This window comes from Ilumatobacter sp., assembly GCF_965215205.1.
In the GTDB taxonomy this organism is placed as follows: domain Bacteria; phylum Actinomycetota; class Acidimicrobiia; order Acidimicrobiales; family Ilumatobacteraceae; genus Ilumatobacter_A.
Genome location: NZ_OZ244049.1, coordinates 3,496,389 through 3,554,059, shown reverse-complemented (window position 1 = coordinate 3,554,059; position 57,671 = coordinate 3,496,389). Strand labels below are relative to the sequence as shown.

General features: G+C 71.5%; 50 protein-coding genes, 2 tRNA genes and 1 pseudogene (2 of these 53 cut by a window edge). 30 read left to right on the top strand and 23 right to left on the bottom strand.

What is annotated here, in order from left to right; translation table 11 throughout:
• Positions 1-670 carry the 5' portion of a thioesterase family protein gene (locus ACOOHC_RS16585; protein WP_420451503.1) on the bottom strand. The gene continues 212 nt to the left of window position 1, outside the view, so the window shows 670 of its 882 coding nt (coding positions 1-670); its start codon is at positions 668-670; its stop codon lies off the left edge, out of view.
• A gap of 105 nt (positions 671-775) precedes the next feature.
• Between ACOOHC_RS16585 and ACOOHC_RS16580 the strand changes: the two genes are divergently transcribed.
• Positions 776-1,513, top strand: a complete 738-nt coding sequence (locus ACOOHC_RS16580) for an EcsC family protein (RefSeq protein WP_420451502.1) — start codon at positions 776-778, stop codon at positions 1,511-1,513.
• A gap of 73 nt (positions 1,514-1,586) precedes the next feature.
• On the opposite strand, the gene ACOOHC_RS16575 is transcribed toward ACOOHC_RS16580, so the two are convergent.
• A complete protein-coding gene (locus tag ACOOHC_RS16575) occupies positions 1,587-2,009 on the bottom strand; it encodes an STAS domain-containing protein (RefSeq protein WP_420451501.1) in 423 nt (140 codons plus the stop codon).
• A 255-nt stretch (positions 2,010-2,264) separates the two neighbouring features.
• On the opposite strand from ACOOHC_RS16575, the gene ACOOHC_RS16570 reads away from it, so the two are divergent.
• Positions 2,265-4,172 carry an ANTAR domain-containing protein gene (locus ACOOHC_RS16570; protein WP_420451500.1) on the top strand — a complete coding sequence of 636 codons (1,908 nt, stop codon included), beginning with the start codon at positions 2,265-2,267 and terminating at the stop codon, positions 4,170-4,172.
• A gap of 130 nt (positions 4,173-4,302) precedes the next feature.
• On the opposite strand, the gene ACOOHC_RS16565 is transcribed toward ACOOHC_RS16570, so the two are convergent.
• From ACOOHC_RS16565 to ACOOHC_RS16550, 4 genes are all read right to left on the bottom strand, one after another.
• On the bottom strand, positions 4,303-5,250 hold the full coding sequence (locus tag ACOOHC_RS16565) for a DMT family transporter (protein ID WP_420451499.1): 948 nt from the start codon (positions 5,248-5,250) through the stop codon (positions 4,303-4,305).
• A 163-nt stretch (positions 5,251-5,413) separates the two neighbouring features.
• A complete protein-coding gene (locus ACOOHC_RS16560) occupies positions 5,414-7,837 on the bottom strand; it encodes a xanthine dehydrogenase family protein molybdopterin-binding subunit (protein ID WP_420451498.1) in 2,424 nt (807 codons plus the stop codon).
• A 297-nt stretch (positions 7,838-8,134) separates the two neighbouring features.
• Positions 8,135-10,393 carry a hypothetical protein gene (locus ACOOHC_RS16555; RefSeq protein ID WP_420451497.1) on the bottom strand — a complete coding sequence of 753 codons (2,259 nt, stop codon included), beginning with the start codon at positions 10,391-10,393 and terminating at the stop codon, positions 8,135-8,137.
• Positions 10,394-10,475: 82 nt separating this feature from the next.
• Positions 10,476-10,547: transfer RNA gene (locus ACOOHC_RS16550), tRNA-Lys, on the bottom strand.
• 203 nt (positions 10,548-10,750) lie between these two features.
• On the opposite strand from ACOOHC_RS16550, the gene ACOOHC_RS16545 reads away from it, so the two are divergent.
• Positions 10,751-11,614, top strand: coding sequence for a response regulator (locus tag ACOOHC_RS16545; protein WP_420451496.1), 864 nt, complete (start codon positions 10,751-10,753; stop codon positions 11,612-11,614).
• 182 nt (positions 11,615-11,796) lie between these two features.
• On the opposite strand, the gene ACOOHC_RS16540 is transcribed toward ACOOHC_RS16545, so the two are convergent.
• Positions 11,797-12,354 carry a prepilin peptidase gene (locus tag ACOOHC_RS16540; RefSeq protein ID WP_420451495.1) on the bottom strand — a complete coding sequence of 186 codons (558 nt, stop codon included), beginning with the start codon at positions 12,352-12,354 and terminating at the stop codon, positions 11,797-11,799.
• 134 nt (positions 12,355-12,488) lie between these two features.
• Between ACOOHC_RS16540 and ACOOHC_RS16535 the strand changes: the two genes are divergently transcribed.
• The 8 genes from ACOOHC_RS16535 (at position 12,489) to ACOOHC_RS16500 (ending at position 19,794) form a co-directional block, all read left to right on the top strand.
• Positions 12,489-12,665, top strand: a complete 177-nt coding sequence (locus tag ACOOHC_RS16535) for a Flp family type IVb pilin (RefSeq protein ID WP_420451494.1) — start codon at positions 12,489-12,491, stop codon at positions 12,663-12,665.
• Positions 12,666-12,726: 61 nt separating this feature from the next.
• Positions 12,727-13,086, top strand: a complete 360-nt coding sequence (locus ACOOHC_RS16530) for a TadE/TadG family type IV pilus assembly protein (RefSeq protein WP_420451493.1) — start codon at positions 12,727-12,729, stop codon at positions 13,084-13,086.
• Between the two features lie 14 nt (positions 13,087-13,100).
• Positions 13,101-14,000, top strand: coding sequence for a Tad domain-containing protein (locus tag ACOOHC_RS16525; RefSeq protein WP_420451492.1), 900 nt, complete (start codon positions 13,101-13,103; stop codon positions 13,998-14,000).
• A gap of 105 nt (positions 14,001-14,105) precedes the next feature.
• Positions 14,106-15,017: a hypothetical protein gene (locus ACOOHC_RS16520; RefSeq protein WP_420451491.1), complete on the top strand. Its 912-nt coding sequence runs from the start codon at positions 14,106-14,108 to the stop codon at positions 15,015-15,017.
• Positions 15,014-15,898: an AAA family ATPase gene (locus ACOOHC_RS16515; protein WP_420451490.1), complete on the top strand. Its 885-nt coding sequence runs from the start codon at positions 15,014-15,016 to the stop codon at positions 15,896-15,898. The genes ACOOHC_RS16520 and ACOOHC_RS16515 overlap by 4 nt, the downstream gene beginning before the upstream one ends.
• Positions 15,895-17,241 carry a CpaF family protein gene (locus ACOOHC_RS16510; protein WP_420451489.1) on the top strand — a complete coding sequence of 449 codons (1,347 nt, stop codon included), beginning with the start codon at positions 15,895-15,897 and terminating at the stop codon, positions 17,239-17,241. The genes ACOOHC_RS16515 and ACOOHC_RS16510 overlap by 4 nt, the downstream gene beginning before the upstream one ends.
• Positions 17,238-18,920, top strand: coding sequence for a type II secretion system F family protein (locus ACOOHC_RS16505; protein WP_420451488.1), 1,683 nt, complete (start codon positions 17,238-17,240; stop codon positions 18,918-18,920). The genes ACOOHC_RS16510 and ACOOHC_RS16505 overlap by 4 nt, the downstream gene beginning before the upstream one ends.
• Before the next feature lie 22 nt (positions 18,921-18,942).
• Positions 18,943-19,794 (top strand): type II secretion system F family protein, encoded by an 852-nt coding sequence (locus tag ACOOHC_RS16500; protein WP_420451487.1) that lies wholly within the window; start codon positions 18,943-18,945, stop codon positions 19,792-19,794.
• Between the two features lie 166 nt (positions 19,795-19,960).
• Here ACOOHC_RS16500 and ACOOHC_RS16495 read toward each other — a convergent pair whose 3' ends face one another.
• The 3 genes from ACOOHC_RS16495 to soxR all read right to left on the bottom strand — a co-directional run bounded on the left by ACOOHC_RS16495 (position 19,961) and on the right by soxR (position 22,569).
• Entirely contained in the window at positions 19,961-20,650 is a 690-nt protein-coding gene (locus ACOOHC_RS16495) for an SDR family NAD(P)-dependent oxidoreductase (protein ID WP_420451486.1), read from the bottom strand.
• Positions 20,651-20,700: 50 nt separating this feature from the next.
• Entirely contained in the window at positions 20,701-21,816 is a 1,116-nt protein-coding gene (locus ACOOHC_RS16490) for a peptidoglycan-binding protein (protein WP_420451485.1), read from the bottom strand.
• Positions 21,817-22,044: 228 nt separating this feature from the next.
• The gene (gene soxR, locus ACOOHC_RS16485) at positions 22,045-22,569 is read right to left on the bottom strand and encodes a redox-sensitive transcriptional activator SoxR (RefSeq protein WP_420451484.1); all 525 of its coding nucleotides are present in this window, start codon (positions 22,567-22,569) and stop codon (positions 22,045-22,047) included.
• A 25-nt stretch (positions 22,570-22,594) separates the two neighbouring features.
• Here soxR and ACOOHC_RS16480 point away from each other — a divergent pair, with 25 nt between their 5' ends.
• Complete coding sequence (locus tag ACOOHC_RS16480) at positions 22,595-24,235, top strand: Rieske (2Fe-2S) protein (RefSeq protein ID WP_420451483.1); 1,641 nt, start codon at positions 22,595-22,597, stop codon at positions 24,233-24,235.
• A 21-nt stretch (positions 24,236-24,256) separates the two neighbouring features.
• On the opposite strand, the gene ACOOHC_RS16475 is transcribed toward ACOOHC_RS16480, so the two are convergent.
• Entirely contained in the window at positions 24,257-25,186 is a 930-nt protein-coding gene (locus ACOOHC_RS16475; protein ID WP_420451482.1) for a hypothetical protein, read from the bottom strand.
• A gap of 215 nt (positions 25,187-25,401) precedes the next feature.
• On the opposite strand from ACOOHC_RS16475, the gene ACOOHC_RS16470 reads away from it, so the two are divergent.
• Positions 25,402-29,730 (top strand): FtsK/SpoIIIE domain-containing protein, encoded by a 4,329-nt coding sequence (locus ACOOHC_RS16470; RefSeq protein WP_420451481.1) that lies wholly within the window; start codon positions 25,402-25,404, stop codon positions 29,728-29,730.
• 55 nt (positions 29,731-29,785) lie between these two features.
• Here the strand turns inward: ACOOHC_RS16470 and ACOOHC_RS16465 are convergent, their stop codons facing one another.
• Genes ACOOHC_RS16465 through ACOOHC_RS16450 form a run of 4 tightly spaced genes read right to left on the bottom strand, consistent with a single transcriptional unit; the run spans position 29,786 to position 32,809 of the window.
• Entirely contained in the window at positions 29,786-30,616 is an 831-nt protein-coding gene (locus ACOOHC_RS16465) for an ABC transporter permease (RefSeq protein ID WP_420451480.1), read from the bottom strand.
• On the bottom strand, positions 30,613-31,581 hold the full coding sequence (locus tag ACOOHC_RS16460; RefSeq protein WP_420451479.1) for an ATP-binding cassette domain-containing protein: 969 nt from the start codon (positions 31,579-31,581) through the stop codon (positions 30,613-30,615). Before ACOOHC_RS16460 ends, ACOOHC_RS16465 begins: the two co-directional genes overlap by 4 nt.
• Before the next feature lie 6 nt (positions 31,582-31,587).
• On the bottom strand, positions 31,588-32,106 hold the full coding sequence (locus tag ACOOHC_RS16455) for an ArsI/CadI family heavy metal resistance metalloenzyme (RefSeq protein WP_420451478.1): 519 nt from the start codon (positions 32,104-32,106) through the stop codon (positions 31,588-31,590).
• Between the two features lie 40 nt (positions 32,107-32,146).
• Positions 32,147-32,809 (bottom strand): Crp/Fnr family transcriptional regulator, encoded by a 663-nt coding sequence (locus ACOOHC_RS16450; protein ID WP_420451477.1) that lies wholly within the window; start codon positions 32,807-32,809, stop codon positions 32,147-32,149.
• Here ACOOHC_RS16450 and ACOOHC_RS16445 point away from each other — a divergent pair.
• The 8 genes and pseudogenes from ACOOHC_RS16445 to ACOOHC_RS16410 all read left to right on the top strand — a co-directional run.
• On the top strand, positions 32,808-33,596 hold the full coding sequence (locus ACOOHC_RS16445; protein ID WP_420451476.1) for an IspD/TarI family cytidylyltransferase: 789 nt from the start codon (positions 32,808-32,810) through the stop codon (positions 33,594-33,596). The two genes, ACOOHC_RS16450 and ACOOHC_RS16445, sit on opposite strands and share 2 nt — an antisense overlap.
• Positions 33,593-34,090 (top strand): 2-C-methyl-D-erythritol 2,4-cyclodiphosphate synthase, encoded by a 498-nt coding sequence (ispF, locus tag ACOOHC_RS16440; protein ID WP_420451475.1) that lies wholly within the window; start codon positions 33,593-33,595, stop codon positions 34,088-34,090. The genes ACOOHC_RS16445 and ispF overlap by 4 nt, the downstream gene beginning before the upstream one ends.
• Before the next feature lie 42 nt (positions 34,091-34,132).
• The gene (gene rlmB, locus ACOOHC_RS16435; protein WP_420451474.1) at positions 34,133-35,089 is read left to right on the top strand and encodes a 23S rRNA (guanosine(2251)-2'-O)-methyltransferase RlmB; all 957 of its coding nucleotides are present in this window, start codon (positions 34,133-34,135) and stop codon (positions 35,087-35,089) included.
• 21 nt (positions 35,090-35,110) lie between these two features.
• Complete coding sequence (locus tag ACOOHC_RS16430) at positions 35,111-36,478, top strand: hypothetical protein (RefSeq protein WP_420451473.1); 1,368 nt, start codon at positions 35,111-35,113, stop codon at positions 36,476-36,478.
• Between the two features lie 44 nt (positions 36,479-36,522).
• Positions 36,523-36,598: transfer RNA gene (locus ACOOHC_RS16425), tRNA-Thr, on the top strand.
• A 508-nt stretch (positions 36,599-37,106) separates the two neighbouring features.
• Entirely contained in the window at positions 37,107-37,358 is a 252-nt protein-coding gene (locus ACOOHC_RS16420; protein WP_420451472.1) for a type II toxin-antitoxin system ParD family antitoxin, read from the top strand.
• A complete protein-coding gene (locus tag ACOOHC_RS16415; RefSeq protein ID WP_420451471.1) occupies positions 37,355-37,678 on the top strand; it encodes a type II toxin-antitoxin system RelE/ParE family toxin in 324 nt (107 codons plus the stop codon). Before ACOOHC_RS16420 ends, ACOOHC_RS16415 begins: the two co-directional genes overlap by 4 nt.
• A gap of 214 nt (positions 37,679-37,892) precedes the next feature.
• Positions 37,893-38,207: pseudogene (locus ACOOHC_RS16410) on the top strand (transposase); the annotation flags it as partial.
• Between the two features lie 91 nt (positions 38,208-38,298).
• Here ACOOHC_RS16410 and ACOOHC_RS16405 read toward each other — a convergent pair.
• Positions 38,299-38,796: a MarR family winged helix-turn-helix transcriptional regulator gene (locus tag ACOOHC_RS16405; RefSeq protein WP_420451470.1), complete on the bottom strand. Its 498-nt coding sequence runs from the start codon at positions 38,794-38,796 to the stop codon at positions 38,299-38,301.
• 1,366 nt (positions 38,797-40,162) lie between these two features.
• Here ACOOHC_RS16405 and ACOOHC_RS16400 point away from each other — a divergent pair.
• From ACOOHC_RS16400 to ACOOHC_RS16370, 7 genes are all read left to right on the top strand, one after another.
• A complete protein-coding gene (locus tag ACOOHC_RS16400; protein ID WP_420451469.1) occupies positions 40,163-40,393 on the top strand; it encodes a hypothetical protein in 231 nt (76 codons plus the stop codon).
• A gap of 345 nt (positions 40,394-40,738) precedes the next feature.
• Positions 40,739-41,035, top strand: a complete 297-nt coding sequence (locus ACOOHC_RS16395) for a transposase (RefSeq protein WP_420451468.1) — start codon at positions 40,739-40,741, stop codon at positions 41,033-41,035.
• Positions 41,011-41,904 carry an IS3 family transposase gene (locus tag ACOOHC_RS16390; RefSeq protein ID WP_420451467.1) on the top strand — a complete coding sequence of 298 codons (894 nt, stop codon included), beginning with the start codon at positions 41,011-41,013 and terminating at the stop codon, positions 41,902-41,904. Before ACOOHC_RS16395 ends, ACOOHC_RS16390 begins: the two co-directional genes overlap by 25 nt.
• A 257-nt stretch (positions 41,905-42,161) precedes the next feature.
• A protein-coding gene (locus ACOOHC_RS16385; protein ID WP_420451466.1) for an IS3 family transposase occupies positions 42,162-43,609 on the top strand; the annotation gives its coding sequence in 2 pieces (ribosomal slippage) (positions 42,162-42,531 and positions 42,531-43,609; 1,449 coding nt in all).
• A gap of 495 nt (positions 43,610-44,104) precedes the next feature.
• Positions 44,105-44,683, top strand: coding sequence for a hypothetical protein (locus ACOOHC_RS16380; protein ID WP_420451465.1), 579 nt, complete (start codon positions 44,105-44,107; stop codon positions 44,681-44,683).
• A gap of 135 nt (positions 44,684-44,818) precedes the next feature.
• Entirely contained in the window at positions 44,819-45,292 is a 474-nt protein-coding gene (locus tag ACOOHC_RS16375; RefSeq protein ID WP_420451464.1) for an RNA polymerase sigma factor, read from the top strand.
• Complete coding sequence (locus ACOOHC_RS16370; protein WP_420451463.1) at positions 45,289-47,130, top strand: hypothetical protein; 1,842 nt, start codon at positions 45,289-45,291, stop codon at positions 47,128-47,130. The genes ACOOHC_RS16375 and ACOOHC_RS16370 overlap by 4 nt, the downstream gene beginning before the upstream one ends.
• Before the next feature lie 682 nt (positions 47,131-47,812).
• On the opposite strand, the gene ACOOHC_RS16365 is transcribed toward ACOOHC_RS16370, so the two are convergent.
• A complete protein-coding gene (locus ACOOHC_RS16365) occupies positions 47,813-49,330 on the bottom strand; it encodes a diguanylate cyclase domain-containing protein (protein WP_420451462.1) in 1,518 nt (505 codons plus the stop codon).
• On the opposite strand from ACOOHC_RS16365, the gene ACOOHC_RS16360 reads away from it, so the two are divergent.
• Entirely contained in the window at positions 49,317-49,616 is a 300-nt protein-coding gene (locus tag ACOOHC_RS16360; RefSeq protein ID WP_420451461.1) for a hypothetical protein, read from the top strand. The genes ACOOHC_RS16365 and ACOOHC_RS16360 overlap by 14 nt on opposite strands.
• 39 nt (positions 49,617-49,655) lie before the next feature.
• On the opposite strand, the gene ACOOHC_RS16355 is transcribed toward ACOOHC_RS16360, so the two are convergent.
• From ACOOHC_RS16355 to ACOOHC_RS16330, 6 genes are all read right to left on the bottom strand, one after another.
• Complete coding sequence (locus ACOOHC_RS16355; protein ID WP_420451460.1) at positions 49,656-50,330, bottom strand: hypothetical protein; 675 nt, start codon at positions 50,328-50,330, stop codon at positions 49,656-49,658.
• Between the two features lie 93 nt (positions 50,331-50,423).
• Positions 50,424-52,043 (bottom strand): copper resistance CopC/CopD family protein, encoded by a 1,620-nt coding sequence (locus ACOOHC_RS16350; protein WP_420451459.1) that lies wholly within the window; start codon positions 52,041-52,043, stop codon positions 50,424-50,426.
• Between the two features lie 194 nt (positions 52,044-52,237).
• A complete protein-coding gene (locus tag ACOOHC_RS16345; protein ID WP_420451458.1) occupies positions 52,238-53,128 on the bottom strand; it encodes a hypothetical protein in 891 nt (296 codons plus the stop codon).
• Entirely contained in the window at positions 53,125-54,792 is a 1,668-nt protein-coding gene (locus ACOOHC_RS16340) for an ABC transporter permease (protein WP_420451457.1), read from the bottom strand. The genes ACOOHC_RS16345 and ACOOHC_RS16340 overlap by 4 nt, the downstream gene beginning before the upstream one ends.
• Positions 54,789-55,766: an ABC transporter ATP-binding protein gene (locus ACOOHC_RS16335; protein ID WP_420451456.1), complete on the bottom strand. Its 978-nt coding sequence runs from the start codon at positions 55,764-55,766 to the stop codon at positions 54,789-54,791. The genes ACOOHC_RS16340 and ACOOHC_RS16335 overlap by 4 nt, the downstream gene beginning before the upstream one ends.
• Entirely contained in the window at positions 55,763-56,323 is a 561-nt protein-coding gene (locus tag ACOOHC_RS16330) for a fasciclin domain-containing protein (RefSeq protein WP_420451455.1), read from the bottom strand. Before ACOOHC_RS16330 ends, ACOOHC_RS16335 begins: the two co-directional genes overlap by 4 nt.
• 138 nt (positions 56,324-56,461) lie before the next feature.
• On the opposite strand from ACOOHC_RS16330, the gene ACOOHC_RS16325 reads away from it, so the two are divergent.
• Positions 56,462-57,671: the 5' portion of an AMP-binding protein gene (locus ACOOHC_RS16325; RefSeq protein WP_420451454.1), read on the top strand. Its footprint extends 299 nt past the window's final position; the window shows 1,210 of its 1,509 coding nt (coding positions 1-1,210); its start codon is at positions 56,462-56,464; its stop codon lies beyond the right edge, outside the window.

The following is a 57,671-nucleotide window of genomic DNA, read 5'->3' as shown; positions in this document are numbered from 1 at the left end:
GGATGGGGGTGCCGAGGGGCGGGAGCCGCACGACACCGACCCGTGTCTCCATCGTCGCGTACCCGACGTTCCGGCCGTCGGCGCCGAGGTGGACGAGCTGCTGCTCGGACCCGTCGGGCGGGGTGCCGCCCCAGATCAGGTTCGGGACGAGGTGGGCACGCACGGTCTCGCCGCCCCCGGTGTCGTCGCGGTCGACGACGCGTGCGCCGCGCTGCTCGAGGCCGAGCTCGCGCACCGTGTCGAGCGGGGGAGCGGTGACCTGCGCCTCGAGGTCGATGCTGCGCGGCGCGCCGTGCTCGGGGATCGCGACGGTGTCGCCCACGTCGAAGGGGGTCGAGGACCGGACGCGGTGGACGAACGTGGCGGCGAGCTCACCGGTCGAGCTCGCCACCAGCTCGTGGTACAGGCGGATCGAGGTCTGGTCGACGCCGAGCACCCCGCTGCGCACCTCGAGCTCGGCCCCGAGCAGCTGCTCGCGGTGGTGGCGGGTGTACATGTCGAACAGGTCGCCCTCGTCGACGGCGACGCGCCCGAGGCGCTCGAGCACGGACAGCGTGGCGGCGTGCGCGTTCGAGGCGTAGTGCCGCACGTTCATGTGGCCGAGGTGGTCGATCTGGTCCTCGGTGACCGTGCTGGTGTGGGTGACCGTCAGGTCGTGCGCGCTCGCCATCGCCCGCACGATAGGAGCCGCGGGGCCCGACGCCGTCCCGGCGGGCGGCCGTCACGTCGCCGGGTACCGCTCCGTCGGCGCGGGCGTCGCCGGTACCGTGGCGCGATGGTCGTCCGCCGCCTCGGGTCCACGCTGCTCCGCCACGTCCCGAAGCTGCTGCCCGACCGCGCGACCGACGCCGTCGAGGAGCGGGTCGACGCGGCGTTGGACTGGGCGGTCGAGCACGCGTGGGACGACGCCGTCGAGCGGGCTGCGGCCGTCGAGGGTCGCACGGTCGACGCCAAGATCAAGCGCCTGACCAAGGACGTCGCGAAGGAGCTGGGTCGTGTCGGTGCGGCCACCGGGGGGATCGCGGCCGTCCCCACGGTCGGGACCGGCGCCAGCCTCGCCACCTCGGTCGCCGAGTTCGGCTGGTTCACGAAGCGGGCGGCCGAGCTGATCCTCGCGATCGCCGTCCTGCGCGGCCACACGCACTCCGAGGTCGAGGAGCGACGGGCGTGGGTCCTGGCGGTCCTCGTGTTCGGCGACGGAGCGGCTGCCGGCTTCACCCGCCTCGCCGGCGAGGCCGGCTCGGGCCTCGGTCTCGTCGGGGCCCGCTCGCTGCCCGCCTCGGTGCTCCGTCGGGCGAACTCGGCGATGGCCCGCTCGATCGCCACCCGCTACGGGACGCGGCGCGGCGCGATCGCTCTCGGATCGGCGATCCCGTTCGGGTTCGGGGCGCTGATCGGTGGCACGGCCAACTGGTGGACGACGCGACGGCTGGCGAAGCACGCCGACGCCTTCTTCCGCCGGTTGCCCCAGGACGCGGCCCGACCCGAACCGGCCGACCCCGCTGCCGGCTGACCCCGCTGCCGGCCGACCCCGCGACCGAGGGGGAGGGCCGTGAGCGCACCTCGGCGTCGCCGCGTCGGCGTCGTCACCCCGCGTGGGGTGGGGGCTCCGGCCCCGGTCCCGGCACGACGACGCCGTTCACGGGGCCGACGTCGGGCGGTGACCCCGGGGCGAGGCCGTCGGGTGGGCGCACGTCGACCAGGCGGGTGAGGTCGGTGATCTCGAGGACTCGACGCACCGTGTCGCTCGGCCCGCTCACGATCAACCGTCCGCGCCCGACCATCGACCGGGCGGTGTCGGCGAGCACGGACACCCCCGCGGCCGCCAGGACGTCCAGGTGGGTCACGTCGACCACGACGTCACCGACCCCCGCGCTCGCGACCGCGAGCGCGTCCTCGACGTCGGGAGCGGTGATCGTGTCCAGATCACCGGACACCTCGAGGCGCCGTCCGTGCGCGCGCAGGACGAAGCGGAGCTGGCCGCTCTCGTACGCTGGGGACCGGGACACGCGCTGCTCCTCGCTGCGGATGACCGTCACCGGGGGCTGGAGCAACGACCGTTCTTCTGTCGGTGTCGAACGTAGCACCTGCTCGGAGTCGTCCATCCCGGCCGGTCCGGCGGCACGGTGGCGACGGACGGTGGTGACGGTCGGTGGGACAGCCGGTCGCCGGGTGGCGGACGTCGGCCGCGAGGCGTATGGTACGTGTCGCGTACGTCACCGGACATCCGGTGAACGGCGCCCGACAGAACGGCGATCCCACCGATGACTCGTGAAGCGGAGCTCGTCGGGACGATGGTCGACCTCGGTGACACCCTGTGCGACGACTTCGACATCGTCGATCTCCTCACCCGGTTGAGCGACGGGCTCGTCGCGGTCCTCAGCGTCGACGCGGCCGGGATCATCCTCGTCGACGACGCCGGCGAGCTGCGGGTCGTCGCGTCGTCGAGCGGCGAGATGCGCGGCCTCGAGGTGCTCGAGCTGCAGTCCGACGAAGGTCCGTGCCTGGATTGCATCCGACTCGGCGCCGCCGTCTCCGTCGACGACCTGACGTCGGAGACCGTCCGCTGGCGCGAGTTCGCGCCGCGCGCCGTCGACGCGGGGTTCCGCTCCGCCGATGCCGTCCCCATGCGCCTCCGCGACGAGCTGATCGGTGCCGTCAACCTGTTCCGCCACGGGGCGGGCGGGCTCGACGCGACGGAGGTGAGGATCGCGCAGGCGTTCGCGGACATCGCGACCATCGCGATCCTCCAGCACCGGGCGCTCGACGAGTCCCGCTCGATGTCGGGCCAGCTCCAATCCGCCCTCAGCAGCCGGGTCGTGATCGAGCAGGCGAAGGGGATCGTCGCCGAGCGCGCCGGGATCGGGCTCGAGGAGGCGTTCGTCCGGCTCCGGCGCACCGCGCGCGACGGGAACCGCCGACTCGACGACGTGGCCGCCGAGGTGGTCGGGGGGCGCGGCGGCGCCGTGGCCCGGACGGGAGCGCCCGTTCACACCACCGAAACGAGGCGTTCGCGCGCCACCGCTACCGTCGACGTCGACGACGGGGAGAAGCGGTCAGCCCCGGCCGGGGAAGGTCATCGCCCCTCGAGCCACGAGGAGACCTCCATGTCCACGCCGCCACCGTCCCCCGCACCGTCGGCGCCTCCGTCGACGGGACCGTCACCGGGATCGGCCGACGTCGAGCTCGACCGCGAGCGCACGTTCGGCGGCGACGGCGTCGACGTCGAGCGCGAGATCCGGGTCATCGACCTGTCCGCATCGTCGTCGCAGGGCGCGATCGACGATGCGATCTGGTCGGCGGCGTCCGAGATCGGCTTCTTCCAGGTGGTCGGCCACGGGATCGACGTCGACGAGGTCGAGCGGGCGTTCGCGCTCGCCGAGGCGTTCTTCGCGCTCCCCGAGGACACCAAGGCTCGGCGTTCGATGCCCTCGGGAACCAACAGCGGCTGGGAGTTCCGATCGCAGAAGCGCCCCTCGACGGGGACCCTCGACCACAAGGAGACGTTCCAGGTCACCATCTCCCGGATGGACACCCACGACCTGTGGCCGACCGAGGACGAGCTCGCCGGGTTCCGGTCGACGATGGAGGCCTTCGAGGCCGCGAACCACGCGATCGCGATGCGCGTCCTGTCGACGTTCGCCCGGCGGCTCGGGTTCGACGACGACTTCTTCGCCGAGCGCCACGACCGCTCGTCGTCGCGGTACCAGTCGACCCTGCGGCTCCTGCACCACCTGCCGATGGCGACCGCCGACCTGCGCCCGGGGGAGTGGCGAGCGGGGGCGCACACCGACTTCGACTGCCTCACCCTGCTCCACCAGCGCGAGGGGCAGAGCGGGCTCCAGGTCTGCCCCGGAGCGGCGGCCGCGGCGCGGAGCTCCGACGCTCCCCTGGGCTGGACCGACGTCGAGCCGAGCGCCGGGACGATCACCTGCAACATCGGCGACATGTTGATGCGCTGGAGCGACGGCGCGCTCCCCTCGACGCTCCACCGGGTCCGGATGCCGCGGCCCGACGAGGTCGACGGCGACGAGCTCGGTCCGCGCTACTCGATGGCGTACTTCGCCCAGGCCGACTGCGACGCCGTCATCGAGAGCCCGTCGGGATCCTTCGAGCCGATCACCGCCGCCGACTACCTCCAGCAGCGCATCGCCGCCAACTTCTCCCGCTGACCCGCGCCGATCACCCCCTCGGCGACACCTCCGACCAGATCCCGCCCGGCGCCCGTGTCGGTCCGGTCGCGTTCGGCGGCGGTTCCCGCATGGATCCGTGACCGGACCGGGTGCGCGACCGGACGAGGCGTCAGGCGTCGTCGGGGACGAGGGGGACCGGGCTGCTCGGCGCGGCGACCGGGGCGTCGGGGTGCGAGCCGAGCATCAGCCAGACCACGGCCCCGAGGATCACCGCACCTCCGACCAGGGTCGCCGGGCTCGGCACCTCGCCGGGCCAGATCCACACCCACAGCGGGGCCAGCACGACCTCGGTCATCAGCAGCAGCGGCACCCGGGCCGCGGCGACGGAACGGTGCCCGAGGTTGAACATCGGCAACCCGAACCCGAGAGCGACGCCACCCGAGGTGCACGCGAGCGCGGCGTCCCGCAGGCTCACCACGATCCCCCCCTGTCCGAGCGCGACGATCGTCGCTCCGACGCCGAGGACCGAACCGGCGATCAGGGTCGGCACCACGGGATCGACCTGCGAGGCGGAGCGCATCAGCACGCTGTAGGTCCCGACGGTCACCGGGATCAGGCCGGCCAGCGCCAGCCCGACGGCCGACCCGACCTCGAGGCCGGCACCGACGGTGATCCCCACGCCGACGGCCGTGACCGCGATCGCCGTGAGCGTGGAGCGCACGACCCGCTCGCCGAGCCACACCCACCCGAGCAGCGCGGCGACGATCGGGGCGGCGGCGAGGAGGAACAGCGTCGTCGCCGCCGAGGTGCGCGACAGCGCCAGGATGTACAGCATCGAGGTGCCGGCCAGCAGGCAGCTCGCCACCCACGTCACGGCGGTCACGCCGGTGAGCACGACCGGGCGGTGCCGGCGCCGCAGCGCCACGAGAGCGAGCATCGCGGCCGTCGTCGACAACCCGCGGTAGGTGAGGAACTGGAAGTCGGAGGCGTCCTCGACGGCGGCGTGGGCGATCGCGGTCAGGCTGAACATCACCCCCGAGCCGGCGACGAGCACGGCCCCCTGGCGCTCGGTCAGCGAGCCGTCACCGACGAACGCATCGCGGGTCGCTCGCAGCACCCGGGAACCCTACGTCGCCCGCCGCGTCCGCCGAGCGTCCGTTCGGTGCCGCGACACCCGGCGCCGACGACCCTCGCCCACGCCGGGCGCACCGGTGCTCCCCACCTGCGTCGCGATGGCCCCGGTGTCGTCCCACCCGCTGGCAGGCGGCTCCGGCCCCCGGTCAGATGCCGTCGGCCGCCGCCGCTCCGGCTTCGTCCTCGGTCAGGTCGGCGCCGGCGTCCCTCTCGTCGCGCAGCGTCGCGAAGATCGGCGGAGGATCACGCCACGGATCGGCGAGGCGACCCTCCTGCGCGTCGCGGATGGCCTGCCACACGCGCTGCGACGTGCACGGCAGGTCGATGTGGCGGACCCCGAGGTGCGACACGGCGTCGATCACGGCGTTCTGCACCGCCGGCGTCGACCCGATCGTCGCCGCCTCCCCGATCCCCTTCGCCCCGAGGGGGTTCAGCGGGGTCGGGGTCTCGGTCGAGACCACCTCGAACATCGGGAGCTCGACCGCGGTCGGGATCGCGTAGTCGGCCAGGTTCGACGTGATCGGGTTGCCGTCCGGGTCGTAGCCGACCTCCTCCCACAGCGCCTGGCCGATGCCGGCCGCGACCCCTCCGTGCTGCTGGCCCTCGACGAGCAGCGGGTTCAGCACCGTCCCGCAGTCGTCGACCGCGACGTGGCGCAGGACCGACACCCACCCGGTGTCGCGATCGACCTCGACCACCGAGATGTGGCACCCGAACGGGAAGGTCGCGCCGTCCTGCTCGAAGTCGAACTCGCCGTCGAGCGCGTCGCCGTCGGACTCGGCTCGCTCGGCGACCTGCGACCACGACAGCGCCTGCGCGGGGACGCCGGCGACGCCGATCGTGCCGGCGGACACGTCGACGACGATGTCGGCCTCGTCGGCCTCGAGCATCGTCGCGGCGATCGAGCGCGCCTTGTCGACCATCGCCTCGGTCGCGCCTCGCACGGCGGAGCCGCCGAGCTGGAGCGAGCGCGATCCGCCGGTCCCGCCACCGGTGCGCACCGCGTCGGTGTCGCCGTCGACGAGGTGGATCCGCGCGACGTCGATGCCGGTCTGGTCGGCGACGAGCATCGCGTAGGCGGTCTGGTGGCCCTGGCCGTGGGACTGGGTGCCGGCGTGGACGGTGACCGTGCCGTCGGCGTGGACCGAGACCGCGCCGAACTCGGTCGGGCCCCCGCCCGCGGTGATCTCGACGTAGGAGGCGACGCCGATGCCGAGCAGCGTCCGATCGTCGGCGTCGCGACGGCGCCGCTGCTCGGCGCGCAGCTCGTCGTAGCCGACGACCTCGGCGGCGCGGTCGAGGGGGAGCGCGTAGCGGCCGGAGTCGTAGACGTTGCCGCTGAAGGTGGTGAACGGGAACACGTCGTCGCCGAGCAGGTTGGTCCGACGGATCTCGATCGGGTCGATCCCGAGCTCGAGCGCGGCCTGGTCGACGGCACGCTCGAGCATCGCCGTCGCCTCGGGCCGACCGGCGCCGCGGTAGGCGCCCATCGGCGTGGTGTTGGTGACCGCCACGGCGACGTCGACCTGGACCCCGTCGAAGCCGTAGGTGCCCTGCGCCATGCGGCGGGTCCCGCCCGGCAGGTACGCACCCACCGTCGGGTAGGCGCCCGCGTCGCCGAGCAGGCGGACGCGCAGCTTGGTGAAGGTGCCGTCGTCACGGCAACCGAGCTCGACGTGCTGCACCTGGCCGCGGCTGTGCGGCAGGCCCTGCATGTCGTCGCTGCGCGTCGGCACCCAGACGACCGGACGTCCGGTGCGGATCGCGCACGCCCCGACCACGGTGTGCTCGTGGTGCAGCCCGGCCTTGCCTCCGAAGCCGCCGCCGACCTGGGGGGTGACCACGCGGACGTCGGCGGGCTCGAGCCCGAGGGCCGCGCAGAACTGGCCGTGGACGAGGTGGGGCATCTGGTTCGACACCCACAACGTCACCCGACCGGTGTCGGCGTCGACCTCGGCGGCCGCGCAGTCGGTCTCCATCGGGACCACCGCCATGCGCTGGTTGACGTAGGTGCCCCGCACGACGTGCTCGTCGCCGAAGTCGACCGCCTCGTCGTCGACGAACACCTGGGCGCGGTTCGAGCCGTGGTCGTCGAAGATCGCGATCGCCTCGGCGTCGAAGGCGTCGGCGGCGCGGACGTGGGTGGGGAGCGGTTCGATGTCGGCCCACACCGACTCGGCCGCGTCGACGCCCTGGCGGAAGGTCTCGGCGAGCACCACGGCGATCGGCTCGCCGACGAAGCGGACCCGACCCCTGGCGAGGGGCGACCGCTTGAACGCGCGATCGACGGGGGCGAAGCCGTGGTGGGGTGCGACGCCGAGGTCGTCGGCGGTGAGCACCTCGACCACGCCGGGCATGGTGCGCGCCTCGTCGAGGTGGATCTCGCCCAGGGTGCCGTGGGCGACGTCGGAGCGGACCAGCACGGCGTGCAGCGCGCCCTCGAGGGGGAGGTCGGCGAGGTAGCGCTGCGCACCGACGAGCAGGCCGGGATCCTCGGTCCGGGTGACGCGGGTCCCGAGGATCGAACCGGGTCGCGGGGAGTCGGGTGCGGTTCGTTCGTCGATCGTCATCGTCCCGACGCTAGGCCCCACCACCCCGGACGTTCGCCCCGGGCGCCGGCGTCACGGCACCCCGTGGCGGCGACCGAGGATCGGCGACTCCCACGCGCCGCCGCCGACCCGCTCCCGGTGGCCGAGCTCGCCGGTCGAACGGCGGTCGCACCCCCGCCTCTCGCGAGCTGATCACGTGACCAGCGGATCCCGCGATGCGTCCGGCGAGGACGCTCGTGGCCCCGCCGTCGGACCGGACGAGGAGACGACTCGAGCGACGAGGGCGCGCGGATCCTCGTCGGACCCGAACGTGGCGGTTCAGCCCGCCTCGTCGGCCACCAGGACGATCTCGCCGTCGCGCAGGTCGGGTTCGCCCCCCGCCGCCGAGCCGTCCACCGATGCGGAGCGATCGGTGAGGAAGTCCATCGCCGGTGGGCAGTAGCCGGTCCGGTAGAGCTCGTGGAGCCCGCGCCGGTCGCCGTCGTCGAGGTCGACGCCGGCCGAGATGTTCAGGAACGGGAACATCAGCTGGTCGCGCACGACGGCGTCGGAGAAGCCGCCCGCCAGCCCGGGTGCGTCGACGCTGATGTGCGCGAGGCCCATCATGTGGCCGATCTCGTGGGTCGTGGTCGCCGCGAGGTTCGCGAGGGTGCGCGCCCCGTTCGGTCCGTCGTCCTCGAGCTCGTCGAGATCGATCACGGCGAACCCGCGCACGGCCTGCGAGCGCCCGTTCGCGTCCGTGGCGGTCGACAGCGACCCACCGGTCCCGATCACGCCACGTGGGCTGAGCTGGGTCGTGTCGTCGTTGCGCGAGTAGCCGATCACCCCGTCGACGACACCGCCGGCCGGGTCCGGCGGGAGGTACCGGAAGGGGAGGTCCCGATCGAACGACTCCGGCCAGACGAGCGGGGTGTCGAGGTTCATCCCCGCCGACGTCACCCCGGCGAACTGGAAGTCGATCCCGGTGGCTTCCTCGACCTCCTCGATCGCTTCGACCAGGACCGCGATCTGCGCGTCCGATCGGGCGAGGTCGATGTTGAGCGCGTAGCGGAACGGGCGGCACGCCGCCCAGGACAGCTTGAGGGTGGGGTTCGGACGGAGCCCGATGTCGAGGAACGCCGCCCGGTCCTTGAGCAGGTCGTACGGTCCCGCGGACGCCGGCGTCGCCGGGAGCGGAGCGGGGACGATCGACGCGATCTCGACGCCGGCACCGCTCGTCGGCGGCCTCGGCGGGAGCCCCGCGCCGTCGGCGACGAAGTAGCCGGTGGCGTCGACGGCGAGGTGGGTGTCGCTCGAGGAGACCAGGCTGACGTCGCCGGATCGCTGATCGATGGAGGTGATCGCGTGGTTCGGGACGGTCTGGCCGCCGGTGGTGAAGTTCAGCGACGAGGTGCCGGGCTGCGCCGTGGAGGTGGCGAAGGCGGTGACGAACCCGCGATCCGCGGCGCGGATCGCCGTCAGGTTGAGCGCGACCGCCGAGGCACCCGCCGCCGGCACGGCGAGGCGGCCGGCGACGTCGAGGGCGAAGGTCCGCCCGGCGGCGAGGCGCTCGCCGCCGGTGAGCCCGGTCGTCCCTCCGCGACGACGGGTGTCGAGCAGGCGGCCGGGCGTGAACGGGACGAACAGCCCGTCGGTGGAGACCGCGTCGCCCGACCCGGTGAAGTACCCGGTGACGTCGATCGTGAGGCCCCCGCCCACGTCGGTCTGCACGTCGACGCGCCCGTCGGTGACCTTCGAGATCACCTGGTTGCCGGCCTGGTAGCCGGCGTCGAGGACGTTGACGTTCGAGTGCCCGGGGCGAGGGTCCCCGCTCGACCACACGCGGTAGAAGCCACGGCCGCGCGACCGGATCGCGGTCACGTTCATCACGACGGCGGACGCCGACGAGGGCACGCCGACGGCGGTCAGGTCGACGGTCCGGGTCTCGCCGGGAGCGAAGTCGGTGGTCCCGCTGCGTCGGGTGTCGAGGGCGCGACGCGGGGGGAGCGGCTCGAAGCGGCCCGCCGCGGTCGCGTCGCTCGCGACGAACACGCCGAGCACGTCGAGGGCGACGTCGGCGTCGGTCGACGCGAAGACGGAGATCTTGCGCTCGGTGCCGAGCGGGGCGATCACCAGGTTCGGGATGGTGTGGCCCTCGAACTCGGTGTTGTTGGTCGACGTCACCGGGCGGCGCGCTCCGGTGGGCCACACGGTGCCGAAGCCGTTCGGGCGGTCGCTGATCGCGCCGCTGTCGATCATCGTGACGTTCACCACGACAGCGGTGATCCGGTCGGGGTCGACCCCGGCCGCTGCGGCGACCCCGGTCCCGGTGACCGGGTCGATCGTCAGCGCCGACTCGACCCACAGCCGGGCGATGCGTCGGTCGAGGCGCGTGTCCAGCACCCGGACCGGGTTGATCGGACGGAACGCCGATGCCGTGAGGACCGGGTCGGCAGCGGAGATCACCGTGGAGCCGGGCGCCTGGGCGCGGGCGGGGCCGGTCGTGATCGGCCCGAGGAGGGCGGCGACGACGGCGACCGCCACGGTGAGGAACCCGGCGGCCCGACGGCGCCTCGGTGTGGGGTCGATCCGCTGCATCGACGCGATGCTACGACTCGCCGAGCACGACCGATCGGCAGCCGCCACGTCCTTGAGGATTCGCAGAACCGTCGCCGGATCGTGCCTCCCCTGGGGCTCGAACCCAGAACCAATGGATTAAAAGTCCACTGCTCTCCCATTGAGCTAGAGAGGCCTGCCGCCGGCGTCGACCGATCCCCCGGTCGTGACCGACGACCGCCCAGCGTAGAGGGCGAACCCGCGACGGTCGTCGAACGAGCTGCGGCCCGCCCGCCGCCGGGGCAAGACTTCCTCAAGATCGGTCCCGGCCCCTTCCCACGGCCACGGCCGCGTCCCTACTGTCATCGGTCCCGACACGGGCATCGAGAGGCGGACGAGATGGAACCTGGAGCGCACACCCCGACGGTCACCCCGACGGTCACCCCGACGGACGTGGCGCCCGTCGCTGCGTCGATGCACCACGACACGTCGCCCCCGGCGGATCGTGACGCGACCGGACGACGCCTCGAGCACGTGGTGGTCGTCGACGAGCACTCGCTCATCGCGCGCGGCCTCGGCGCGGCGCTCGCCGAGCGCGGGTGGCGGACGTCGACCACGACGGGGCCGTCCGCCGACGACGTGATCGCGCTCGTGCGGCGGGCCCGTCCGCAGTGCGTCCTGATGGACGTGCGTCTCGGCGACGACATCGGCCGGGGGATCGACCTGATCGGCCCGCTGTCGGCTACCGGCGCCCACGTCGTGGTGTTCACCGCCGAACGACGCAGCCTGGTCCTCGCCGAGTGCCTCGAGGCAGGTGCGGCCGGCTGGCTCCCGAGATCGTCCGACCTCGACGAGGTCGACGCCGCGCTGCGCGACGTCATCGGTGGGGGCACGATCGTCGGCACGACCGAGCGGACGGCGCTGCTCGCGTCGCTGAGCCGTGAGCGCCACCGCGCACGCAGCGCGCAGGTGATGTTCGACGAGCTCACCGGGCGTGAGGCGCTCGTGCTCGCGGCGCTCGTCGACGGCCTGAGCGCCGAGGAGATCGCGCGCGAGCGCTACGTGGCGCTCACGACGGTCCGCTCGCAGATCCGCGCGGTCCTGCGCAAGCTCGAGGTCCGCTCCCAGCTCGCCGCCGTGGCCGTCGCCTCGGCGCATCGCCACCTGCTGCCGGAGCGCTGCGCCGATCGCGACCGCCGGCGGCTCCACGCTCCTCCCGAGCGGGCGCCGTCGAGCGTCGTCGCCGACGCAGCGATCGCCTGATCGCTCGGCTCCTCGCGCCCCACGTCGCCGCGCCCGGAGGGGCGCCACCGCAGGCGGGGACGAGCCGGTGGCCACCCCACCGCGCCGCCACGCCCGCGCCGTGCGCATCGCCATCGAGGTCCGGTCGCGGATCGGTGCGGGATCCGCGGGCCGTCGCGACCGGACCGAGATGGGGCGTGGGGTCAGGCGCCGATGAGCACGACGAGCAGGGCGCCGGCCAGCAACGGGGGGCCGAACGCCTGGCTGAGCTGCACCTCGCGGCGGCGGACGTAGACGACCGCGACGACGGCGAGCGCCAGCACGTGGCCGGCGGCCGCCCCGTAGAGCACGAACGGCAACCCGTACCATCCGAGGAGCATCCCGAGCAGGGCGGCGAGACGCACGTCGCCGAGCCCGAGGACCACCATCCCCGCGTACTTCGTGGCGAACAGCCACACGAGGAAGAAGGCGTTGGAGAACACGATCGCGCCGGCGACGGCGGTCGCGAGCGGGACCCACCGCTGCTCGACGATCGAGGCGAAGACCAGCCCGACCGTGACGGCGGCGAGCGTCGTGTAGACGATCCGCGTCGGCAACCGCCGCACCTTCAGGTCGATCGCGGAGAGGAGCATCCCGCCGACGATGAAGGCGAGGACCGCCGGCAGCTCGGCGGTGGCCCCGAGGCGCCAGACGGCGATCCCGACCAGCGCGGCGGTGGCGATCTCGAGTGGATGGCGGGTGAGCAGTTCTCGCGATGGCATGTGACGAACCTAAGGAGATCGAGCACCGGGCGATTCATCAACTTTGAGGATTCCCGACGATCGACGGATTCGTACGTTGTCTCCACCGGCCTCGAACGGCGAGGTACCCGGACTCACACAAGGAGAGAACCAGCATGAAGAACATCGTCGATCAGTACACGTCCGAGATCGAGGTCGCCGACGACGAGGGCGTCGTCGCCATGGAGTACGTCATCGTGGCGGCGGCGATCGTCGCCGCCCTCGCCGGCCTCTGGACCGCCTTCGGCACGACCCTGTCGACGCGTCTGCAGAGCATCGTCAGCGGCATCTGATCATCTTCGTCGGGGGGAGGAGCCACCTCCCCCCGACCGATGGATCCCCTCCCCGGACCTCATGAACCCCACCGCACCCACCACCCGCCGCGACGACCGCGGTGTGGTCGCGCTCGAGATGGTCATGGCCCTGCCGATCCTCGTGATGCTCATCGTCGGGGTCGTCGTGCTCGGCAACGCGCTGAGCGTGAAGACCCAGACCGTCGGGCTCGCCCGAGACGGCGCACGAGCCGCCGCCCTGGGCCAGCCGCTGCCGGCGGGGACCTCGATCACGAGCGCCTCGTGCCCCTCCCCGTCCGACCCGACCCGCTCGGTCACGGTCACCGCGACCCGCCCGCTCGTGCTGCGGTCGGTCCCCTTCCTCCCCGCCCTCCTCCCCAGCTCGCTCAGCGAGACCGTGACGATGCGATGCGGCGCCTAGGACGAACGCCCAGCGTGCGACCGGTTCGCCCCGACGACGATCGCGGCGCGGCGTCCGTCTTCGTGATCGTCGCGATGACCGCCATCCTGCTCGGCGCCGGTCTCGCCATCGACGTCGGTCAGTACGTCGTCGAGGCCCGCTCGGCGCAGAACACCGCCGACGCCACCGTGCTCGCCGTGGCCACCGACTGCGCCAGGACCGGCTCCGCGGTCGGGTCGTACGCCCAGTACCGCCAGCCCGGCCAGACGGTCAGCGGCACGACGTGCGGCGGCGGCGTCGCCACCGTCACCGCGACCAGGGACGTGGAGGGCCGGCTCCTGCAGCTGACCGCCGGTGCGGTCTCGCGCAGCGCCGAGGCCCGGTGGGGAACCCTCGCGTCGGCTCCGGTGGCCCCGATCGTGCTGTCGAGCTGCGAGTTCAGCCAGGCGCTCCTCGACGGGACCGCCGAGGTGGTCTTCTACCTCGACGACACCCGGCCCCAGACCGGCTGCTCGTCGCTCCCCGGCGGCTTCAGCCAGCTCGCCAGCAGCGGCTGCGAGACGACGGTCACCGCCGGGTCGACGGCACCCGGCGACCCGGGCGCCGACCTGCAGAAGGTCGTGGCGTGCATCACGTCGCCCACCGGTCCGGCACTTCCCTTCGACGTGATGGTCCCGTTGTACGACTCGGCAGCCTGCGCGGCATCCGGTTGCACCGGAAGAGGGCCGTACCCCATTCGTGGTTTCGCGGCGCTCCGGATCACCGGATACAGCTTCAACGGCAACAACAACGATGGCACTCTCGGTCGCAACTGCCCCGACAGGACCCGGGGGCGGTACTGCCTCCAGGCCGACTTCGTCCGCTTCACGACCTCGCTGGGCACGCCCGGCTCGAGCGGCGACTTCGGCGTGACCCGGGTCTACCTGTCCCGGTAGGCGCCGGCCCGACGCTCCACCCGCGGCACCCAGCTCCCCCATCTCCATCGGCCCTCACGGCCATCCCCCACCACCCGTCCACGACCAGCAGAAGGACACACTGACATGAAGAACAAACGGCGGACCCTCGGCATCGTCGCCGCAGCGCTCCTGGCGCTCGGCGGCACGGTGTCGCTCGTCGCGTACGTCAGCTCGGCGAAGGACAGCGCGATCGCGCAGGAGCGGTTGGTCGACGTCTACGTCGTCGACCGGTTCGTCCCCCAGGGAGCCGACGCGGAGGCCATCCGGTCGTCGCTCACGGTCGAGCAGGTGCCGGCCCGCCTCGAGCAGGTGGGCGCGATCACCCGGATCGACGCGATCGACGCCGACGCGGTGGCGGCTGCCGACCTGCAGCCCGGCGACCAGCTCCTCGACGCACGGCTCACCGAGCGCGACGTCGTCGCCGACGAGGTCGAGGGCAAGGTCCAGGTGTCGGCTCTCCTCGACGCCCACCGGGCGGTGGGTGGAGCGCTGCGCACCGGCGACCTGGTCGGCGTGTACGTCAGCTTCGAGCCGTTCGAGGTGGCCGACGCTCCCTTCCCCGGATCCGAGTCGTCCGACCAGACGGAGCCCGTCGCGCTCCAGACCGACGCGGCCGACCCCGGCGACGCCGCACCCGACGCGGACGTCGACCCGGGCCCCGAGCCCGGGCTCGATGCCGGGACCGCGGTCCCGGGGAGCGCCAGCACCCCGAACGTGACCCGGTTCGAGTTCCACCACGTCCTGGTCACCGACGTCCAGACGATCAACCCGCCGGTCACCCGGGCCGACGAGCCCGAGTCGACGGACGACCCCGAGATCGAGCAGGTCACCGGGACCCAGTACGTCGTGACGATCGCCCTGTCCCCCGAGGAGTCGGAGCGGTTCGTGTTCGCCAACGAGTTCGGGACCGTGTGGCTGTCGCTCGATCCCGCCACCGTCGAGGACGACGGCACCCGACGCGTCGAGCTCGGCGACGTCTACGAGGTGGTCCGGTGACCGACGCCCTCACCCCCACCGTCACCATCGGCCCCGACATGTCGCCGGAGCTCTTCGACGACGTGTCCAGCGCCCTGAGGAACCTCGGCGTCGAGATCAAGGCCGACGACGAGGTCTCCGGAGGGAGCGACTGCCGGGTCATCGTCGTGGTGTCGCCCAAGGGCGGCTCCGGCAAGACGGCCGTCTCGTCCAACCTGTCGGTCGCGCTGGCCCAGCGGCACCCGGGCCGGGTCGTGGCCGTCGACCTCGACGTGCAGTTCGGGAACCTCGGCTCGGCGCTCGCCCTGCAGCCGGCGCACACCCTCGCCCAGCTCGCCCGCACCAGCCAGATCGACGCCACCAGCGTCAAGCTCCACCTGACGCCGACGATCCACGACCTGTACGTGCTCGCCGGTGCCGACGACCCGGTCGACGCCGACTCGATCGACCACCGCCACGTGACGACGGTGGTCTCGATCCTGGCGCGGAACTTCGACTTCGTGGTCGTCGACACCCCGGCGGGACTCGACGAGCGCACCCTCGCCGCGCTCGACGCCGCGACCGACGTCCTGCTGATCTCGAGCCTCGACGTGTCGAGCATCCGCAGCCTGCGCACCGCGACGGACGCCCTCGACCAGGTCGGCGTGCAGGGTCATCGCACGCTCGTGCTCAACCGTGCCGACTCCGACGTCGGCCTCGCCCCCTCGGACGCCGAGGAGGCGCTGGGGATGGAGATCGGCTGCTCGATCCCGTCGAGCCGGGAGGTCCCCCTGTCGCTGAACCTCGGCACGCCCGTCGTCGTCAGCGAACCCCGCTCCACGGTCGCCCGCCGGCTGCAGGAGCTGTCTCACATCTTCTCGCCCGTCGCGGTCGAGACCACGAAGAGGAGGTGGCGCCGATGAGCGTCAGCGAACGGGTCCTGCGGGCCCAGCAGGCCGCCCAGCGCGGTGGCGTCACCAACCCCTGGAGCGCCCCTCGACCCAAGGCATCGGGTGACACGGTCGGCGACTTCCGTGCCCGGGTCCACGACGCGCTCTTCGAGCGCCTCGGCTCCCGGCTGTTCGACGCCACCAGCGAGGAGCAGATGCACGACCTCGTGCTGGGGGAGATCACCTCGCTGATGGACGCCGAGGAGTCCGCGCTGACGCCGCAGGAGCGCCAGCAGCTCGTGCGCGACATCGCCCGCGACGTGATGGGCCTCGGGCCCATCGAGCAGTTCCTGGCCGACCCGACCGTGACCGAGGTGATGGTCAACGGGTGCCACGACATCTACGTCGAGCGCGCCGGAGTCGTCCAGCGCACCGACGTGCGGTTCGTGTCCGAGGAGCACCTGGGGCGGGTCGTCGACCGCATCGTGACCTCGGTCGGGCGGCGGATCGACGAGTCGTCGCCGATGGTCGACGCCCGCCTGGCCGACGGTTCGCGGGTCAACGTGATCGTGCCGCCGCTGTCGCTCGACGGTTCCATCCTCACCATCCGCAAGTTCGCGAAGGACCCCTTCACGGTCGCCGACCTCGTCGCGATGGGCACGTTCAGCGAGTCGGCGGCCGCTGCCTTCGAGGTGATGGTCGAGGGTGGGTTGAACATCCTCGTGTCGGGGGGCACCGGCAGCGGCAAGACCACGCTGCTCAACGTGCTGTCGGGGTTCGTCCCGACCTCCGAGCGGATCGTCACGATCGAGGACGCGGTCGAGCTCCAGCTCCACCAGCAGCACGTGGTCCGGCTCGAGTCCCGCCCGCCGAACGCCGAAGGCGTCGGCCACATCTCGATCCGCGACCTCGTGCGCAACGCGCTGCGCATGCGCCCCGATCGGATCATCGTCGGCGAGGTGCGCGGCCCGGAGGCCCTCGACATGCTCCAGGCGATGAACACCGGCCACGACGGCTCGCTGTCGACGGTCCACGCGAACGCTCCCCGCGACGCGCTGGCCCGACTCGAGACGATGGTGCTGATGGCCGGCTTCGAGCTCCCGGCCCGGGCGATCCGCCAGCAGATCGCCTCGGCCATCGACGTGATCGTGCAGATCGAGCGCCAGCGCGACGGGTCGCGCCGGGTCACCCACGTCACCGAGGTGGTCGGGATGGAGGGGGAGGTCGTCACCCTGCAGGACATCCACCGCTTCGACCACGCGCAGCCAGTGCTCGCGCCGACCGGGGTCCGCCCCGCGTTCCTCGACGAGCTCGACCGACGTGGGGTCGCGGTCCCGGACGGGTTGTTCGGATCCTCCGACGGGTGGCTGCGATGAACGCCCGACGAGCGATCCTCGGGGTGCTCGCCGCCCTCGCCGCCACTCCCGCCGCGGCCCTCCTCGTCCCGTCGGCCGCCGACGCCCAGGCGCCGGCGGCGCGCGACGACGTGGAGGTGATCCTCGCCATCGACGCGTCGGGCAGCATGGCCCGGGCGATCGAACCGGCGAAGGCGGCGGCCGCCGACCTGGTGGCGGCCATGCCCGCCGATCTCGCGATCGGCGTGGAGACCTTCGCCGACGACGTGGTGGTGGTGACCGCGCCGACCACCGACCGCGACGCGATCGGCGCCGGGATCGACGCGATCGCGACGGGTGGCGACACCGCGCTCCACGACGCCGTCGTCTCCGCTGCGGCGGGGTTCACCCCGGCCGTGGGGAACAAGGTGCTGGTGCTGCTGTCCGACGGCGCCGACGAGGGCAGCACCGCCACCCTCGACGAGGCCGTCGTCGCCATCGACGGGGTGCAGGTCGAGGCGATCAGCCTGACCACCTCCGAGACGGATCTCGACGCCCTGCGGGCGCTCGGCACGGTGACGTCGGCCGACGACGCCGACGGCGTCGCCGCCGCGTTCGCCCGGGTCGCGGAGCTGATCGTCGACGTCGTCGAGCCCCCTGCGACGACCACGACCACGACGACCACGACCACGACGACCACGGTCGCACCCGCGACGACGCCACCGACGACCGCCGCCCCGCGACCCGCGGTCGCACCGGTGCTGCGCTCCGGTGCGCCGCCGGCGCCGCCCTCGGGTTCGGCCACCTGGTTGTGGCTCGGTGCGCTCGCGGTCTTCGGAGCGATCTTCGCGATCGTGCTGACCGTGGCGCCGCGCACGCGGGCGTCGCGGGCCCAGCTCGGGATCGGGACCCCTCGGCGAGCCTCCGAGATGGGCTCGCGCACGAGCACGGCGATCGAGGACGCGCTCGACCGCCACGGTCGCCGGGCCGAGCTCGGCGGCGCGCTGTCGGTCGCTGGCATCTCGACGGCACCGGGCGAGTTCGTGGCGATGGTCGCGGCCATCGCCCTCGCGGCCGGAGCGGTCGCGCTGGTGCTCGTCGGCCCGGTCGTCGGGCTGGTGGTCGCAGCGCTCGTCGGCGTCGCGGCGCGGATGCACGTCCGGCGTGCGGGGGCCGCCCGGCGTGCCGCGTTCGCCGACCAGCTCGCCGACGTGCTCCAGCTCGTGACCACGGCGCTGCGCAGCGGGCACGGGATCAGCCAGGCGCTCGAGTCGGTCGCCGAGGAGGCCGAGGAGCCCGCCCGCAGCGAGTTCGCCCACGTGCTCGTCGAGACCCGCCTCGGGCGCGACCTCACCGACTCCATGTCCGATCTCGCCGTGCGGATGCGCAGCACCGACCTGTCGTGGGTCGTGGCGGCGATCGACATCAACCGCGAGACCGGTGGCAACCTCTCGGAGATCCTGACGGGGGTGGGCGTGACGATCCGCGAGCGCGGTCGTCTCGCCCGGCAGGTCCTCACGCTCACCGCCGAGGGTCGTCTGTCGGCGCGCGTGCTGTGCGCGATGCCGCTGCTGCTGCTCGCCTGGCAGTGGCGGATCAACCCCGACAACTTCGCCCTGCTCACCAGCGGCATCGGCGTCCTCGCCCTCGGCGTCGCCGCGATCCTCGTGGTCGCCGGGATGACGTGGGTGCACCGCATCGTCAACTCGGTCGCCCTGTAGGGCGCCGGAAGGAACCGGAACCATGGAACTCGTCCTCGTCCTCGGAGCCGTCGCGGTCGTCGGCTCGCTCGTCGTCCTGTGGTGGAGCCTGTCGGCCCGCCCGTCTCCCGCCCAGGCCAACCTGCTCGCCGGGATGGCGGGCACCGCACCGCCGCCGCCGCCGCTCGTCGCGGCGATGCGGCGGGTCGGGGAGCGCACCCGACGCGCGCTCCCGAACCGGCTCGTCGACGGCCTCGAGGTGAACCTCGTCCAGGCCGGCCACCCCGGGGGTCTCGATCTGCCCCGCGTCCTGGGGATCAAGCTCTCCCTCGCGGTCGTCGCGGCGCTCGTTCCGGTGGTCACCGGACACCCCGTGCTCGCCGCCGTGGCCGGTGTCGTGGCGTTCTTCCTCCCCGACTACTGGGTGCTGTCGATGCGCGACCGCCGGGAGGCGGCGATCCGCTCCGATGCCGCCGACATCATCGACCAGATGACGATCTGCGTCGAGGCCGGGCTCGGCTTCGACGCCGCTCTCGCCCGTGTGGCGTCGACCACCGACGGTCCGCTCACCGACGAGCTGCGGCGCACGCTCAGCGACATCGGGGCCGGCGTCCCGAGGACCCGGGCGCTGCGAGCTCTCGCCGATCGCACTCGGATCGTCGAGATCCGTCAGCTCGTCAGCGCTCTGCTCCAGGCCCAGAAGCACGGGGTGTCGCTCGCCGAGACCCTGCGCGTGCAGGCGGCCGAGCTCCGTCTCAAGCGATCCCAGCGGACCGAGGAGAAGGCGGCGAAGCTCGCGGTCAAGCTGATCTTCCCGATCGTGGTGTGCTTCCTGCCGGTGTTCTTCATCGTCACCCTCGTCCCGGCGCTGATCACCATCTTCCGGACGCTCTGAGGGTGCCGGGTCGAGTCTCGAGGTGGCGCGCGTGGAGCACGCGGTCGATGGGAGGTCCGCGCGCCGCGAGCGGAACCGGGATGCGGTGATCGACGCCCTGGTCGCGCATCGGACCGACTCGATCGTCGACGAGCGCGGCCACAGCCGCGTCGAGCTCGAGCGCTGCCTACGTGGGATCCTGCGCGGCGCCCTGACCGTCCCCGAAGTCGGCACCCGACAGCTCGCGCTCGCCGTCGACGACGGCGCGCACGATCCGGTCGGCGACCGCGCGGGGAGCGAGGCCCTCGCCGAGCTGGGGCGCGGTGCCGGCGAGCGGGTGCGACGACAGCGCGGTCTCGGTGTGCGGGGGCCGCACGTCGACGACGGCGATCCGCCGCCGACGCCACTCCTTCGCGAGCGCGCGGAGCGCGCCGGAAGCGGCCGACTTGGACGCCGAGTACGCGACCATCGACGGCATGGGCGTCTCGGCGACCACGCCCGAGACGTTGACGAGGAACCCCTCGGACTCGGCGAGCAGCGGCTCCACCCGCCGGGCGAGCCAGAGCGGGCCCATCGCGTTCGTCAGCATGAGCTCCTCGACGACGATGTCGTCGGTGTCGGTGACCTCGCCGAAGGCGACGATCCCGGCGGCGACGACGACGCCGTCCAAGCGGCCGTGGGCCTCGCGCACGTGGGCCACCAGCGCGTCGCCGGCGCCCGCGTCGCGCAGGTCGAGGCGCACGTCGGTGCCGCCGGAGCGGTTCGCTCCCACGACGGTCGCCCCGGCCTCGGTGAGCGACTCGACGAGGGCCGAGCCGAGGCCCCCGGTCGCTCCGACGACGGCGACGACGGCGCCGTCGAGGTCACGTGCCGCCACGACGGCCTCCGTCGCTCGGCCGTCGCGCGCAGGTCGTGCCCACGAGCTGCTCAGCCATCGGCCCCGTCGACCTCGGCCCCGCCGTCGCCCGGGGTGACCTCCGCCGCCACGGTGGTCGTGGTGGACACCGCCGGCTCGGGGGTGGCGGGGTCGGCGGGCGCGGCCCCGGAGGGGTCGTCCGTGCCCGTGTCGTCGGCGACGGCGGAGGGCGTGGTCGTCGTGGTGGTGCTGGTGGTGGTGGTCGTCGCGTTCGGGTCGGCGTAGTCGAAGGAGGGCAGCGAGTCGCGCTCGCTCACGTCCTCGGGTTCCTGGTCGCCGTTCCACACGAGGATCCGATCGCCGAGCGAGATGATCGACTGGAAGTACTCCGAGATGTGCATCGGGATGCGCACGCAGCCGTGGGACGCGGGCTCGGCGGGGACGTTCTCCGCACCGTGGACCGCGATGCCGTAGTTGAAGTAGACGGGGTCCCACATCCCGCCCAGGGGACTGATCCGCTTGCCCTCGACCTGGCGGTCGTAGGTGAACACGCCACCGGGCGTCTTGGCCAGCGCGCACACCTGCTTCGTGACGGGCTCGTCGAGCTCGCGACCCTGGGCGTCGGTGTCGTAGGTGGCCGTCTCGCAGTACTCCTCGGGCGCTCCGTCGGCGTCGAGCTCGCCGGAGGAGATGTGGGTGACGAGCACGGCGACGTCGCGCTGGAACACGACCAGCACCTGCTCGCGCAGGTACACCTCGGTGTGGTCGGCCTGGCCGTTCGTCGATCGACGCGGGGTGATGCGCACATCGCCGAACAGGGCCTCCCAGGTGGCGGCGTCGACGGTCCCGGTCATCTCCGTCCGCGGGGTCCCGAGCACGAGCTTCTCGAACGCCCACACCGACTGCTTCGTCATCCGCCCGAAGATCCCGTCGCGGGGTCCGGGGTCGAAGCCGATCTCGGCGAGGCGTTGCTGGAGGAGCAGGACGTCGTCGCTGCGCAGGCCCTCGGCGAGGGTCGTCGACAGCGGGGGGACGGCGTCGGCGTCGGCGACGGTGGTCGTGGTCGCGGGCGTCGTCGTCGTGGTGGTCGTCGCTTCCGGGGCGGCGCTCCTCGGTGCGCCGGCCGCTCCGGCACGGGAGCCCCCGTCGCGCGATCCGCCCGCGGCGCCCACCACGCCGACGCCCACGATCAGCGTGACGAGGGCCGCGGCGGCCGCGATCGGAGCGCGCCGGACGGAACCCGCGTCGTGGTGGGGCCGCTTCCGCCGGTTCGTGGACGCTCGGTTCCGCCGTGCTGGTCGTCGTCTCTCGATGCGATCCACACTAGGAGCGGTCGAGCACGGACGCAGCCGGTTCGCGCCGTCCCCGCGCGGTTGTGACGGATGCGACCGGCGTTCTCGGTGGACGGGCGGGTCTCACGGCGCCCGCCGATCCCCGAGGAGCCAGCGCGGGCCGGTCCCGAAGCTCGCGGCCTCGTCGTCGGGGTTGTACAGCGCGCAGGTGTCGAGGCTCAGGCAGCCGCACCCGATGCACCCGTCGAGGTCGTCGCGCAGGGCTTCGAGCAGGGCGATGCGCTCGTCGATCACCGGGCGCCACCCCGACGCGAGCCGGGCCCAGTCGGCTCTCGTCGGCGTGCGCTCGTCGGGGAGCGTCGAGAGGGCGGCGCGGATCTCGGCGAGGGTGAGGCCGACCCGCTGCGCGACCTTGACGAAGCCGACTCGACGCAGGACGTCGGCGCGGTAGCGGCGGTGCCCCGCGTCGGTGCGCGTCGAGGCGACGAGGCCGTGGGTCTCGTAGAAGCGGATCGCCGAGGTGGCGAGACCCGAGCGCCGCGCCACCTCCCCGACCGTCAGCCACCGCTCGCCCGGCGACCCCCGGTCGACCGAGGACGCCGGGTCACCGGAGGATCCCCGACCGGAAGACCCCTTGACTTCAACCATCGTTGAAGACTTACCGTCCAGCGGCATGGACGAGAACACGGACCCGATCACCCACCTCGACGACCTCGCGGTCGGCAGCACGCGCATGGCCACCGTCGAGGGGCGGCGGGTGTGCCTGGCGCGCACCCCCGACGGCGTCCACGCGGTCGACGACGCCTGCCCCCACATGGGCTACGGCCTGACCCGGGGGTCGCTCGACGGCGACCTGCTGACGTGCCGGTGGCACAACTGGAAGTTCCGGGTGACCGACGGGACGTGCGTCCAGGGGGAGGAGGACGTGGCGGTCCACCACGTCGACGTCGACGACGAGGGCGCGGTGCGCGTTCGCCTGCACCGCCCCGACCCGGTCGAGCTGCGCTCCCGGCTCACCACGAGCTTGCGTCGCGGCGTGCACGAGGACCGTCGCGGCCAGATCGCGCGCGACGTGGTGCGGCTGCTGCGGGCCGACGCGAACCCGGGCGAGTTGGTCTGGGAGGCGATCGCGTTCGGGGCGCCGCGCGGGGAGTTCGGCTGGGGCCACTCGATCGCGACCGCCACGGACTGCCTCGCGATGCTCGAGCTCCACGACGGCGACCAGCGCGCCCTCCCCGTCGTGCAGGCGATCGCCGGCGTCGCCGAGACCGAGCGCGATCGCCCGGTGCGTCCGCTCCCCGATCCGGCACCGGCGGGAGACCCGTCCGTCGGTGCTGCCGGGTTCCGGGCCGCGATCGAGGCCGAGGCGACCGCGGAGGCGCAGGCGATCGTGCTCGCCGCGATCCATCGCGGCGACGACGCCGACGAGCTGCGGCGCTGGTTCGCCGGGGCGGTCGCCGACCACCACCTGTCGTACGGCCACGCCGCGATCTACGCGCACAAGGCGTTCGAGCTGCTCGACGCGCTCGGCTGGGACCGCGCCGACACGGTGCTCGGTCACCTCGTTCCCGCCATCGTCACGGGGACGCGCGAGGACACGTTGCCGTACATGCGACCCTTCACGCGCGAGCTCGACCGCGTCGATCTGGCCGGGCTCGCCGACCTCGAGCCCGACTCGAGCTGGAGCGACGACGGCGCGCTGGTCGCGACCCTCCTCGGATCGGACCGCTCGGCGACGGTGGCCGCCGTCGCGGCGGCGATGCGTGACGGAGCGGGCGTCGACGGGGTGCTCGACGCCGTCGTCGACGCGACGAGCGAGCGGATGCTGCGCTACGACACCGACGGCGAGTTCGACTTCGGCGACGACTTCGGGTGGCTCGACATCACCCACGGGATCACCTACGCCGAGGCCGTGCGCGCCCACCACCGCGCGGTCGGCCACGTCGGGTCGCTGCGTCCCGATCTGGTGCGGCTCGTGATGTTCACCGCGTTCCTCGCGCAGTGGACCGGCCGCCACGAGTGGCACACCTCGGTCAGGGAGCGCCACGAGGTCGCGGCGTTGGGCTCGACCGTGATCGACTACGGCGACGAGCTGCAGCGGCGGTCCCTGCTCGACCCCGCGTCGTCGCCGATCGTGCACGCCCACGTGGTGAAGACCTCGCGCGCCGCGGCGCTGGAAGCGAGCCGGCGAGCCACGACCGCGCCTCTCGACGCCGCCGCTCGCTTCATGGCGGCGCCCAAGCTCGAGCGCTTCGTCGCGGCGACGGTGCAGCGCTCGATCGAGGCCGTCGACGGGGTGGTGGGAGCGCGCTGAGCTGCACGGGCGCGCGGGTGCTCACGCCGCCCCGACCACCGGGTCGCTCCAGTCCGTCCAGTCCGGCCCGAGAGCCCGTCGGATCCGTTCGCACGCAGCGTCGCGGCGGTTGCGGATCGTGCGCGTCGACACCTGCTCGCGCCGGGCGGCCACCGTGGGCGATCCGGCGACGGCCAACCGACGGATCACGTCGAGGTGGGTCGACTCGACCCCGGCGCGCGACGCCGCCCGGATCGTCCCGGCGAGCGCGACCATCGGATCGGCCTCGGCGTCCGGGACGGGACGTGCGACGAGCGCTCCCTCCTCCACGGGGACCTCGCCGTGCTGCTTGCGTCGCGTCGGTCGCCGGAACGCGATCCACGCCGCGTCGGCGATCAGCGCCGGGGCGATCGAGCGGGGGCGAGCATCGGGGTCGAACCGGCGGATCGCCATCCACGCGGCGCCGACCGCGAGATCGACCGGATCGTCGTCGAGCGACTGCCACCGGCGGGCCTGGCTGATCAGCCCGGGGAGGATCCGCTGGAGCACGACGCGCCCCGCCAGGGGTGCGTCGTGCGCCAGGTGGAGGAGGTGGGCGAGGATCTCGTCATCCCGTCGCCGGCCACGTTGGGTGGCGGCGACGAGCGACTCGAGGGGGTGCGCCGGTGTGACGCGGGCGCCCGACGGGACGCAGCGCGCCGCGAGGTCGGGGTCGTGCTCGAACCAGGAACGCACCTCCCGGGCGGTGCGCGGACGTCGTCGGAGGCGCTCCCACTCACGGTCGAGCTCGTCGAGCAGGGCGGATCGGTGGCGGACCCCGACGCCGCTCGGCGCCTCGGCGCGCCCGTCCGCCCGCGCTCCGGCCGCCGGTCCGGGTGCGAGATCCGGGCGGTGGTGCGGTCGGCGGAGCACGTCGGGCTGCCGGATGCGCGTCTCGACGGGGTGGGTGGTTCGCAGGTGCGTCGTGGTCATGGCGGGACCGTGGCGGAGCACCCTCACCGCAGGTCTCACCGCGGCACCGCTGCCTCGACGCCGCTGCGCTCACCGAGCGGGGACGGCTGTCGCGAGCGGCTCCCGGCCGGGCTCACCGCGGCCGGGTCGACGGTCACAGCCCCAGCTCAGCAGGGGTGAGTGGCTCGTCGCCGCGCCCCTTCCCGTCCTGCCACGCCCACGACCCACTGGAGGGCGTGGAACGAGAGACCCTCCCCCCGCTCGATCTCGTCGGCCCCGACGGGCAGCGCCTCGTGGTGCGCTCGCTCGACGCCGACGCGACCGTCTCGACCCTCGCGGGCCGACTGGGCGTGCCCGGGCTGGGGACGCCCGAGGGGCCCCTGCCCGGCGACGCCCGTCTCGCCACGCTCGACGCCGTTCGCATCGGGACCCGTCTGCTCGGGCGCGACGGTCCGGTCCCCGGCGCGGCGATCGACCCGGTGCCCGCCGGAGCGATCACCGGGTCGGCCGTGGCGTCGGCGGGCGGCCGGATCCCGGGCGCGATCGGGGCGCCGGCCTCTCCGGGCCCGACGACGGCGGTCGTCGAGGCGGCCGTGGTGTCCGGTCCCGCCGTGACCACGTGGCGTGGCGTCGTTCCGGGTCGCCACCTCGTCGGTCGCGCCCCCCACGCCGCGCTGCGGATCGACGACCCGACGGTCGAAGCGCACCACGCGGTGCTCGTGGTGGGCGACGGCGGCGAGGTCGATCTCGTCCAGCTCACGGGTGCGGTGCCGATCCGTCGGGAAGACGGCGCCGGCGCGATGCTGAGCCTGCGGATCGGGTCGAGCACCGTCGCGCTGCGCACCGCCGTCGGCGCCCACGCCGGCGCCGACTCCGGCTCGGGGGTCGTCCCGGACGAGCCGGCCGGGCGCGGTTCGATCGCACCCCACCCGAGCGACCCGTGGAGACGGATGGTGTGGCGCGCCCCGTGGTCGGCACCGGTCTGGGACAGCGCGCCGATCAGCGCGCCCGCACCACCGTCGGCGGTGAGCCGCCCTCCGCTCACCGGGCTCGTCGGAGCGGGGGTCACCGCGGCCGGCGCCGTGGTCGTCGCGAACGTGATGGGCAACGCGACCTTCGTGCTGTTCGCCGCGATGGGGGTGATCGCCTCGGTCGCGACCTTCGCCGCCACCCTGATCGGCGCCCGACGAGCCGACCGACGCGCACGGGCGGCCCACGACGCCGAGCTGGGCGAGTTCGTCGACGCGGTCCAACGGGTGCACCGTCGTCGACGGGACCACCACGTCGCGACGCACCCACCGCTCGACGTCGCGCTCGCCGAGGTCCTCGGGGGCGGGCAGCGACTCTGGCACCGCCGTCCCGGCGACGGGGCGCTCGTCGCGACCGTCGGGGTCGGCACGTGCCGGTGGTCGCCACCGGTCGAGGTGGGCGAGCCGCGCCTCCTCGACCCCGACCTGCTGGTGCGCATCGAGGGGTGCGGTCGCGTCGACGACGTGGCGGCGCCCGTCTCGATCCGTGACGGCGAGGCGCTGGCGATCGTCGGCGGGATCGACGCCGCGCGCTCGATCGCACGCTCGATCGTCGTGCAGCTCGCGACGTGGACGGGCCCCGCCGACTGGCGCCTCGTGGTCGTGACCGCCGACCGCCGCCGATGGAGGTGGGCCGACTGGCTCCCCCACGGCGCGCTCGCCGGGCGCAGCGTGATCGAGGTGATCGACGGAGCGGACGTCGACCTGCAGGAGGAGCTCGACTCCGTGACGAGCGACGTTCGCACCGTCCTCGTCACCGATGCCGCCCACCTGTTCACCTCGCGCACCGGTCCGCTCCGCCGGTTCGTGTCGGCGTCGGGGGCGGCGTCGATCGTCGTCGTCGACGCCGCAGCGACCGTGCCGGCGATCTGCCGACGCACGCTCACGCTCGGCTCGACCGGCGGGGCGAGCTGGTCGGGTCACGTCCCCGTCGCAGACGACGCGGTGGGCATCCGCGCCACCGGCGTCTCGATCGACACCGCCGACGAGGTCGCGCGCCGCCTCGCCTGCCTCGTCGACCCCGAGGACCCCCACGGCCCGTCCGACGCCGTCCCCGTCGCGGTCGCGTTCGACGACCTCGTGGCCCCCGAGGCCGCCACCGCGGAGGCGATCGCCGCCCGGTGGGTCGCCGGTGGCGACGATCCGGCCCCGCGGGCGCCGCTCGGGATCTCGGCGGAGGGGACCGTCGACATCGATCTCGTGCGCGACGGCCCCCACGGGTTGATCGCCGGCACGACCGGTTCGGGCAAGAGCGAGCTGCTGCGCACCCTCGTGCTGAGCCTCGCCGCGCACGTCGGTCCCGAGCACCTCAACCTGGTGCTCGTCGACTACAAGGGCGGGTCGACGTTCGACGCCTGCGCGGACCTCCCCCACACGGTCGGGGTGGTCACCGACCTCGACGACGGCCTCGCCGAGCGGGCGCTGGTGAGCCTCGAGGCCGAGCTCCACCGACGCGAGCGCCTGCTGCGCGAGGTCGGCGCCGGTGACCTCACGGCGTACCGGGCGGCGGGGTCGCGTGGCCCCGACGGGCGTGCGCCGATCGCTCGCCTGCTCGTCGTGATCGACGAGTTCGCGGCGCTCGCCGAGGAGCTGCCGACCTTCCTCGCGGCGCTGGTCGGGATCGCTCAGCGCGGGCGCAGCCTGGGGGTCCACCTGCTGCTCGCGACCCAACGACCGGCCGGGGTCGTGAACGACGACATCCGAGCCAACACCGACCTGCGGCTCGCGCTGCGGTCGAACGATCGAGCCGATGCCCTCGACGTCGTCGGCGACGAGCTCCCGTCCCGGTTCCCCCGTCACGTCCCCGGTCGAGCGGTGATGCGCCTCGGACCCGACGAGCTCGTCGTCTTCCAGGCCGGACGCTGCTCGGGGCGCGCGAACCCGGGCGGGACCGGGATCGTCGTCGAGCGACCCGACGCGCCGGGGAGGACGATCGACGCGGCGCCCGCCGGGCGGATCGGACCGGACGACCACCGGCGGAGCGCGGCGGCGACCGGGCGCCTCGACGTGGTCGAGACGGGACCGACGACCATGGAGGCGACCGTGCGCGCGATCTCGGACGCCGCGCTCGCCGGCGGGGCAGCGGCGCCGCACCGCCCCTGGGTCGAACCGCTCCCGTTCCCGCTCGACCGGCGCGAGGTGGCCGAGGGATCGGCGCCTCCGGGCGGGCGAGGTCGTCACGGTCCGGATCCCGATCCGGACCCCGGCACGCCGGCGATCGGCCTCGTCGACGATCCCGAGCACCAGCGTCGGGTCCCCCTGCGCTGGTCGCCGGGCGACGGCGGGGTCGCGGTCGTCGGCTCCGTCGGCTCGGGCGCCACCTCGACGCTCATCGCGCTCGCCTCGGCGGCCTGCGCCGCACGCTCGCCCGACGAGCTCCACCTCTACGTCGTCGACGGCCGCGGCGACGACGGGCTGGGTGCCCTCGCGACGATCGCCCACTGCGCCGGGGTCGTGCGCACCCGCGAGCACGAGCGCCTGCACCGGCTCCTCGCCCGCGTCGTCACCGCGATCGACCTCCGCACCGGGCTCGCGACCGACGTCGGAGCCGAGCCCGACATCGTCGTGGTGATCGACGGCCACGACGCCGTGCGGTCGTCGCTCGGCGACCTCGACCGGATGGCGACCGAGGAGCTCCTGCGCCGGGTGCTCGACGACGGGCCGGCGGCCGGCATCTCGCTGCTGATCGCCACCGACGAGGTCCACGGCGCCACCCTCTCGAAGTTCCCCCACCGGTGGATCCTCCACCTCGACGACCCCGCCGCGGCCCGCTCGATCGGCCTCCGAGCGGCACCGGTCGGCTCGGGTCGCCCGGGCCGCCTGCGGGTGCTCGAGACGGGCCTGGAGGCGCAGGTCGCCCGCGGCGCTCCCGGGCTCGCCGAGCTCGCCTCCCACGACGACGACGCCGGAGGCCCGCCACCGGTGGTCACCCTGCCCGACCGGGTCGACGGCGGCGACCTCGACCACCGGGGGCGGGGGTCCGTCGGTCCCGACGGCTCCGCGACGATGCGGATCGGGATCGAGGCCGACGAGCTGGCGACGGCGGTGCTCACCGTCCCGCCCGGCGACCACCTCCTCGTCGTCGGTGCGGCACGGACCGGTGTCACCACCGCGCTCGAGCGCTGCGTCGCCGACTGGCGACCCGATGATCCGACCCGCCGCGTGGTGCGCGTCGACCGTCGGCACCCCGTCGACGGCGCCGCCATCGTGGGATCCGAGGGGCCCACCCTCGTGGTCGTCGACGACGCGCACCGCGTCGACGACCACGACGGAGCGCTGGCCGCGATCGTGCGCGGGGAGCACCCGCGGGTGACGGTGTTCGCCGGGGGGAGGGCGGACGGGGTGCGCTCGTCGTACGGGCACTGGACGCGCGAGGTGGCGCGGTGCCGCTGCGGCATCGTGATGACCTCGCGCGGGGACCCCGACGGCGACCTCCTGGGGGTCCAGCTCCCGCGCCGGTCGCTGATCCCCGCCCGACCGGGGCTGGCGTGGATCGTGGACCCGGGCCCGCAGAGGCAGGTGCAGATCGCGAGCTGACGAGACCGCCGCCGATCGCGCACGGGTCGCGGCGCCGTGGCCTCGGCCGGGCCGGTCAGCTCTGCGAGATGCGTCCCCGCATCGCGGCGCTGGCCAGGCCGAAGCTGACGGCGGTGACCGCGAGGATGCATCCGAGGCCACCGGCGAGGTCGCTCCACACCCAGCCCTCGGTGATCAGGCTGCGCAGCCCTTCGAGGACGTAGGTCACCGGGTTGTACGTCGCGATGGTCGCGAGCCACCCGGTGAGCGCCTCCTTGGGCAGGAAGCTGGTCGTGAGGAAGGCGAACGGGAAGAACAGGATGAAGCTCGAGTTCACCGCGGCGGGGTTGCCGGTCTTCAGGGCGATCGCGTACGGGAAGCCGGCGAAGGCGAGACCCCACAGCGCTCCGTAGAAGAGGAAGACGACGATCCCCAGGATCCCGGTCTCGAAGCGCACCCCGAGGATCAGACCGAGGGCGGTGACCGGCACCGCGAGCATCAGCACCGCCATCAGGTCGGCGGCCATCAGGCCGAGCAGCAGCGTCGGGCGGCGGACGGGGGTGAGCAGCAACCGGTCGAAGTAGCCACCCTGGATGTCGATGACCAGCGAGCTGGCGCGCGACACCCCGGTGACCGCGAAGATGATCGCGACGGGGAGCTGGAACGCCTTGAAGTCGAGCGATCCGCCGGCGGCCGCGGCCCCCTGCTCGGCGACGTCTTGCAGCGCTCCGATGTTCACCACGAAGAAGAACACCGGGACGATGATCGCGGGGATGAAGAACTCCGGTTCGCGGAACACGCTCCGGCAGGCTCGTCGTGCGATCGTCGTGAGGTCGTGCAGCGCCGACGCGCGACGGGCGAGGGGCTCGGGGTCGAGTCGGGCGGGGGCCGAACGGGTCTCGCTCATCGGTCGTCTCCGTCCTCGGTGCGGTGGCTCGCCGACAGCTTGGCGCCGGTGACGTCGAGGAAGACGTCGTCGAGCGTCGGGGTGCGCAGGGTGAGCGAGCTGACCCCCACGTCGCAGCCGTCGAGCGCGACGGCGACGCCCGAGATCGCCCGGGCCCCGTCGGAGGCGGCGCAGGAGATCTCGTCGCCGTGGATCTCGACTCCGTCGATGCCCGCCACGTCGCGCACCGCGTCGGCGGCGACCTGGGGGTCCCCGTCGACGCGGGCGACGATCAGGTCGGTGCCGATGGCGCGCTTGAGCTCCGACGGGGTGCCCTCGGCCTCGAGCCGCCCGTCGGCGATGATCCCGACGCGGTGCGCGAGCTCGTCGGCCTCCTCCAGGTACTGGGTGGTCAGGAAGATCGTCATCCCCTCCTGCGCGTTGAGCGCGCGCACCTCCGTCCAGACGTCGCTGCGGCTGACGGGGTCGAGCCCCGTCGTCGGCTCGTCGAGGAAGAGGACCTGCGGCTTGTGGATCAGCGACATCGCCAGGTCGAGCCGACGCTTCATCCCGCCGGAGTACGACTCGACGCGGTCGTCGATGGCGGACCCGATGTCGACCAGGCCGATGACGTCGTCCATCCGGGTGCGGATGTCACGGTCGGTGAGCCCGTAGAGCATCCCCTGGAGCTCGAGCAGCTCGCGGCCGGTCTGCTTGCCGTCGAGGGAGGCGTCCTGGAGGGCGACGCCGATGCGCAACCGGATCGCGGACGCTTCCGTCGCGACGTCGTGACCGGCGACGGTCGCTTCGCCGCTGGTCGGTGCGAGCAGGGTGCACAGCACCTTGACCGTCGTCGACTTGCCGGCACCGTTGGGCCCCAGGAAGCCGTAGATCTCCCCGACGGCCACGTCGAGGTCGACCCCGTCGACGGCGTCGTTCGCACCGAACGACCGCTTCAGCTGGTGTGCCGTGATCGCGGACGTCATGCGCCGTCATCGTGCCAGGCCGGATCGCAGACCGCACACCTCTTCTCGACCAGGTCCGCCTCGGGTCGGGCCCGGCGCGGGCGCGGGTGCGGTCAGCAGCAGGTCGGGGGGGCCGGAGGCGGTGGCGGGGACGGCACCGGGTTCGTCGGCTTCGGCGTCGCCGGTCTTGACGTACCACTCCCATGCCGCGCCGTCGGGCGACTCGACCCACGTCTCGGTCTTGCGCGCGAAGCAGCACACGGTGTCGTCCACTCCCGTCGTCTCCACACCGCGGCTGGTGAGTCGCTCCTCGGCCGTCGTCACCTCGGCGGAGGTGGTCGTCTCGACGCCGAGGTGGTTGAGGTGGTGGAACGCGCTCGCGTCGGCGTCGCGGTCCTCGAACAGGACGAGCTTCAGCGGCGGGTCCTCGACGGCGAAGTTCGCGTAGCCGGGTCGGACCTTGGCGGGCTCGGTGGCGAACATCCGGGTGTAGAAGTCGATCGCGGCGTCGAGGTCGCGGACGTTGAGGGCGAGTTGCAGGCGCATGCCCGCAGCCTACCCCTTCATATCGATGTTCGTCGATACGTCAGCGCGCGCGCAGCTCCAGGCGGTCCCTCTGGAGGATCCGGTACGAGCGGTCCTGCTGCTCGAGCCACCCGAGCCGGATGAAGCTCGCGATCGCCTTGTTGACCCGCTCGCGCGACGCGCCGACCATCCCGGCGAGCTCCTCCTGGGTCACCGGGAGGGTGAACTGGTCTTCACCGTCGGCGAGCTCGAGCAGCCGCTTCGCCGTGCGTCCGGTGACGTCGAGGAAGACGGAGTCGGCGAGCGCCTCGTCCGTCGCCCGGATGCGCTGCGCGAGCATGCGCGTCACGTTCCACAGCAGCTTCGGGTGGTCGTCGAACATCTTCAGCACCGGCTCGAACGGGATCACGAACACGCTCGTCGGCTCCAGCGCACGCGCCATCGCGGAGCGCGGCCCGTCGTCGAGCATGCTCATCTCCCCGAACAGGTCGTTGGGCTCCATCAGCGCGACGACGCTCTCGCGACGGTCGATCGGGTTCGCGATCGCGATCGCGAGTCGGCCACGCAACACCAGGTAGAGGGCATCGGGCGGGTCCCCCTCGTTGAACAGCACGTCCCCGCGGATCAGGTGCCGCTCCTGGCCCGACGCCGCCACGCTGCGTAGCGCGTCGGGGGTGGCGTCGGCGAAGAAGTCGGTGCGGGAGAGGGTCTCTTCGTGGGCCATGACGCCGGTCACGGTACTACCCTCGCGCCCCGTGGGTCGCGTCGAAACACCTGGTGACCCGACACCTGCACCGGCCGCGTCGACGGAGTCCGGAGCGGTCTGGACGATCGTCGTGGCCGGCGGCTCGGGTCGGCGCTTCGGCCGGGCCAAGCAGTACGAGTGGATCGGGCCCGAGCGGATGATCGATCGGTCACGCCGCGTGGCGACCGACCGCTCCGACGGCGTCGTGGTGGTGGTCCCCCCGGACGACGTCGAGCGAGAGGGCGGGGTGGCGGGCGGATCGACGCGCAGCGCATCGGTGCGCGCCGGGCTCGCCGCCGTGCCCGCCGCCGCGGGGGTGATCTGCGTCCACGACGCCGCCCGCCCCTTCGCGGGGCCCGAGGTGTTCGATCGCGTCGTCGCGGCCGTGCGCGGCGGCGCCGACGCGGCGATCCCCGCGATCCCGGTGACCGACACGGTGAAGCAGATCGCCCCCTCCGCAGGGACCGACCACGTCGGCGCCGTCGGCGGGATCGACGGCGTCGTCGGCGTCGTGGTGGCGACACCGGATCGCGACCTCCTCGTGGCCGTCCAGACGCCTCAGGCCTTCCGTGCGTCGCGGCTGCGCGAAGCGCACGCGTCCGGCGCCGAGGCCACCGACGACGCCGCCCTCGTCGAGGCGGCCGGCGGCACGGTCGTCGTGGTGGCGGGTGACGTCGCGAACCGCAAGATCACCGAACCCGACGACCTCGCGTGGGCGATCGAGCACCAGCGCCGGACGTCGGTCGAGACGGCGGCTCGTCCGTGACGTCCGCCGCCGACCTGCGCGTCGGGCAGGGGTTCGACGTCCACCGCTTCAGCGACGACCCGGACCGACGCCTCGTGCTCGCCGGGTGCGAGTTCGACGGGGAGCCGGGTCTCGTCGGCCACAGCGACGCGGATGCCGTGTCGCACGCGTGCAGCGACGCGCTGCTCGGGGCCGCGAACCTCGGCGACATCGGCGTCCACTTCCCCGACACCGATCCGAGGTGGCGGGGGGCCGACTCGATCGAGCTGCTGCGCCACGTGGTCGCTCTCGTCACCGACGCCGGGTGGAGCGTCGCGAACATCGACTGCGCGGTCGTCTGCGAGCGACCGAAGCTCGCGCCCCGCCGCGACGAGATGCAGTCGACGCTGTCGGGAGCGGTGGGCGCTCCCGTGTCGATCAAGGGGAACCGGGCCGAGCGCCTCGGCTCGATCGGGCGGTCGGAGGGGATCGCATGCTTCGCCACGGCCCTGCTGGTGCGCGAACCGGGGTCGTGACGCCATGCTGCGTGCCGCGATGACGGACGACGAGGAGCGCGGATGAGCAAGCAGGGTCGAGGCAGGTCGGGCCGCTCCGGCGGTCGGCGCGACGGGGGGCGCGACCAGGGGCGCGACCAGCGCGGCGGGCGCACGGGAGGTCCGCGATCCGGCGGGGCCGATCGGGGCGGCGCTCGATCGGGCGGGCGAGCTCCGGCGCGCGGGGGGTCCGACGGTCGGGCGAAGGGATCCGCCGGACCCGCGAAGGGTCTCGGCGGACGCCAGATCGAGGGACGCCAGGCCGTGCGCGAGATGCTCATCGGCCGGGCGCGCAAGGTGCACGAGGTGTGGATCAGCTCCGAGCTCGAGGGTGATCCCGGGGTCGACGACATCGTGACCATCGCCGCCTCGCAGCGGGTGCCGGTGGTTCACGTGGCCCGGTCGCGCCTCGAGCGCGAGGCCCGCAGCGAAGCGCCCCAGGGCGTGCTCGCTCATGCGGCGGAGCTCCCGGAGGCCGACCTCGGTGAGATGCTGCGCGGCGACGGGACGACCCCGCCGTTCCTCGTCGCCGTCGACGGGGTGACCGATCCGGGCAACCTCGGCGCGATCGTGCGCAGCTGCGACGGGGCGGGCGTCACCGGGATCGTGCTACCGCGCCACCGAGCGGTGCACGTCACCCCCACCGTCGCGAAGGCCGCCGCGGGGGCCGTGGAGTTCGTCCCGATGGCGCTCGTCCCGGGGCTGCCGACCGTCCTCGCGCAGATGAAGGACCACCGGATCTGGGTCGTGGGACTCGACGACGAGGCGGACCGCACCCTCTTCGAGCTCGGCGACCTCGCGGTCGAGCCGATCTGCCTCGTCGTGGGCGCCGAGGGTGCGGGTCTGTCGCGGCTGGTGCGCGAGCGCTGCGACGCCCTCGTGTCGATCCCGATGCTCGGCGGGGTGAGCTCGCTGAACGTCTCGGCGGCGACCGCGCTGTCGACCTACGAGGTCACGCGAGCGCGCGCAGCCGCACGCTAGGCCCGACGTAGCCTCGGATCGATGCGCACCGCCGACGACGGCTCCGACCGCTGCGTCGACCACCGGGTCCCGGCGGCGACGGCGTTCGGGCGACGCCGCTTCATCGCCACCGCCGCGGCGGCGACCGCCGCCGCCGGCCTGGCGACCGCGGGCCGAGCCGTAGCGGCCCCCGCGCCACCGGCTCGATACGTCGCCCTCCCATCGCTGCGCGTCGCCGACACGCGACCGGCGAGCCGTGTCGGTCCACCGCGGCAGGGGAACGTCGTGCGGATCCCGATCGCCGGGCGCACGGTGGACGGGGTGACCGTGCCGGGTGACGCGACCACGGCCGTGCTCACCGTCGTCGGGATCGACCGCTCCGGAGAGCGCAACTTCCTGTCCGCCTTCCCGTCGGGGTCGGCGTGGCCCGGGACCTCGAACCTGAACACGGAGGAGGCCGACGTCGCCGTCGCCAACCTGGTCACCGTGCGCCTCGGCGCGTCCGGGGCGCTCGACGTCCGTGCGGAGCGGGCCGCCGACGTGGTGGTCGACCTGGCGGGGGTGTACGTCGAGGCGGACCGGGGTCGGGCGACCGAGGGCCGGTTCCGCGCCGTCGCGCCGCCCCGGCGCGTCGTCGACACCCGCACGACCCCCGGGATGCCCGGTGCCGGAGGGGTGGTCCGCGTCGATCTGACGCCCTACGTGCAGACCGAGGTGATCGACGTCGACGCGACGGCCGTCTCGGTCAACCTGACCGCGGCGCGCCCCGTGGCCGACGGGTTCCTCACGGCCTACCCGTTCGGGACGTCCCTGCCGTCGACGTCGTCGGTCAACGTGGCGCGGGGGCGCGACCGGGCGATCGGCGCGATGGTCACCCTCGGACGGGACCGCGACGGCCGGGTCGGCTTCGAGGTGTTCGTCGAGCGGGGAGCGCACGTGATCGTCGACCTCATGGGCTACATCACCGGGCCCTCCGCGACGTCGTCGACGACCGGGTTGCTGGTCGCGCTCGATCCGGAACGGGTGATGGACACCCGGGTCGGTTTCCCGTCGGGCGCATCCCGCCTGTGGCCGGGCTGGACCCAGGCGTTCCGCCTGCCGAGCTCGATCCGCGACGAGGCGGGGACCGCCGTGCTCAACCTGACCGTGGCTCGCGCCCTCGGACCGGGCTTCTTCTCCGTGAACGCAGCCCAGACGCGTGACTCGACCCCGACGGTGTCGAGCCTCAACGTCGCTGCGGCGGGGGAGAACACGGCGAACCACGTCGTCAGCGAGGTGAGCAACGCCGGCGTCGAGGTCTACTCCCAGACGGGGGGCGACGTGATCGTCGACCTGGTCGCGTACTACACGGGGCCGCCCCAGCAGGCGACGACGCCGATCCCGGCCAACCCGCCACCTCCGTCGCGGTAGACGATCGATCCGGCACCGGTGGCGCGGTTACCCTGTCGCACCTCGCCGGGTTAGCTCAGTTGGTAGAGCACTTGACTTGTAATCATGTGGTCGCGAGTTCGACTCTCGCACCCGGCTCCACGATCACCCCAGGTGGCAGGCCATTTCCGGATGGCGAGCTGGTTTCGAAACCAGCCTGCTGTCCACGAGGTGTCCACGAACGAGTGGCGTGGGCCCATGAAGCGCGCCCTCCGCAACCCCGTACGTCGGGCGGCGCATGGAGCTATCGGCTCGATCGGGGTTGACTAGGCGTGATCGGTGTCGAGCCTGGCTTCGTGTGACCGTCTCGGGTCGTGAGCGGTTGGCGCAGAGAGGGTCGGGCTGAGTCCACCGTTGCTGTCACGCGACCGGGCAGTCGATCCGTAGAAGGTGGCGGCCTCCAGGACGGACTGCGAGAACGTCAGCTGCTGTCGGTGTCCGTGTCCTCAATCCGGCGTTGGGTGACATCCTCTGAGGCTGGCGTCGCCGAGCGATATGGGGCGGTGGCCCGCCCGCGGACGTGCCGATCAGGAGTGGGTTGAGGGGCCCGCCGGAGCATGCTGATCTGAGCGGTGTTGACAACTGTTGTTAGCACCAGCAGACTGAGTACATGAGTCGCAAAACGATGAGCTTCGCACTCCCAGAGAACATGCGCGAGTACATCGACGCGCGTGTCAGCGACGGCAGCTACGGCAACACGAGCGAATACCTGCGTGAGCTGATTCGCCGAGACCAGCGCGAGCAAGCAGCTCAGCGACTCCGAGATCTCATCGCGGACGGGCTTGCGTCGGGCGAGGGCCGCAAAGCAACTGATGACGTGATCAGCGAAATCCGTGAGCGGGCACTCGGCACCGAAGCGTGACGCTCCCGATCCTTCGCCCGCAAGCCGAAGTCGATCTCGTCGAACGAACGCACTACTACCGAGATGAGGGCGGCTCGGACCTCGGTGAACGGTTCTTCGACGCAGCGATCACAGCGCTCAATGCGATTGGACGGATGCCCGGCGCCGGCTCGCCGCGCATCGGCGAGGTCTGTGGGATCGACGGCCTGCGTGTCCGCCGCATCCCGAACTTCCCGTGCGGCTGGTTCTACTTCGCCAGCAGCGATCACGTCGATGTCGTCCGCCTGCTCGCGGATGCTCAAGACATCGCAGCCGTCCTCGCTGATATCGATCAGGGGTAGCGATCGAACGTGCCGTTCTTTCGCTGTAGCCAGCTCCCTGGGTGGCCGTTGATATGCGCTGCCATCTGACCAACTTCGTTGTTCCCGAGCGGGTGGGGACTGGCGCGTACAAACAGGTGACGATGATCATCGACGAACCAGCAGCGACTCACCTGGTCGTCTCTCGAGCGAAATACTGCGCTGCCTTCTTGTCGGCCAGCTCGAGCCGCTCGCACCAAAGGTCGCCGAGCTGCTCGAAGGCATGGAAACCGACCTCCTGGCCTACACCGGCTTCCCCAACGCGCACTGGTTCAAGATCTGGTCGAACAACCCGATCGAACGCCTGAACCGCGAACTAAAACGACGCACAAGCGTCGTCAGCATCTTCCCCGACACCGCCTCGGTAATCCGACTCGTCGGCGCACTCCTCGTCGAGATCAACGACGAAATAATCGCCGCCGAACGCCGCTACATCTCCGCCGCCAGCGTCGCCGACATCGACGGAATCGAACCCGACCTACAATCCCTGCCAGCCGCGTCCCGCGACTGACACAGCAACAGAGGATCGCACGACCCTCCTACACCACCACCCGGGACGCAATCAGAACGGGACGCTGCTGCGCCAGAGTCCGTGCACTGGATCATTCAGGGTCGATCACGGCGAGAACCTTTCGTAACAGTCCGCTCAAGCGAGCTTGCTCAGATGTGTTGATGCCGGCGAACAGTCTCCGATCAGCCTCGACTATTTGTTTGAAGGCTGCGTCGACCGCAACGTCTCCTTCTGCAGTGAGGTGAACGAAATGGCTTCGGGCGTCGACTCGGTCCGGTTCGCGTTCGACGAAGCCCATCGCCTCGAGACGGTCGAGCCGTCCACTCATTCCAGCGCGCGTGACAAGAAGGTCTTCGGCCAGAGAGCTAGGCGTTCGGGGGGTGCTGGAGCGTCGAAGGGCGGCGGCAACCTCATAGTCTCCAACGACCTGAAAGCCTGCAGCGGCAACGGCGTCGCCTACATGTTCAGTACGAATTCTGTTCAGACGCCGCACCCTCATGCCGATGCCGAAGAGCGTCAGTTGCCGAGGTTCGACCAACCTCTCCCATAAGCGCGTTTCTCGATCAGTTGTGTCAGACGGTGAGTCCATATTCGAATTGTAGTTCGTTCGGTGAAGAACTATTCATCGCTTGACAGCGACACCTCCGAGGGGTACCGTCCTGATCGGTAGTTCGCCAACGATCTATCAGCCAGCGGAACTGGTCTGCCCCCTAGGAGTAAAGATGTCTCGAATGCGGTCTTGGGCCACTGTCACAGGGCAGATGATCTCGGTCGCTACCGTCGGTGTTGGCGGAGCAGGTGCAACTCCGGCAAGTCCGGTTTACGCGTCAGACGAGCCCAACGCCACTGAGGCAGTCGCCGAAGAATCTTGGGTCTTGGAGTCGGATCAGCCGGTTACCACCAAAACTATGAGAGAAGGGGCACCCACTGTCGACTCGCTTCTGACCGAATTACCGACGGGCGGCTACTGGTCGTCGGTACCGCCAGCTCGTACCGACAATGCAACAGTAAGCAGCGCGCCCGAAGTCAGCGTTGCGGACAGCGCCGCTTTCAGCGCTGCTGCGATCACTGTTGGGCAGTGCAGCTACGATCAGAAGTCCGATTGGCCGCACATTTCCGCCAATGGAACCGATGCGTCTGTGCACGCATGGTGGACCACCACGACTGCCTCGAGGTGTCCGACTACAGCCAAAGTGAAGGCGTACCTGCAAGCATCGTATTGTGATCGGTACGGCTGCCGGTGGATAACGGTGGCGGTCGGAACGGGCACGACAACGAGGCCAGGCGGCGGTGCCGGATATAGAGACAACGCACGCATGCGGTGTGCGAACCGCACAACGCAGGTGGCCTATCGCGGTGGTGCCGACGTTGACTTGATCGGCGTCAACGACCCCGGTGGCATCACGTGGGGTGCTCCGCGCGAGGGAGTAAATGCCCTGCGATGTGCGCCGTCATGATGACTTCGGCTGGCGGGCGGGTCCAGTGCGAAGGCCACTGCTGCAGAGCCGGAGCGCATGCCTTTCGGTGACCATCTCGCACCCGCCGAGTCAAGTGCTCCGGCTCGATGGATCCAAACATCGTGTTCGGGTGAACCAGGGACCGTAGCTGCTATTCTGCCGAACCATTTCGCAGCCTTCCTACGAGTGCGTCCACCTGGACGCAGCACGGACGCATGGTGGGCGGACTACCGTGCTCTGTTTTCAGTCATCGGATCCGTCGTCGAGCGATACACCTCTACTCCAGACAGGGCCTGGTTCGCGGTCTGGGAAGGTCACGGCTTCGTCATGCCTACGACTCAGAGCGCTCAGCCGGGTCCGTCGAACGTGGAAGGAACCTACCCATATCCCGCCCACGGTCAATCCGGGTGGAGCGCAGGCCGCCCTAGCCGACCCCACACTCCTGAAGAGCCTCACAAGCCATCCCGCTTCGAGCTACCTGATCGCTCCTACTACTTGATGGGAGGACCAATCGAGGCGGTCGGTACGTTGCGGTATCCAGACGTGGACGGGTGGCGCAATCCAGACCTGATGTGGCCCAGCGATAACCGATGGCTCCTCGCTACCGACGTCGACTTCTGGTCGCTCTACGTCGGCGGCGAAGATGCCCTGATCGCAGAACTTGCCAGAATCCTTCCGACCGAGAGTGACGTGGTCGGACTCGACGACCGACTAGAGATCGAGATCTGAGCATTCGATTGTCTGAGGTTATGGACGCCGGAGTACGGCCTGTTAAAACACTGAGTAGGGACTACTGAGCGACGGTTGACGTGTCATTACCGGCCGTGTCACGGGGGCCAGAACCGTCGGAACGAGGGCGCGCCGCTTACTGAGACAAACTGCGTACCCTCCGGGAGTGGAACCTCAACTGAGACGGTCGTTGGCGACCCGAGTAGTCCTCGGCGTGTGACCGCTGTTCGATCAAGCTGACCAACGTCCGCCGCTCGATCATTCGCTCGCTCCAAAGTGTTGGAGTTGACCTGATTCGTTGGACACCCGATTCTGGGGGAGACCCCTCAGAGGAAGGAGGCCCCGATGGGTCGTCCAGCGAAGTATCGAGCAGAGTTCCGACGAGAAGCGTTGGCGCTCGTGAAGTCATCAGGTCGTCCAATCGCGGAGGTCGCTAGATCTCTGTCGATTGCGGAGGGCACCTTGTGGAACTGGGTGAAGTCCGATCGAGAACAATCCGAGCGTGACGCCGACCCTGACGCTCTGTCGGAGTCCGAACGCGCCGAGCTGAAGCGGCTCCGCAGGGAAAACGTGCAGCTCGCGACCGACATGGAGATCTTGCGCAAGGCTGCAGCGTTTTGCGCCAGGGAGACGAACAGGTGACCGGCTTCCGGTTCGTCGACGAGCACAAAGCCGAGCACCGCATTGTTGATCTGTGTCGAGTCGCCGGGGTCGCGAGGTCGAGGTACTACTTGTGGCGCACCCGCACGCCGTGTGCACGCCAGCGAGCGAACGCGGCGCTGTTGGTAGAGATCCGCGAGATCCACGAACAATCCCGACGTACGTATGGGGCGCCCCGGGTCACGGGCCAGCTACGTCGACGCGGGCATCGTGTCGGCCAAAACCGTGTCGCCCGGCTGATGGCCGACAACCACCTGGTCGGCGCGCACGCACGCCGCAAATTCCGGCGTGGCCGCCACCCCAAGATCGTGCCGGCACCGGATCTATTGCAACGCGACTTCACCGCCGAACAACCCGACACCCGTTGGGTTGCGGACATCTCCGAGTTCAAGTGCTGGGACGGCAAGCTCTACCTCGCCGGCATCCGTGATCTCCACGACCACACCCTCGTGGGCTGGTCGATGGGCGAACGCCAGACCACCGACCTCGTGATTGCTGCGTTGGTGATGGCGCTCGGTCGCCGCAACCCCGGCCGCGATCTGGTCCACCACGCCGACCACGGCGCCCAATACACCTCACTCGAGTTCACCAACCGACTCCACGACTGGGGCCTCGTCGGCAGCTACGGCTCGGTCGGCGACTGCTTCGACAACTCTGCCATCGAGAGCTACTGGGCCCTCATGAAGACCGAGATCCGCCACATCTGGGGACCGTTCGGCGAGCGAACCAGATCCGAGATGCGCACGATCCTGTTCGACTACATCGAGACGTTCTACAACCGCACCCGCCACCAACAAGGCCTCGGCCACCGCACCCCAGCCGAGGTCTACGCTCAAGCCCTGACAGGCTGATCTACGAAAACCCCGTGTCCATCAGATCGGGTCAACTCCAGTGTCGGCGGCACCGTCAAGTGGGCATCACGTCAAGGACGATCAGAATGCTCACGCCGACGCTTGATCAAGCCGCCCCGATCCGGCATGATGCGCACGTCAAGGTGCCCCATATCGCTCAACGTTTCGCTTCGCCCCCCTGTCTGTCAGGCTGAGGTGAGACACCGGTGATGCCGGTGCTCACTGTCCATCGGGGCGAGAACAAGGACACCTGACCGATGACCATGACCACAACCACCACATCAGTTCGCGCCCAGAATGGGAGCGTGAACGAACACGATGATGCTGTCGATCCGGCAGCGAAACCGACCCGTCGACGGTTCTCGAACGTCTTCAAGGACCGCGTCATCGACGAGTACGACAACGCCGCGACCAGCGAGGAGCGCGGTGCGTTGTTGCGCCGCGAGGGCTTGTACACGTCGCATATCTCGGAGTGGCGCAACCAGCGCGCCCGCCGCGACCAGCCGGCCACAACGGCCAAGGATCGTCGACGTCGCAGCGCGGAGCAGGCCGAACTCGACCGGCTCCGGAAGAAGAACGCGAAGCTCGAGTCGGAGCTGGAGCGCACGAAGTTGGCGTTGGAGATCACGGGAAAAGCACACGCGCTCTTGGAGCTGCTCTCCGAGAGCGCGGACATCGACCCGAAGTACAAGCAGTGATCGACACCCACCTCAACGACCTCACCGCAGCGACGTCGACCAGACAAGCGTGCCGTCTGCTCGGCCAGCCCCGGGCCTCGCACTACCGGCGCTGTCGACCACCCAAGTTGGGTCCGCCCGCACCTCGACCGGTGCCACCGAACAAGCTGACCGAGGCCGAGCGCCAACACGTGCTGGCGGTGCTGCGTTCGCCGGAGTTCTGCGACCTCGCACCCGCCCAGATCTGGGCGCGACTCCTCGACAACGGCACCTACCTGTGCTCGATCTCGACCATGTACCGCCTGCTGCGCATCGCGGGTCAGAACCGCGAACGACGCCGCCAGCGCACCCACCCGGCACGCAAGAAACCCGAACTCATCGCCACTGCACCCAACGCCGTCTGGTCGTGGGACATCACCAAGCTGAAGGGCCCGACGCGTGGCGTCTACTACGAGTTGTTCGTGATCATCGACATCTACTCCCGCTATGTCGTCAACTGGTGCGTCGCACCAGCAGAGACCGGCCAACTCGCTGCCGACTTCATCGACGCCGCCTACCGAGACCAAGGTGTCGCGAAGGGCGAGTTGGCGTTGCACGCCGACCGCGGCAGCGCAATGACCTCCAAGCCGGTGTCACAACTGCTGGTCGATCTCGGCGTCGCACGATCCCACTCCCGGCCGCACGTCTCCAACGACAACCCCTACTCCGAAGCCCAATTCAAGACGCTGAAATACTGCCCGGCGTTCCCCGACCGATTCGGCTCCATCGCGGATGCCAGAGCGTTCTGCGCCGAGTTCTTCGATCACTACAACCACGTGCATCGCCACTCCGGGATCGGGCTCCACACGCCGGCCTCGGTTCACTACGGCACCGCCGACCAGATCCGCGAGCAGCGGTCGGTCACCCTCGACGCTGCCTACGCCTCAAACCCGGCCCGATTCCGTCACCGCCGGCCCGAACCCCCGAAACTCCCAGCTGTCGCCTGGATCAACGAACCCCAACGCGAGGCCCTCATCCACTCAAACTAGAAATGTCTCAAACGGCTTGACAGGTTCCGCCCGGGTGCCCTGAGAGTGCCGCTCGGCAACGATCACCGAGCCGGCGTTGGGTGACACCCTCGGAGCCTCTCACCGTCAAGCGCGATGGGGCCGGTCGCCCGGCCGCGGTCGTGCCGTACTGCTCGGCAAGTTCCGCCGATCTCGTTGAACGATATGGGTTCAGGCGAAGCCCATGTCCGATCGCCGCAGCGGTCCACCGACGGGCCTCGGCGCGCCCGCCAGCAGAACTCGAGCTGGATGTTGGAGCATCGAGCTGGGGTGTGTTCATCAACTGTGGTCGTCGTCGCAGAGACTCTCGATGCGGTTTCGTTCCGCTTGCCGAGACGGAATCGAGCCGAGCGGTGTCGGAGGGTGCCTGGAACGGAGTCGGGTTCGCGTGGCCGTGTCACCCGAATGTGGTGGTGGCGGCAACGATGCGCGCGTGAGGACGCATCCGGCGTCCGCTGCGACAGGAGGAGAGACGACATGAGGATCATCCGACGAGACCGACGGATCGAGCGCACGTCCGCCACGAGGCGACGGGTGGGAGCGATGCTGACGGCGGGACTGGCGGCGGCCTCCGTCGCCGCCACATCGGCGGGACCCGTGGAGGCCGGGCGGGGCCAGTCCGACCTGGCGCAGGTTCGCGCCGCGACCGCGAGGTTCCACCGCGTCTCGGTGGCCGAGGCGGCGGGCCACCAGCTCGGCTGGAAGAACCCGGACATCCCGATCGACGGGTGCGTCGCGCACCCGACCGACGGCGCGATGGGGTACCACTGGTTCGACCACGACGCGATCGAGGACGTCGCGCTCGACCCGATGCGTCCGGAGGGGCTCGTCTACGAGCAGCTCCCGAACGGCGAGATGCGGCTGGTGGCGGTCGAGTGGATCGTCCCGGCCGACGCGTGGCACGCCGCCGGCAACGAGGACCCGCCGAGCGTCCTGGGCCAGGAGCTCGGCATCCTCAACCCGGCGCTCGGTTGGTACATCCTGCACGCCTGGGTCTGGAAGCCGAACCCGTCCGGGATGTTCGTCAACTGGAACCCCGACGTCGACTGCCCGTGACCCGGTCGTGACGGCGACCGGAACGGCGGTCTGATCGGACGGGCCGTGCGCACGGTGCGGAGACGTGCGCACGGCCCGACTCGCGATCTCCCGGGTCCTGTCACCCGAAGCGTGGGTGCGTGGCAACGTCCGGTCGTGAACGAGGTGTCGATCGAGGAGGCGTACGGCGCGCACGCCGGCGATCTCGTCCGCTACGCCCACGTGCTCGTCGGCGGTTCGGCAGCCGCCGATGTCGTGGCCGACACCTTCGCCGATCTGCTCCAGCACCCGAACGGCGCGTGGGCGAGCGCGCAGGACCCGAGGGCGTTCCTCTTCGGGGCCGTCGCGAACCGCGCCCGGATGCACCACCGCACGAACGGTCGCCGCCGCCGCCGCGAGCAGCTGGCGGCGCGGCAGCGCGCCACGGAGGCGGACGCGGACGCGGACCTGCATCGCGTGCTCCCGGCCGAGCTCGACGACCTGAGCGTGCAGCAGCGTGCGGTCACCTACCTGACGTACTGGCACGATCTTTCGGTCCCGCAGGTGGCCGAGACGCTCGGGGTGGCCGACGGAACCGTTCAACGTCAACTCGCGCGAGCTCGCGACCGGATGCGGGGAGCGATGTCGTGAGCGACCTGACCGATGACCAGATCCGCGAGTTGATGGAGAGGGCGATGGCCCATGCGCCGGAGCCGCACCCGTGGGAGGACGTCCGACGACGCGGGGCAGCCCACGACGACCCCGCCGCCGTCCCCGTCCATCGCCGGAGCTGGGTGTGGCTCGCGGCGGCGGCGTGCGCGATCGCGCTCGTCGCCGGGTTCGTGGTGCTCACCGAGTCCGACGGCGACAGGATCCGAGTGATCGACGAACCCGTCCCGACGGCACCCACCACTCCCGAAACCACCACCGCCCCGACGACGACCGACGTTCCGACGACCACGACCTCGGTGCCGGAGGTCGAATCAGCCGGCTGGTCGGGCGGACTGCTTGATGACCTCGACACCGAGTCGCTGCGTCCACTCGATGGGTATGCCGACGGTGACGCCATCATTCCGACCGGCCCCGGCGGCTGGCGAGTGGAGAGCTCGCGATGGGGGACGGGTGAGGGTCCGGCATCGACTGAGTGGTACGTGAGTGTCACCAACGCTCCGCCAGACCGAGGGTTCGAAGAACAGCTCCTTCAGGTCATGTCGACTGACGAGCCCTGCGGGTTCACGCGCTTGTGTCGGCGCACGGGCGAAGCGGTGACGATCGACGGTGTCGTGTGGAAGTCCCTCGTCCCCGACGGGGTGGAGGAGGGAACCGATGAGTTCGTCGCCAACATGTCGCTGAGAGCGGGTGTCGGGGATCGTTGGGTGTTCCTCGCTCTGGCAAACTCTCAGGTGCTCGACGGCACGCCGTTCGAAGAACCTGAGGTCATCGAGTTCCTCGAAGATCTCCGCGTCGGCTCACCCGAGGTCTTGATGCCGATCGGCGAGGCGTGTTGGCAATGTGGCGTCGCCGGCGCAGAAGGCGATCCATTCGCCGCTACGGAATCGCCGACGGCAGCACCCACCACGACATCGGACGGCGCGCAGACCCCAACCTCGGAGCCAGGAGCGCAGACGCCGGACAGGATCGGTTCCGAAACGGGTCGTCCGCTCGCCGAGCTCGTCGACGGTGATGTCGTGTTCCCCACCTACATCCCGCCAGGTCTGACACTCCGGCCTGAGGCGCAGATCTCTGAGCAGCCGGGGCTCTCCGAGTTCTCCGTCACGCTGGAGGCCGCCGACGGGGAGCACTCCGCTTCGATCCGCCTCTGGCAGGAAGGCGGCCCGATCGGTCCGGCACCCTCAGACGATCCCAACCATCCGCGTGTCGAGGTCGCCGGCCTCACCTGGGAATGGAACGACTTCGAGTCGGCGCGGATCACCTACGTCGGTTCGTTCTCGGTCTGGGTCTACCTCCACGGTCTCGACAGGTCGGAAGCCGAACGTTTCATCGAGGGCCTACGAGCCATCCCCATCGAGCAGTTCCCCAACCCGATCGCGTCCGACAGCCCCGACGGCCTCTCGGTCACCGACAACAACAACACCGATGGTGCCGAGATCGTGGCGACCGACGATGAGTTCGAACTCACAGCAGTACGTGTATCGGATCAGGTGTGCACGAAGCTGGAACAGACCACCGACCCCGTCACGATGACGTTTGCAGCCAACTGCTGGGATTCGGAGCGATTGGCCGATTCCGGAATCGTGGACTTCGTTCCCGTCGACCTCACCGACACGGAGCACCTGATCATCGCGATCCTCGACTCTTCGAACGCGATGAGCGTGCGGATCACCTCGCCTGACGGGGAGTCCGTCGTGGTCCCGACCGGACCGGCCAACCAGGCCATCGACGGCCGCTTCTTCCTCGCCCGCCTCATCCTGGACGTCAGCGACGGAATCCGACTCGACCAGTTCACCATCGAGGACGCCTCGCCGTAGCGACCGTCCCTGATCGCCAGGAGCGTGATGCATGCATGACGTGAGCAATCGTTCGCGACGTCGCGACACGGGGCGCCCGATACCGGGTCGCGGCGATCCGGGTTTGGATCAGTCGTCCATACCGCACGGAACACCACTCGAAGACCACCGCGATGTGTGGATGGCACTCCGGCCCGAAACCGGCGAAACACGCGTGAATCGCATGCGCCCATCTCCCGCATCAGCTGTCCACGAGGTGTCCACCAGTTGTCCACCATCACACGTCACCCGACGGAATGGCTGGACGCACACGATCGCCAGTTCCGAATGTTTCTGGACTGCCACGCACTGGCCAAGACCCGCCGGACGGCCCACCTGAGCCTTGTGATCATGTGTCTGCGGGTTCGGCTCCCGCACCCGGCTCCAAGATCGAGATCGCCTCCCGTCCCGTCGTCGGGCACCGACGCGCACGGCCAGCACGTCGGCCGGCCATCCCCATGATCGGCACCCGGTGAGAGGTCGAGCTCGACACCTCCCGCCCCGACGACACGACACCACGACGACACGACACCACCGAGAGGAGCACCTGATGGGCGGGTTGCGCCAGTGGCGACCCTTCGAGGACGCCGGGGTCCAGCTCGTCGGGCTCCGTCGGCGCGACGACGGTCGCGACGGCGGTCGCAGCGACGCGTCCTCGGCTCGATCAGGCGCCTCGGCGGTCGGGCACCAACCCGACGACGTGCACATCCGAGGTCGCCGCGCTCCTCGGTCGGATCGCGTCACGAGCGTCGGCGGACTCGAGTCGCCGTCGGCGCTTGACCCGGTACATGTCGCGGTCCGCCTCGGCGATCATCGACGCGACGGGGTCGCGCGACGACGACGAGGTCCCGACGCTCAAGACGATGCTGATGCCGTCGTGGACGAAGCGCGACGAGAGCTTCGCCGCGACGCGACAGGCCTGTCGATCGGTGCGACCGGAGCCCGTGACGGCGACGATGAACTCGTCGCCGCCGACCCTGGCGGTGAGGGAGCCGACCGGGCTGATGTCGTCGATCCGTCGTGCCGTCGCGGCGAGGACCGCATCGCCGACGTGGTGGCCGTACGTGTCGTTGATCGTCTTGAACCCATCGATGTCGACGTAGAGCAGCGCGACGTCCGCGGCGTCATCGCGCAGGAGCGGTTCGAGGCGCTCCTCGAACGCACGGCGGTTCAGCAGGCCCGTGAGCGAGTCGGTGTCGGCGAGGCGCTGCAGCCGCCGCTCGGCACTGCGCAGGTCGGTGACGTCGGACATCGAGACCGCGATCGCGCCGACGGCGGCTTCGGCTCGCAGGTCGGTGGCGCGCATCTCGAACCACCGCCGCTCGCCGTCGACGGTCCTCATCACGACCGAGCCAGCGACGACGTCGCCATCGAGGTGCGCGATCATGTCGCCGATCGCTCGACGATCGGTCTCGTCGATCAGGTCCAGGATCGAGTTCCCGCAGACGACATCCGGATCCGCGCCCAGGCACCTGGTGATCGCGGCGTTGACCGACAGCAGCGTCCCGTCGCCGTCGACCATCGCGAGGATCGCGGGGGAGTGGTGGACGAGGCGGTGCAACATCGTGGAGTCGTTCCCCGCGAGCTCGAGAGCGCCCCGATCGCCGACTCGTCGGATCACGAGCACGATCGCCTGCTCGAGCTCCCAGACCACCGAACGACCGCGCAGCTCGACCCCGACGAGCTCGCCGTCCGCACGACGGATCCGCACCGCCAGCAACCCTCCGACGTCCTTCTGGCCCACCGAGGCGCACGCGTTCATCGCGATCAGGTGGTCGTCGGGGTGCACCGCGTCGAGCATCGACCGTCCCAGCCAGCGATCCACGTCGTCGTCGAGCAGCTCCTCGGCGGCACGGTTGGCCCAGAGGACCTCCCCGGAGCACGACGTCACGATGACGGCGTCGGGCAGTTCTCGAAGGACCGACGCCAGATCTGACATGTGCGGTTCATCGGCACTCGCGGCTCCACGGCGTGTCATGAGATGGGCAAGATCCACGGGCGCGAACGGGATGTCGACGACGAAGGCGCGCGGGGGCGGGAGCGTGAGGTCGACGGGGGTGGCGCCCTCCGGGCCGAACCGGCCCGTTCGCTCGATCGAGGACGTGCCGATGGAGCTCGTGACGGTCGCACGACGATCTCGGCTCGTGCGTGTCGGTACAGTCCGTCGGGTGAGGATCCCCACCGCCGCCATCGTCGCCACCGGCCTGCTCGGGGGGTACCTCGTCGCGCGCGAGACCGAGATCCGCCCGCTCGGCGGTGCGGTGCTCGCGACGGCGGGGGTGATCGCCGGACGCGAGTGGCTCCGCACGGTCGGGCCGGTCGGGACCGCTGCGCTGACGACCGTCTACCTCGGCGGGTTCGGTGCGTCCCATCCGCTGGCGAAGAAGATCGGGGCGTGGCCGGCGGTTGCCTCGGCGACGGCGCTCAGCAGCGCCGCGTCGTGGATCGTGTCGGATCGCCGAGCCTGATCCTCGACGGCCGCTGCGGTGGCTCGCCGCGCCGGGTGCTCACCCGATCGGCCGTCCGGTCGACGACTCGACCGCGACGTTCCGGCCGTCGGACCGTGGCGGGCCGAGCCAGCGGACGGCGACGATCGAGCCGACCAGCCCGCCCGTGGACGACAGGAAGAGGTCGCCGATCGTGTCGACGTAGGTGAGCGCCAGGCCGCCCGCGCCGCCGAACCCGTCCTCCGAGACCGCCCACTCCATGATCTCCCACCAGACGATGGCGATCGCGCCGAACCCGTACCCCAGCAGCACGGCGTCGCGCCGGTCCCTGACGACCCGGAACCGGAACGCGTGGTAGGCGCCGACCAGCAGGACCCAGTTGAGCGCGTGCAGCACGTCGTCGGTCCGGTCGAACCCGTCGTACACGCCGAGCAGGTTGCCGAGCGTGTCGATCAGGAAGGGGGCGCAGAGCAGCGCGTCGGCGGTGTGCGGGTACGGGTCCCACCCACGCACCCGGGCGAGGATCGGCACGATCAGCGGCGGTGCCAGGAACAGCGGAGCCCGGAACCCCATCGCCTTGCCCTCGACGGTGTCGGGGGTGAGCCCGACCGCGATCGCGAAGCTGGCGACCAGCGCCACCTTGACGGCGAGGTTCACCGAACGAGCCGCCGGGGTCCGATCCACGTCGAGCACGCGCGAGTCGGAGCCGGGGCGGTGCGTGGCGTCGTTCGTCACCTCCGGACGCTACTGCGTGCTCCGGCTCGGCCCGTGGGCATCGCGGACCCGTCGGAGATCCGGGCCGCTCCGGACGGAGCCATCGGTCGCCCCCTACGTGGCAGCGGCGACGAGCCAGGCCGTCACCACCACGACGAACACCAGCAGGATCGCCTCGGCCGTCACCGTGGAGCGCAACCGGGCGAGCAGCTCGGGCGATTCCGGCCCCTCCTCGAGAGCCGGCAGGAGCCGGAAGTGGTTGTTCGCACCGCAGGCCATCGCGAGCACGACCGCCGACGTCTTGAGGAGCAGGATCCGTCCCCACTGGGTGCCGGTGAGATCGCCGAACGTGTCGAGGACGAGGACGGCCATGATCGCCCCGGCGGCGACGACGGTCCCGAGCGAGATCGTCGCGATCTTGGAGAATCGCACGACGAGCTCCACGGCTCGCATCGGGCGACCCGATCGGTGTCGTGACCACACGATCGCCCCCATCGTGACGACGCCGCCGACCCACACGGCGCCGGCCAGCACGTGCACGCTGTTCACCAGCGCGTGCAGCGGGCGCGAACCCCTGCTGACGGTGTGACCGTCGAACCAGAACGACGCGACGATCACGGCGGCTCCGGCGAGGGCGGGCCACGACCTCGGGGTCGGGCGCCAGCGGACGACCGGGTCGACGGCCGGGTGGGCGTCGCTGCGGGTGATGTCGTCGACGACCGCCGCCGACAGCGAGCGGGCGGCCGATGGTCGGCGCACCCGACGCTGGACCGGGCTGCGCGAGATCGACCCGGCCACGCCGAGGGCGAGGCCCACCCCGCCCACCACGCGCAAGACGGTCGCGAAGCCGGGCGCGGTCGTCCAGGCGTCAGCGAGCGACAGGTCACCGATCCGAGCCGTGCCGACGTACTCGACGACGGCGCCGGCTGCGACGACGCCCCCCAGCACCCGGACACCGACCAGCGCGGCGGCGATCTCCTCGCGCCCGCCGCGCAGCGCCGTCGCGACGAAGGCGAGGGCGCCGATGCCGAGAGCGACCCCGGTGAAGCCGATGACGCGACCGACCAGCGCCGTCGTCTCGCCGGGCGTCGATCCGTCGACCACGAGGAACTCCTCGAGCGTCGGGCCGTCGGAGTCGGAGGGGTCGACGGCCCCGGTGGCGGTCGTGTCGTCGGGTCCGGCGGTGGCCGGCTCGGCGTCGGCCGGTTCCGTCGGGACCGGAGCGGTCGAGTCCGAGACGGCGGCGGCGACGGTCGTGGACGGCGCGGATCGCTGCGTGGTGGCGGTCGTCGATGCCGCTGTCGTGGACGTCTCCGCCGGGGCGTCGACGGTGAAGGAGAAGGCCCCCTCGATCGGGTGGGAGTCGGCCGCCTGGACGGTCCAGCGGACGCCGATCGGACCGCCGGCGAGGGGAGGATCGAAGCGGACCTCGAACACCCGGTCGTCCGGGGTCTCGATGCTCGCCGCCTCCTGGATCGCCCCGTCGGGGGTGAGCGCCACGAACCGGTCGCCGACCGGGGTCGCGTCGCCGGTGAACGTGATCGTGATCTCCTCAACGGGCTCGTCGACCGTGGAGCCGTCGGCGGGCGTCGACGACTCGAACCCGGTGTGGGCCGAGACGACCGGCGGGGGGCCGAGGATCGCGACGAGGGCAGCGAGGGCGCCGAGGAGCGCCACGAGCGAGCGCACCACGGTGAGGCGCGGACGACCTGCACGGAGCTCGTTCACGGACATCGACGTCCACTGTAGGACCCGTCCGCCGGGAGCCGTCGGGGTCGGAGGCGGCAGCGGTCGCCGATGGGACGAGGACCCGGCGACGCGAGCGCGCCGTCGGGTGGTCAGGTGCGGTGGTACGGGTGCGGGACCCGGATGCCGACCCCGTCGGCGACGTGGCGGTAGAAGCTCACCTCGCCCGGGGAGAACCTACGTCAGGTCGTGCCGGCCGCCGCCGTGGTCCGGGTGGTGCGGATCAGGAAGCGGCCCAACCAGAACGGCACGATCTGCGCGACGGCGAGGTTGATCCCCCCGACCACGAGCAGCAGGCGGATGAACGACACGTTCACGCTGAGCTCGTCGCGGGCGTCGATCGCCACGTCGCGGGCGTCGTCGATGTTCGTGCGGTACGAGCCGATCAGCTCGTCGGTCCCCTCCAGCTCGACGATGACGTCGCCGACGTCGTCGGCGAGTCGGGTGACGTCGCTCGTCAACTCGTCGATCGAGGTCGAGAAGGCGTCGAGATCGGTCGAGGCGTCCTCGAACTGCTGGGGGAGCGGCTCGATGCCGGCCGCCAGCTCGGCGATCGTCGACCCGAACTCGTTCCCGCCGTCGTAGCTGGGCGCGAACGGGATGTCGGAGAAGCTCTCCAGAGCCGAGTCGATCGTCGACGCGACCGACTCGAGCTGGCGCAGCGTGACCACGGTCTGGTCGAGGGCCGGCCCGACCGTCTCCGTGAGGTCGTCGACCTCGTCGACGACCCCCGACGCGTCCTGGAACGAGGCGGACACCGCCTCCAGGGTGGCGCCCGCCGTCTCGAGGGTCGCGGTGGTCGCCGTGAGCACCGATTCGGCGAGGTCGATCGAGTCGTCGACGGTGTCGAGGGTGTCGATGGTCGCGTCGAGCGACTGGCGCGACGAGTCGTCGAGCGCGCCGACGAACTGCCAGGCGACGACGGTGCCGACCGCCGCGACCACGACGCCGACCACTGCGACCACGATCATCACGGTGCCGAGGCGTCGGCGCGTCGTCGGGTCGGAGACCACGTCGAAGCGGCCGGCACCGGGAGGGGTCGGGCCCCCGTCGTCGAGGGGCGCCGGGGTCATCGGACCCGGAGGCGGCGGGAGAACAGGACCCACGACAGGCCTCCGTACACGACCGTCAGCGTGATCAGCCCGACCAGGTCGATCACCGCCGGATCGGTGCCGCGCAGCATCACGTCGCGCAGCAGTCGGACCCCGTAGGTCACCGGCATCGTCCAGGCGATCGCCTTGAACGGGTAGCGGAAGGCGTCGAGATCGAGGAAGAACCCGCTGAAGAACAGCCCGGCGAGGAGGGCGAGGAGGGCGTACTGGACGGCCTGGGTGTCGGACTTGGCGACCATCGAGATCAGCATCCCGAGCGCGATCGACGAGACGACCAGGCCGACGATCGTCAGCGCGACCCACTCGACGCCGCCGCGGAAGGGGATCCCGAGCCCGAACCGCACCGCCGCGAGCAGCACGGCGGCGGCGGCGGCACCGATCAGCAGGAACGCCACGGCCTTGCCGAGCAGGATGCGCCCCGAGCGGATCGGCCCGACGCGGTACAGCTCGAAGAGGCCGAGCGAGCGATCGGACACCAGGCTCATCGCGGCGAACGTCAGGACCATGTGCTGCAGCAGCAGAGCGATCGCGGCCGGAGCGAAGAACGACTGGATGCTGATGGACTCGCGCTGGAAGCTCTCGGTCTCACCGGTGAACGGGCGCACGAGCACCGCCGGGTCGAGGGTGGTCACCTCGCCGCCGCGCTCGTCGATCGCCGAGAGCGCGGATCGGACCCGCTCGATCTCGGAGGGCGAGGCGTCCTCGCCGAGCTCGGCGAGCTGGTCGACCGACGTGCGGTACTCCTCGATCAGCCCGACGAGGTCGTCGAGCTCCTCGCCGCGCCCGTCCTCGCCGCCGAACGCGGTGACGATGGAGTCGCTGGTGGTGACGACCTGGTCGAGGTCGCCGCCGTTGCGGTCGAGCTCGTCGGCGGTGGACCGCATCGCGTCGAGGTCACCCGATTCGCGGGCCTCGGCGAAGCGGTCGACCAGGGTCGAGGCCTCCGAGATGCTGTCCTCGTACTTCACCAGCTCGGTCTGCGCACCGCCGACGACGCGCTCGAGGATCGTCGCGTTGAGCTCCTGCACGGCGACCTGGGCCGAGACCTCGACGGTCGTCTGCTGGATGGGGTCGATCTTGTCGTGGAGCACGCTGATCGTCGCCCGCTCGCCTGCGAGCACGCTCTCGGCGGGGTCCTCGGGGAAGATGACGATCAGGTCGATCTCGCCGTCGGCGAGGTCGTTGCGCGCGCCGACGAGGTCGCTCGTGTAGCCGGCGCTGTCGACGTAGCGCCGGAGGTCGTCCGCGAACTCCTCGACCGACGACTCGTAGGGACCGTCGGGCGGTCCGACGAACACGGTGCTGAGAACCGTGTTCTGCTGATCGAAGCCGACGGCGAACAGCGCGAGCACGAGGAACGGTCCGACCACCATCACGAGCAGCAGGCGGGGCTGGCGCAGGACCTCGAGCGTCTCCTTGCGGATGAACCCGACCGTCTGGACGACGACCTGCCAGACGGCGCCGAGCACGCCGCCGCGCCCGGGGAGGTGGTCGGGGTCCGCGACGCGGCCCTCGGGGCTCGGAGGCGGCAGATCGGATCCGTCACCGCCGGAGCCGGAACCATCGGGTCCGCCGGTCTCGCAGGGTTCGCCGTCCTGCTCGGTGTCGTGGACCGGAGCGGTCACGACGTCACCAGCTCGGGCTCGTCGGACGACCCCTCGTCATCGGCGCGGTCGAGCAGCCGGACGAAGACGTCGTTCCAGTCGGCGCTCACCTCGGAGATGTTGCGCACCTCGACGTCGGGGGTCTCGCTCGACACGACGTCGCGCACCGTGGTCCCCGGCTCGACCACCAGGCGAGCCGACGACGGGGACGTCCGCTCCACCTCGATCACCGGGGCGGCGTTGCGCAGGCGGTCGAGGTCGGCCCCCGAGAGGCGCTCGGTTCCCTCCACGTCGACGAGCTGGCCCCCGTAGGCCTCGCGCTGGAGCACGTCGGGCGCGCCCAGCGCCACGAGTCGCCCGCCCGAGAGCAGCCCGACGACGTCGCAGTACGACGCCTCGTCGACGAACTGGGTGCTGATCACCAGCGTGGCGCCGTCGTCGCGCAGCTCGCGGAACCGGTCCCAGAACCGGCGGCGCAGGATCGGGTCGATGCCGGCGGTCGGCTCGTCGAGCATCAGCAGGCTCGGGTCGTGGGCCATCGTCGCGGCGAGCGCGAGGCGGCGCTGCATCCCGCCCGACGACTCGCGCACCAGCTTGCGCTCGTCGCCCTCGAGGTCGACGAGCTCGAGCATCTCGTGGAGGTGGTCCTTGCGGCGGAAGCGGACCCCGTTGAGCGATGCGTGGAAGTTGAGGTTCTCCCACAGCGACAGGTCGTCGAACAGCAGGGGCTGCTGCGGGAGGTACCCGATCGCCCGGCGCTCGCGCCGGTCGCGCGTCGTGGGATCGGCCCCCATCACCACGACCGACCCCTCGTCGGGGCGGTACGCGCCGTTCATCAGGCGCACGGTCGACGTCTTGCCGGATCCCGACGGACCGATCAGGCCGAGGACGCTGCCCCGCTCCACCTCGAAGGTGAGATCACGCACGATCCAGGTGTCGTCGAAGGACTTGCCCGCACCGTCGAACTCGATGATCGCTCCGTCGGGTCCCCTCACGGCAGGAAGATCTGGTCGACGACGTGGACGACCGCGGACCCGGCGTCGACGTCGGACCGCGTGACGGCCGCTCCGCCGATCGTCACCGAGTCGCCGTCGGCGACGACCTCGAGCTCGCGACCCGATAGCACCGTCACCGTCGACATCTCCGAGATCTGCTCGGCGTCCAGGCGCTCGTCGACGAGGTGGTTGCGCAGCACCTCCTCGAGAGCCTCCTGATCGGCCATGATCTCCGCCGCCTCCTCGGCCGACAGGCCGAGGAAGGCCGCGTCACCCGGCGCGAGGAACGTGTACTCGTCGCTGCCGACGATCTCGGACACGTCGATGTCCCGGAACGCCGAGGCGGAGCTCTCCAGGCCGTTCTCCTCGAGGACGCCGGACAGGTCGGACAGCGCCTCGGTGGCCTCCTCCTGGACGGCATCGGCATCCGCTCCGTCGACGTCGACGTCGCCGTCGCTCCCGCACCCCGCCGTCAGGCCGAGGACGGCCACCACCGCCAGCGCCCTCCCCGCGACCGCGCGGCCTCGCCCCGTCTTCGTCGTTCCGCCCTGGTTCATCGCTCGCTCCTGGTCATCCGTTCGCCGATCCGGACGAAGGTACCCCGAACGGGCGACGACCATGCACTCGCGCAGGCGCGGCCGTGGCGGAGGCGTCGCCGGTTCGACGTGGCGCGACCGGCGGGCCACGATGCTGCGATGAGCTCGAACCTGTTCCACGCGCTGGTCCCGAGCGACGCGACGCAGCGCCGCCGGCCGCTGCTGCGCCGGCCCGGCGGCCAGACGCTGTCGTACGGCGACGTCGACGACCGGTCGGCGTCGGTGGCGGGCGCCCTCGTCGACGCCGGTGTCGAGGTCGGCGACCGGGTCGTCGTGCAGGTCGACAAGTCGACCGACGCCGTCGCGCTGTACCTGGCGTGCCTCCGACGGGGAGCGGTCTTCCTGCCGCTCAACACCGCGTACACCCCCGCCGAGGTCGGGTTCTTCGTCGAGGACGCGTCCCCCGCGCTGGTGGTCACCCGTCCGGGCTCCCGCACCGATCTCGGTCCCGACGTCGCCGTGGTCGAGCTCGGCGTCGATGGCGGCGGCTCGTTCGCGGAGGCGATCGACGCGGCCCAGCCGATCCACGACGTCGTCGAGCGCGCCGACGACGACCTTGCCGCGATGCTGTACACGTCCGGGACGACCGGGCGGTCGAAGGGAGCGATGCTGACCCACGCCAACCTCCGGTCCAACGGCGAGGCGCTGCGCGAGGTGTGGGGCTTCGTGGCCGACGACGTCCTGCTCCACACCCTGCCGATCTTCCACGTCCACGGGCTGTTCGTCGCCCTGCACTGCGCGATGCTGGCGCGCGCCGAGGTGATCTTCCTCGACCGCTTCGACGTGGGCGCGGTGGTCGAGCACCTGCCCGGGTCGACGGTGATGATGGGGGTGCCGACCCACTACGCGCGCCTGCTCGACCACGACGCGTTCAGCGCGGCGACGTGCTCGACCGTGCGGCTCCTCACCTCGGGGTCCGCGCCGATGACGGCGGCGACGCACCGCCGTGTGGCCGAGCGGATCGGCCACGAGATCGTGGAGCGCTACGGGATGACCGAGGCCGGGATCATCACCTCCAACCCCGACGACGGCGAGCGCGTCCCGGGGACCGTCGGCTTCGCGCTGCCCGGCGTCGAGCTGCGCGTCGCGGACGACGACGGGGTCGTGGTCCCGACCGGGGAGACCGGGGTCGTCGAGATCCGCTCCCCCGGGCTCTTCGCCGGCTACTGGGACCTCCCCGACAAGACGGCGGCCGAGCACCGCGAGGGGGGCTGGTTCGTCACCGGTGACGTCGGATCCGTCGACGCCGAGGGCCGGCTCACCCTCGAGGGCCGCTCCGGCGACATGATCATCAGCGGCGGGCTGAACG

What these genes read in the sequence shown, in the direction of transcription:
- ACOOHC_RS16580 (WP_420451502.1), top strand. Translation starts at nt 776, where the DNA reads ATGGTCGTCCGCCGCCTCGGGTCCACGCTGCTCCGCCACGTCCCGAAG.
- ACOOHC_RS16570 (WP_420451500.1), top strand. Translation starts at nt 2,265, where the DNA reads ATGACTCGTGAAGCGGAGCTCGTCGGGACGATGGTCGACCTCGGTGAC.
- ACOOHC_RS16560 (WP_420451498.1), bottom strand. Translation starts at nt 7,837, where the DNA reads ATGACGATCGACGAACGAACCGCACCCGACTCCCCGCGACCCGGTTCG.
- ACOOHC_RS16555 (WP_420451497.1), bottom strand. Translation starts at nt 10,393, where the DNA reads ATGCAGCGGATCGACCCCACACCGAGGCGCCGTCGGGCCGCCGGGTTC.
- ACOOHC_RS16545 (WP_420451496.1), top strand. Translation starts at nt 10,751, where the DNA reads ATGGAACCTGGAGCGCACACCCCGACGGTCACCCCGACGGTCACCCCG.
- ACOOHC_RS16540 (WP_420451495.1), bottom strand. Translation starts at nt 12,354, where the DNA reads ATGCCATCGCGAGAACTGCTCACCCGCCATCCACTCGAGATCGCCACC.
- ACOOHC_RS16535 (WP_420451494.1), top strand. Translation starts at nt 12,489, where the DNA reads ATGAAGAACATCGTCGATCAGTACACGTCCGAGATCGAGGTCGCCGAC.
- ACOOHC_RS16530 (WP_420451493.1), top strand. Translation starts at nt 12,727, where the DNA reads ATGAACCCCACCGCACCCACCACCCGCCGCGACGACCGCGGTGTGGTC.
- ACOOHC_RS16520 (WP_420451491.1), top strand. Translation starts at nt 14,106, where the DNA reads ATGAAGAACAAACGGCGGACCCTCGGCATCGTCGCCGCAGCGCTCCTG.
- ACOOHC_RS16510 (WP_420451489.1), top strand. Translation starts at nt 15,895, where the DNA reads ATGAGCGTCAGCGAACGGGTCCTGCGGGCCCAGCAGGCCGCCCAGCGC.
- ACOOHC_RS16505 (WP_420451488.1), top strand. Translation starts at nt 17,238, where the DNA reads ATGAACGCCCGACGAGCGATCCTCGGGGTGCTCGCCGCCCTCGCCGCC.
- ACOOHC_RS16500 (WP_420451487.1), top strand. Translation starts at nt 18,943, where the DNA reads ATGGAACTCGTCCTCGTCCTCGGAGCCGTCGCGGTCGTCGGCTCGCTC.
- soxR (WP_420451484.1), bottom strand. Translation starts at nt 22,569, where the DNA reads ATGGTTGAAGTCAAGGGGTCTTCCGGTCGGGGATCCTCCGGTGACCCG.
- ACOOHC_RS16480 (WP_420451483.1), top strand. Translation starts at nt 22,595, where the DNA reads ATGGACGAGAACACGGACCCGATCACCCACCTCGACGACCTCGCGGTC.
- ACOOHC_RS16475 (WP_420451482.1), bottom strand. Translation starts at nt 25,186, where the DNA reads ATGACCACGACGCACCTGCGAACCACCCACCCCGTCGAGACGCGCATC.
- ACOOHC_RS16465 (WP_420451480.1), bottom strand. Translation starts at nt 30,616, where the DNA reads ATGAGCGAGACCCGTTCGGCCCCCGCCCGACTCGACCCCGAGCCCCTC.
- ACOOHC_RS16460 (WP_420451479.1), bottom strand. Translation starts at nt 31,581, where the DNA reads ATGACGTCCGCGATCACGGCACACCAGCTGAAGCGGTCGTTCGGTGCG.
- ACOOHC_RS16455 (WP_420451478.1), bottom strand. Translation starts at nt 32,106, where the DNA reads ATGCGCCTGCAACTCGCCCTCAACGTCCGCGACCTCGACGCCGCGATC.
- ACOOHC_RS16445 (WP_420451476.1), top strand. Translation starts at nt 32,808, where the DNA reads ATGACGCCGGTCACGGTACTACCCTCGCGCCCCGTGGGTCGCGTCGAA.
- ACOOHC_RS16450 (WP_420451477.1), bottom strand. Translation starts at nt 32,809, where the DNA reads ATGGCCCACGAAGAGACCCTCTCCCGCACCGACTTCTTCGCCGACGCC.
- rlmB (WP_420451474.1), top strand. Translation starts at nt 34,133, where the DNA reads ATGAGCAAGCAGGGTCGAGGCAGGTCGGGCCGCTCCGGCGGTCGGCGC.
- ACOOHC_RS16430 (WP_420451473.1), top strand. Translation starts at nt 35,111, where the DNA reads ATGCGCACCGCCGACGACGGCTCCGACCGCTGCGTCGACCACCGGGTC.
- ACOOHC_RS16420 (WP_420451472.1), top strand. Translation starts at nt 37,107, where the DNA reads ATGAGTCGCAAAACGATGAGCTTCGCACTCCCAGAGAACATGCGCGAG.
- ACOOHC_RS16405 (WP_420451470.1), bottom strand. Translation starts at nt 38,796, where the DNA reads ATGGACTCACCGTCTGACACAACTGATCGAGAAACGCGCTTATGGGAG.
- ACOOHC_RS16400 (WP_420451469.1), top strand. Translation starts at nt 40,163, where the DNA reads ATGGGAGGACCAATCGAGGCGGTCGGTACGTTGCGGTATCCAGACGTG.
- ACOOHC_RS16395 (WP_420451468.1), top strand. Translation starts at nt 40,739, where the DNA reads ATGGGTCGTCCAGCGAAGTATCGAGCAGAGTTCCGACGAGAAGCGTTG.
- ACOOHC_RS16380 (WP_420451465.1), top strand. Translation starts at nt 44,105, where the DNA reads ATGAGGATCATCCGACGAGACCGACGGATCGAGCGCACGTCCGCCACG.
- ACOOHC_RS16350 (WP_420451459.1), bottom strand. Translation starts at nt 52,043, where the DNA reads ATGTCCGTGAACGAGCTCCGTGCAGGTCGTCCGCGCCTCACCGTGGTG.
- ACOOHC_RS16345 (WP_420451458.1), bottom strand. Translation starts at nt 53,128, where the DNA reads ATGACCCCGGCGCCCCTCGACGACGGGGGCCCGACCCCTCCCGGTGCC.
- ACOOHC_RS16330 (WP_420451455.1), bottom strand. Translation starts at nt 56,323, where the DNA reads ATGAACCAGGGCGGAACGACGAAGACGGGGCGAGGCCGCGCGGTCGCG.